Origin of the sequence: Dietzia papillomatosis NBRC 105045 (assembly GCF_001570845.1) — a bacterium.
Taxonomy (GTDB): Bacteria; Actinomycetota; Actinomycetes; order Mycobacteriales; family Mycobacteriaceae; genus Dietzia; species Dietzia cinnamea.
Genome location: NZ_BCSL01000003.1, coordinates 1 through 57,671 on the forward strand (window position 1 = coordinate 1; position 57,671 = coordinate 57,671).

49 protein-coding genes, 2 tRNA genes and 2 pseudogenes (1 of these 53 running past the window's edge) are annotated in these 57,671 nt (G+C 71.6%); 41 read left to right on the plus strand and 12 right to left on the minus strand.

What is annotated here, in order from left to right; all coding sequences use genetic code 11:
• The 8 genes from DPA01S_RS01630 to DPA01S_RS01665 all read left to right on the plus strand — a co-directional run.
• On the plus strand, nt 1-778 hold a 778-nt coding region (locus tag DPA01S_RS01630; RefSeq protein ID WP_061913677.1), incomplete at its 5' end, for an AAA family ATPase.
• A 36-nt stretch (nt 779-814) separates the two neighbouring features.
• A complete protein-coding gene (locus DPA01S_RS01635; RefSeq protein WP_061913679.1) occupies nt 815-2,245 on the plus strand; it encodes a vWA domain-containing protein in 1,431 nt (476 codons plus the stop codon).
• Nucleotides 2,246-2,310: 65 nt separating this feature from the next.
• Nucleotides 2,311-3,027: a nicotinate-nucleotide adenylyltransferase gene (gene nadD / locus DPA01S_RS01640; RefSeq protein WP_061913681.1), complete on the plus strand. Its 717-nt coding sequence runs from the start codon at nt 2,311-2,313 to the stop codon at nt 3,025-3,027.
• A complete protein-coding gene (rsfS, locus tag DPA01S_RS01645; RefSeq protein WP_061228493.1) occupies nt 3,024-3,467 on the plus strand; it encodes a ribosome silencing factor in 444 nt (147 codons plus the stop codon). The genes nadD and rsfS overlap by 4 nt, the downstream gene beginning before the upstream one ends.
• An 8-nt stretch (nt 3,468-3,475) precedes the next feature.
• The gene (locus DPA01S_RS01650; RefSeq protein WP_061228494.1) at nt 3,476-4,174 is read left to right on the plus strand and encodes a histidine phosphatase family protein; all 699 of its coding nucleotides are present in this window, start codon (nt 3,476-3,478) and stop codon (nt 4,172-4,174) included.
• The gene (locus DPA01S_RS01655; RefSeq protein WP_061228495.1) at nt 4,171-5,001 is read left to right on the plus strand and encodes a DegV family protein; all 831 of its coding nucleotides are present in this window, start codon (nt 4,171-4,173) and stop codon (nt 4,999-5,001) included. Before DPA01S_RS01650 ends, DPA01S_RS01655 begins: the two co-directional genes overlap by 4 nt.
• 51 nt (nt 5,002-5,052) lie before the next feature.
• Nucleotides 5,053-6,054: a ComEA family DNA-binding protein gene (locus DPA01S_RS01660; RefSeq protein ID WP_061913683.1), complete on the plus strand. Its 1,002-nt coding sequence runs from the start codon at nt 5,053-5,055 to the stop codon at nt 6,052-6,054.
• Complete coding sequence (locus DPA01S_RS01665; RefSeq protein ID WP_083961801.1) at nt 6,051-7,490, plus strand: ComEC/Rec2 family competence protein; 1,440 nt, start codon at nt 6,051-6,053, stop codon at nt 7,488-7,490. Before DPA01S_RS01660 ends, DPA01S_RS01665 begins: the two co-directional genes overlap by 4 nt.
• Here the strand turns inward: DPA01S_RS01665 and DPA01S_RS01670 are convergent.
• Nucleotides 7,477-9,132 carry a RecQ family ATP-dependent DNA helicase gene (locus DPA01S_RS01670; RefSeq protein ID WP_061913685.1) on the minus strand — a complete coding sequence of 552 codons (1,656 nt, stop codon included), beginning with the start codon at nt 9,130-9,132 and terminating at the stop codon, nt 7,477-7,479. The genes DPA01S_RS01665 and DPA01S_RS01670 overlap by 14 nt on opposite strands.
• 146 nt (nt 9,133-9,278) lie before the next feature.
• On the opposite strand from DPA01S_RS01670, the gene DPA01S_RS01675 reads away from it, so the two are divergent.
• Genes DPA01S_RS01675 through DPA01S_RS01685 form a run of 3 tightly spaced genes read left to right on the plus strand, consistent with a single transcriptional unit; the run spans nt 9,279 to nt 12,939 of the window.
• Entirely contained in the window at nt 9,279-9,812 is a 534-nt protein-coding gene (locus tag DPA01S_RS01675) for a 2Fe-2S iron-sulfur cluster-binding protein (RefSeq protein WP_061913687.1), read from the plus strand.
• A complete protein-coding gene (locus DPA01S_RS01680) occupies nt 9,809-10,840 on the plus strand; it encodes an FAD binding domain-containing protein (protein ID WP_061913689.1) in 1,032 nt (343 codons plus the stop codon). Before DPA01S_RS01675 ends, DPA01S_RS01680 begins: the two co-directional genes overlap by 4 nt.
• Nucleotides 10,837-12,939 carry a xanthine dehydrogenase family protein molybdopterin-binding subunit gene (locus DPA01S_RS01685; RefSeq protein ID WP_061913691.1) on the plus strand — a complete coding sequence of 701 codons (2,103 nt, stop codon included), beginning with the start codon at nt 10,837-10,839 and terminating at the stop codon, nt 12,937-12,939. The genes DPA01S_RS01680 and DPA01S_RS01685 overlap by 4 nt, the downstream gene beginning before the upstream one ends.
• Before the next feature lie 60 nt (nt 12,940-12,999).
• Here DPA01S_RS01685 and DPA01S_RS01690 read toward each other — a convergent pair whose 3' ends face one another.
• From DPA01S_RS01690 to DPA01S_RS01700, 3 genes are all read right to left on the minus strand, one after another.
• Nucleotides 13,000-13,533 carry a nucleotidyltransferase family protein gene (locus DPA01S_RS01690; protein ID WP_007629887.1) on the minus strand — a complete coding sequence of 178 codons (534 nt, stop codon included), beginning with the start codon at nt 13,531-13,533 and terminating at the stop codon, nt 13,000-13,002.
• On the minus strand, nt 13,530-14,690 hold the full coding sequence (locus DPA01S_RS01695; protein ID WP_063935648.1) for an XdhC family protein: 1,161 nt from the start codon (nt 14,688-14,690) through the stop codon (nt 13,530-13,532). The genes DPA01S_RS01690 and DPA01S_RS01695 overlap by 4 nt, the downstream gene beginning before the upstream one ends.
• 276 nt (nt 14,691-14,966) lie before the next feature.
• A complete protein-coding gene (locus DPA01S_RS01700; RefSeq protein ID WP_061913693.1) occupies nt 14,967-15,890 on the minus strand; it encodes an SDR family oxidoreductase in 924 nt (307 codons plus the stop codon).
• 177 nt (nt 15,891-16,067) lie between these two features.
• Here DPA01S_RS01700 and holA point away from each other — a divergent pair, with 177 nt between their 5' ends.
• Nucleotides 16,068-17,042: a DNA polymerase III subunit delta gene (gene holA, locus DPA01S_RS01705; RefSeq protein WP_061913695.1), complete on the plus strand. Its 975-nt coding sequence runs from the start codon at nt 16,068-16,070 to the stop codon at nt 17,040-17,042.
• A 203-nt stretch (nt 17,043-17,245) separates the two neighbouring features.
• On the opposite strand, the gene rpsT is transcribed toward holA, so the two are convergent.
• Nucleotides 17,246-17,506, minus strand: coding sequence for a 30S ribosomal protein S20 (gene rpsT, locus DPA01S_RS01710; RefSeq protein ID WP_061913698.1), 261 nt, complete (start codon nt 17,504-17,506; stop codon nt 17,246-17,248).
• A gap of 495 nt (nt 17,507-18,001) precedes the next feature.
• Nucleotides 18,002-18,550, minus strand: coding sequence for a type II toxin-antitoxin system PemK/MazF family toxin (locus DPA01S_RS01715; RefSeq protein ID WP_167349550.1), 549 nt, complete (start codon nt 18,548-18,550; stop codon nt 18,002-18,004).
• A 32-nt stretch (nt 18,551-18,582) separates the two neighbouring features.
• Here DPA01S_RS01715 and DPA01S_RS01720 point away from each other — a divergent pair, with 32 nt between their 5' ends.
• Both DPA01S_RS01720 and lepA read left to right on the plus strand, forming a co-directional pair.
• On the plus strand, nt 18,583-19,305 hold the full coding sequence (locus tag DPA01S_RS01720) for an EthD domain-containing protein (protein ID WP_061228503.1): 723 nt from the start codon (nt 18,583-18,585) through the stop codon (nt 19,303-19,305).
• Nucleotides 19,306-19,364: 59 nt separating this feature from the next.
• Nucleotides 19,365-21,224 carry a translation elongation factor 4 gene (gene lepA, locus DPA01S_RS01725; protein ID WP_061913700.1) on the plus strand — a complete coding sequence of 620 codons (1,860 nt, stop codon included), beginning with the start codon at nt 19,365-19,367 and terminating at the stop codon, nt 21,222-21,224.
• A gap of 19 nt (nt 21,225-21,243) precedes the next feature.
• On the opposite strand, the gene DPA01S_RS01730 is transcribed toward lepA, so the two are convergent.
• Nucleotides 21,244-21,756: a CGNR zinc finger domain-containing protein gene (locus DPA01S_RS01730; RefSeq protein ID WP_061913702.1), complete on the minus strand. Its 513-nt coding sequence runs from the start codon at nt 21,754-21,756 to the stop codon at nt 21,244-21,246.
• A 26-nt stretch (nt 21,757-21,782) separates the two neighbouring features.
• Here DPA01S_RS01730 and DPA01S_RS01735 point away from each other — a divergent pair, with 26 nt between their 5' ends.
• From DPA01S_RS01735 to DPA01S_RS01800, 14 genes and pseudogenes are all read left to right on the plus strand, one after another.
• Nucleotides 21,783-22,604 (plus strand): TSUP family transporter, encoded by an 822-nt coding sequence (locus DPA01S_RS01735; RefSeq protein ID WP_061913704.1) that lies wholly within the window; start codon nt 21,783-21,785, stop codon nt 22,602-22,604.
• Between the two features lie 61 nt (nt 22,605-22,665).
• Entirely contained in the window at nt 22,666-24,774 is a 2,109-nt protein-coding gene (locus DPA01S_RS01740; protein WP_061913706.1) for a M3 family metallopeptidase, read from the plus strand.
• Between the two features lie 9 nt (nt 24,775-24,783).
• On the plus strand, nt 24,784-24,993 hold the full coding sequence (locus DPA01S_RS01745; protein WP_061913708.1) for a hypothetical protein: 210 nt from the start codon (nt 24,784-24,786) through the stop codon (nt 24,991-24,993).
• A 158-nt stretch (nt 24,994-25,151) separates the two neighbouring features.
• Nucleotides 25,152-26,531: pseudogene (locus tag DPA01S_RS17165) on the plus strand (WS/DGAT/MGAT family O-acyltransferase); the annotation flags it as partial.
• A gap of 968 nt (nt 26,532-27,499) precedes the next feature.
• Nucleotides 27,500-28,711, plus strand: coding sequence for a radical SAM family heme chaperone HemW (hemW, locus tag DPA01S_RS01755; RefSeq protein ID WP_232302960.1), 1,212 nt, complete (start codon nt 27,500-27,502; stop codon nt 28,709-28,711).
• Nucleotides 28,712-28,784: 73 nt separating this feature from the next.
• Entirely contained in the window at nt 28,785-29,825 is a 1,041-nt protein-coding gene (gene hrcA / locus DPA01S_RS01760; protein ID WP_061913713.1) for a heat-inducible transcriptional repressor HrcA, read from the plus strand.
• A gap of 53 nt (nt 29,826-29,878) precedes the next feature.
• Nucleotides 29,879-31,039 carry a molecular chaperone DnaJ gene (gene dnaJ / locus DPA01S_RS01765; RefSeq protein ID WP_061913715.1) on the plus strand — a complete coding sequence of 387 codons (1,161 nt, stop codon included), beginning with the start codon at nt 29,879-29,881 and terminating at the stop codon, nt 31,037-31,039.
• A 45-nt stretch (nt 31,040-31,084) separates the two neighbouring features.
• Entirely contained in the window at nt 31,085-31,882 is a 798-nt protein-coding gene (locus DPA01S_RS01770; protein ID WP_061913717.1) for a 16S rRNA (uracil(1498)-N(3))-methyltransferase, read from the plus strand.
• Nucleotides 31,879-32,970: a PhoH family protein gene (locus DPA01S_RS01775; protein WP_061913719.1), complete on the plus strand. Its 1,092-nt coding sequence runs from the start codon at nt 31,879-31,881 to the stop codon at nt 32,968-32,970. Before DPA01S_RS01770 ends, DPA01S_RS01775 begins: the two co-directional genes overlap by 4 nt.
• The gene (gene ybeY, locus DPA01S_RS01780; protein WP_061913721.1) at nt 32,967-33,449 is read left to right on the plus strand and encodes an rRNA maturation RNase YbeY; all 483 of its coding nucleotides are present in this window, start codon (nt 32,967-32,969) and stop codon (nt 33,447-33,449) included. The genes DPA01S_RS01775 and ybeY overlap by 4 nt, the downstream gene beginning before the upstream one ends.
• A 3-nt stretch (nt 33,450-33,452) precedes the next feature.
• Nucleotides 33,453-34,778 carry a hemolysin family protein gene (locus tag DPA01S_RS01785; RefSeq protein WP_061913723.1) on the plus strand — a complete coding sequence of 442 codons (1,326 nt, stop codon included), beginning with the start codon at nt 33,453-33,455 and terminating at the stop codon, nt 34,776-34,778.
• A complete protein-coding gene (gene era, locus DPA01S_RS01790; protein ID WP_061913725.1) occupies nt 34,775-35,683 on the plus strand; it encodes a GTPase Era in 909 nt (302 codons plus the stop codon). The genes DPA01S_RS01785 and era overlap by 4 nt, the downstream gene beginning before the upstream one ends.
• A gap of 141 nt (nt 35,684-35,824) precedes the next feature.
• A pseudogene (recO, locus tag DPA01S_RS01795) lies at nt 35,825-36,631 on the plus strand (DNA repair protein RecO); the annotation flags it as partial.
• A 121-nt stretch (nt 36,632-36,752) separates the two neighbouring features.
• Complete coding sequence (locus DPA01S_RS01800) at nt 36,753-37,565, plus strand: isoprenyl transferase (protein WP_061913729.1); 813 nt, start codon at nt 36,753-36,755, stop codon at nt 37,563-37,565.
• A 333-nt stretch (nt 37,566-37,898) separates the two neighbouring features.
• On the opposite strand, the gene DPA01S_RS01805 is transcribed toward DPA01S_RS01800, so the two are convergent.
• On the minus strand, nt 37,899-38,327 hold the full coding sequence (locus tag DPA01S_RS01805) for a Fur family transcriptional regulator (protein WP_061913731.1): 429 nt from the start codon (nt 38,325-38,327) through the stop codon (nt 37,899-37,901).
• Between the two features lie 4 nt (nt 38,328-38,331).
• A complete protein-coding gene (locus tag DPA01S_RS01810; RefSeq protein ID WP_043565829.1) occupies nt 38,332-38,700 on the minus strand; it encodes an ArsR/SmtB family transcription factor in 369 nt (122 codons plus the stop codon).
• 190 nt (nt 38,701-38,890) lie between these two features.
• On the opposite strand from DPA01S_RS01810, the gene DPA01S_RS01815 reads away from it, so the two are divergent.
• From DPA01S_RS01815 to DPA01S_RS01825, 3 genes are read left to right on the plus strand one after another with little or no spacing between them, the layout of a single operon-like run.
• Entirely contained in the window at nt 38,891-40,285 is a 1,395-nt protein-coding gene (locus tag DPA01S_RS01815) for a glycine--tRNA ligase (protein ID WP_061913756.1), read from the plus strand.
• A gap of 55 nt (nt 40,286-40,340) precedes the next feature.
• Nucleotides 40,341-40,958 (plus strand): YdcF family protein, encoded by a 618-nt coding sequence (locus tag DPA01S_RS01820; RefSeq protein ID WP_061913733.1) that lies wholly within the window; start codon nt 40,341-40,343, stop codon nt 40,956-40,958.
• 49 nt (nt 40,959-41,007) lie between these two features.
• A complete protein-coding gene (locus tag DPA01S_RS01825; protein WP_061913735.1) occupies nt 41,008-42,270 on the plus strand; it encodes a deoxyguanosinetriphosphate triphosphohydrolase in 1,263 nt (420 codons plus the stop codon).
• A 62-nt stretch (nt 42,271-42,332) separates the two neighbouring features.
• Here the strand turns inward: DPA01S_RS01825 and DPA01S_RS01830 are convergent, their stop codons facing one another.
• Complete coding sequence (locus tag DPA01S_RS01830; RefSeq protein ID WP_061913737.1) at nt 42,333-43,673, minus strand: serine hydrolase domain-containing protein; 1,341 nt, start codon at nt 43,671-43,673, stop codon at nt 42,333-42,335.
• Between the two features lie 36 nt (nt 43,674-43,709).
• Nucleotides 43,710-45,818, minus strand: a complete 2,109-nt coding sequence (locus DPA01S_RS17430; protein ID WP_061913738.1) for a TPM domain-containing protein — start codon at nt 45,816-45,818, stop codon at nt 43,710-43,712.
• Nucleotides 45,819-45,885: 67 nt separating this feature from the next.
• Here DPA01S_RS17430 and dnaG point away from each other — a divergent pair, with 67 nt between their 5' ends.
• From dnaG to DPA01S_RS16205, 6 genes are all read left to right on the plus strand, one after another.
• Nucleotides 45,886-47,913 (plus strand): DNA primase, encoded by a 2,028-nt coding sequence (dnaG, locus tag DPA01S_RS01840; RefSeq protein WP_061229640.1) that lies wholly within the window; start codon nt 45,886-45,888, stop codon nt 47,911-47,913.
• 82 nt (nt 47,914-47,995) lie between these two features.
• Nucleotides 47,996-48,068 (plus strand) — tRNA-Asn (locus DPA01S_RS01845).
• Between the two features lie 312 nt (nt 48,069-48,380).
• A complete protein-coding gene (locus DPA01S_RS01850) occupies nt 48,381-49,787 on the plus strand; it encodes a carboxylesterase/lipase family protein (protein WP_063935649.1) in 1,407 nt (468 codons plus the stop codon).
• 50 nt (nt 49,788-49,837) lie between these two features.
• Nucleotides 49,838-49,911, plus strand: a tRNA-Ile gene (locus tag DPA01S_RS01855).
• 214 nt (nt 49,912-50,125) lie between these two features.
• Nucleotides 50,126-51,781: an HsdM family class I SAM-dependent methyltransferase gene (locus DPA01S_RS16200; protein WP_083961804.1), complete on the plus strand. Its 1,656-nt coding sequence runs from the start codon at nt 50,126-50,128 to the stop codon at nt 51,779-51,781.
• Entirely contained in the window at nt 51,759-52,499 is a 741-nt protein-coding gene (locus tag DPA01S_RS16205; RefSeq protein ID WP_198150704.1) for a hypothetical protein, read from the plus strand. Before DPA01S_RS16200 ends, DPA01S_RS16205 begins: the two co-directional genes overlap by 23 nt.
• A gap of 106 nt (nt 52,500-52,605) precedes the next feature.
• Here DPA01S_RS16205 and DPA01S_RS01860 read toward each other — a convergent pair whose 3' ends face one another.
• Entirely contained in the window at nt 52,606-53,715 is a 1,110-nt protein-coding gene (locus tag DPA01S_RS01860) for an alpha/beta hydrolase (protein ID WP_232302957.1), read from the minus strand.
• Between the two features lie 59 nt (nt 53,716-53,774).
• Here DPA01S_RS01860 and DPA01S_RS01865 point away from each other — a divergent pair, with 59 nt between their 5' ends.
• The 4 genes from DPA01S_RS01865 to DPA01S_RS01880 form a co-directional block, all read left to right on the plus strand.
• Nucleotides 53,775-54,689 (plus strand): ABC transporter ATP-binding protein, encoded by a 915-nt coding sequence (locus DPA01S_RS01865; protein WP_165001107.1) that lies wholly within the window; start codon nt 53,775-53,777, stop codon nt 54,687-54,689.
• Nucleotides 54,689-56,284, plus strand: a complete 1,596-nt coding sequence (locus DPA01S_RS01870; protein ID WP_061229307.1) for an ABC transporter permease — start codon at nt 54,689-54,691, stop codon at nt 56,282-56,284. Before DPA01S_RS01865 ends, DPA01S_RS01870 begins: the two co-directional genes overlap by 1 nt.
• A 130-nt stretch (nt 56,285-56,414) precedes the next feature.
• Complete coding sequence (locus DPA01S_RS01875) at nt 56,415-57,260, plus strand: serine hydrolase domain-containing protein (RefSeq protein WP_061229306.1); 846 nt, start codon at nt 56,415-56,417, stop codon at nt 57,258-57,260.
• 252 nt (nt 57,261-57,512) lie between these two features.
• Nucleotides 57,513-57,671, plus strand: the beginning of a protein-coding gene (locus tag DPA01S_RS01880) for a DUF3145 domain-containing protein (protein ID WP_061229305.1). 351 nt of this gene lie beyond the right edge of the window; the window shows 159 of its 510 coding nt (coding positions 1-159); the start codon lies at nt 57,513-57,515; its stop codon lies beyond the right edge, outside the window.

Here is a 57,671-nt window from a genome sequence, read left to right on the forward strand (position 1 = left end):
GGTCGTCTACCTCGCCGACCGGCTCGGCAAGCCGCTGCTCATCGAGGGCCCGGCGGGCGTCGGCAAGACGGAGCTGGCCAAGGCTGTCGCCGCCGCCACCGAGGCCGAACTCATCCGTCTGCAGTGCTACGAGGGCGTCGACGAGGCCCGTGCGCTCTACGAATGGAACCACGCCAAGCAGATCCTGCGGATCCAGGCCGGGCAGGGCGAGGGCTGGGATTCCACGCGCGACGACGTGTTCTCCGAGGAGTTCCTCCTGTCGCGACCGCTGCTCACCGCGATCCGGCGCAGTGAGCCCACGGTGCTGCTCGTCGACGAGGTGGACAAGGCGGACATCGAGATCGAGGGCCTGCTGCTGGAGGTGCTCAGTGACTTCGCGGTGACCATCCCCGAGCTGGGGACGATCGAGGCGACCCGCAGGCCCTTCGCCGTGCTGACCTCCAACGCCGCCCGCGAGCTGTCCGAGGCGCTCAAGCGTCGCTGCCTGTACCTGCACCTGGACTTCCCGACGCCGGAGCTCGAGCGGAAGATCCTCGCGTCCCGGGTTCCCGAGCTGGACGACCGGCTGGCCGAGCAGCTCGTGCGCGTCGTGGGGGTGTTGCGCGCCATGGCGCTGAAGAAGGTGCCGAGCGTGTCGGAGACGATCGACTGGGGCCGCACGCTCGTGGCGCTGGGCCTGGACACGATCGACGACGAGACCGTCCTGCAGACCCTCGGCGTGGTCCTCAAGCACCAGTCCGACCAGCTGCGTGCGGCCGCCGAGCTGCGGCTGAACTAGCGTGCGGACGCTCGAGATGATCGGGGGGCGGGGGCGATGACCCAGAAGAGTCCGGGCGGTCTGTCCGGCCACCTCGTCGACTTCGTCGACGCACTGCGCCGCAAGGGCATCCCTGTCGGGCCCAGCGAGGCGGTCGACGCGGCCTCGGCGATGGTGCACGTCGACCTGCTCGACCGCGCCGCCCTGCGCGAGGCGCTGGCCTCGACGATCCTGCACAAGCCCACGCACCGCGGGGTGTTCGACCAGCTCTTCGATCTGTGGTTCCCGACCGCGGTCGGGGGTCACGCCGCGGGCGACGCGGTGACGCTCGAGGTGGAGATCCCGACCGACGATGACGGCAAGGTGGATCCCGACGCCCTCAACGAGCTCATCGCCTCGCTGCTTCTCGAGGACACCGACGAGTCGCGCGCCAAGGCCCGGGCGCTCGCCGAACTCCTCGTGGAACAGCTGGGCTCGTACGACTCGGTGAACGGCCCGCGCTACTCCGCCTACCAGGCATTGAGCCCGCTGGACACGAACTCGATCATGCAGAGGATCCTCGACGGGCTGCTCGGCGCGGATCCCTTCGACCCCGACGGTTCCAAGCGGCACGCGGAGAAGAGCGCGGCCGCCAACGCCGCGGCGGACCTGGTGCGTGGCTTCCTGCGCGAGGTCGCCGACGAGACGCGTCGCCGCACCGCTGAGACCGTGGGGCGGGATCGGGTGGCCCAGTACGCGGTCGGCCCGGCGGCCGAGCAGGTCGACTTCCTGCGCGCCAACGACCAGGATCTGCAGGCGCTCCGTCGGAGGGTCGGGCCACTGGCGCGCCAGCTCGGGAGTCGCCTGGCCGCGCGGCGGCGCCGCCACCGGCACGGTGCTATCGACATGCGCAAGACCATGCGTCGGTCGATGTCCACGGGAGGGGTCCCGGTCGAGCTGGTTCTGCGCAAGCCACGCCCGGCCCGCCCCGAGCTGGTGGTGCTGTGCGACGTGTCCGGGTCGGTCGCTGGTTTCAGCCACTTCACCCTCCAGCTGGTGCACTCGCTCCGCGAGCAGTTCTCCCGGGTGCGTGTCTTCGCCTTCGTCGACACCACCGACGAGGTGACCTCGTTCTTCGAATCGGGTTCCGACCTCGGCACGGCGATGAGCAGGATGGTGCGCGAGGCCGAGATCATCACCTATGACGGGCACTCCGACTACGGGCACGCTCTCGAGGGATTCGCCGACCGGTACGCCCATACGCTGACGAGGACGGGTTCGCTGCTCATCCTGGGCGATGGCCGCAACAACTACCGCGATCCCGCGGTCGAGGCGCTGGAGTTCGTCAGCGAGCGGGTCGGACACACCCACTGGCTGAACCCGGAACCACGGCGGCAGTGGGGGACCGGCGACTCGGCCGCCAAGTTGTACTCCCAGTACGTGCCGATGCACGAGTGCCGCAACGTCGAGCAGCTCACGGCGGTCGTCTCCAGCCTGCTGCCCGTGTGAGCGTCCGGGGCGGCGGGGAGCGGCAGACGAGTACGCGGCACCCCGGCCCGATAGACTCGGTGACCATGACCACGACGGGAACCGCCGACGGCTCGCGGCGCCGCATCGGAGTGATGGGCGGAACCTTCGACCCGATCCATCACGGTCACCTCGTGGCGGCCAGCGAGGCGGCTCATCGGTTCGATCTCGACGACGTCGTGTTCGTCCCCACGGGTGAGCCGTGGCAGAAGCGCACTCGGGAGGTGTCCCCGGCCGAGGACCGCTATCTCATGACCGTCATCGCGACGGCCTCTAATCCGCGCTTCTCTGTCAGCCGCGTGGACATCGACCGCCGGGGGCCGACCTACACGGTCGACACCCTCAAGGATCTGCTCCGTCAGCACCCGGAGACCGAGCTGTTCTTCATCACCGGCGCTGACGCGTTGGAGAAGATTCTGACCTGGCGCGGCTGGGAGGAGATGTTCGAACTCGCCACGTTCGTCGGCGTCTCCCGTCCCGGTTTCGAGTTGTCCGACACCCATCTCACCGAGATCGAGAACGGGCGGGTCTACCTGCTCGAGATCCCCGCCCTGGCGATCTCGTCCACCGAGTGCCGCCGCCGTGCGGCCGACGGCGCCCCCGTCTGGTACCTCGTACCCGACGGCGTCGTGCAGTACATCGCCAAGCGCAACCTCTACCGGCCGGAGGGCTCCACCCGCCTGGACGGCACCCCAGTAGCGACGGCCCCGGTGCACCGGGTCCCCGTCCCCATCGATTCGCACCCCGAGGAGAACCCCCTGTGACCGCAAGCCCCGAGGCCGTGGAGATGGCCGCCGTCGCCGCCCGCGCCGCAGATGACAAGCTGGCGACCGACATCGTCGTCATCGACGTCTCCGACCAACTCGTCATCACCGACTGCTTCGTCCTGGCGTCCGCGGACAACGAGCGTCAGGTGAACTCCGTCGTCGAGGAGATCGAGGACAAGCTCCGCGAGGCCGGACACAAGCCACTGCGCCGTGAGGGCACCCGCGAGGGTCGGTGGGCCCTGCTCGACTACAACGAGCTCGTCGTGCACGTCCAGCATGTCGACGAGCGCGACTACTACTCGCTCGACCGGTTGTGGAAGGACTGCCCCGTCGTGGAGATCGAGGGCGTCGAGACGTCGCGGCGCTCGGATACCGCCGCCGGCGGGGCCGATGACTCGCTCGCCCCGGAGGAGCCACAGCGGGATCAGGAGCTCTGAACTCCTCGGTGACCCGACGTCTCATCCTGCTGCGTCACGGCCAGACGCATTACAACGCCTCGCTGCGGATGCAGGGGCAGTTGGACACCGAACTCAGTGAGCTCGGGGTCCGGCAGGCGCACGCCGTCGGCCGGGCGTTGGCGCCCCGACGGCCGTGGACGATCTTGTCCTCGGATCTTCAGCGTGCGCACGAGACGGCGAAGGCGCTGGCGTCCGAGGTGGGACTGGACGTCGTCACCGACCCGCGGCTGCGCGAGACGAACCTGGGGACCTGGCAGGGGATGAGCCACTCCGAGGTCGACGAGCAGTGGCCGGGCGCGCGACTGCGCTGGCGCAGCAGTCCGCGCTGGTCACCGCCGAACGGGGAGAGCCGCATCGAGGTGGCGCGTCGTACCCGCGAGGTCGTCGACGAGCTCGTCGAGTCGTCGCCGGAGTGGGGGGAGCACCCGGCCGTGATCGTCGCGCACGGAGGCGCCATCGCGGCGCTGACCGGGGCACTGCTCGAACTGCCCGTGGAGCACTACCCGATGTTCAACGGGCTCGGCAACACCTGCTGGGTGCAGTTGTCCGCCCACCCGCGCACCGCGAATCCGGACGAGTCGCACGCCGAACCGGAGGTCGCGCCCACCACTGACGCGGCTCGGGCCCTGCTGTGGCGCCTGGACCAGTGGAACGCGGGGATCACACCGCCGGTGGACGCCCCGTGACGGTCCGACTGGTCACCGACTCCTGCGCGGACCTGCCAGCCGCGTGGGTCCGCGACTTCGGCATCACGGTCGTGCCGCTGCACGTCGTGCAGGAGGACGACAAGGCCGTCTCCACCGCAGCGGTGACCCCAGACGAACTCGCGGCCAACTATGCCGACCTCCTCGCCGACCCGGACTGCACGGGCGTCGTCTCGGTGCACCTGTCCAAGGAACTGTCGCGGACCTGGCAGTCGGCCAGCGACGCCGCCACCCGCTTCGGCGGCCGTGTCCTCGTCTCCGACTCCCGGGGGGCGGGGATGGCCTTCGGCGCCGCGGTCGCCCAGTGCGCGTGGGCCGCGAACAACGGGCTCGGGCTGTCGGCGACCTACGACCTCGCCGCGCGTCTGTGCCGGGGCGCCTCGACCTACGCCGCCCTCGAGTCGCTCGAATACCTACGGCGGGGCGGCCGGATCAGCGCCCTGGCCGCGATCTTCGGCAGCGCGCTGGCGATGCGTCCGGTGATCGTCCTGCGGTCGGGATCGGTTGACCTCGCCGCGAAGGCGCGCACCACCACGAAGGCCCATGAACGCCTCCGCGCGCTGCTTCGCGACGACCTCGCCCGCGGTGACGTCCTGGTCGTCATCCACCACCATGAGGCGGCGGAACGGGCCGGGGAGATGGCCTCGGAGATCCGCAAGCAGACCCCGTTCCCGGAACGCGTCATCATCGTCGAATTCGACGAGGTCCTCGCGTGGCATCTGGGCCCGGGAACAGTGGGGGTGTCGGTGACAGACCTCGTGGACACCGAATTCCCCATCCCGTCCCCCTCTCCACAGGACGCGGACTGAGGACCGCGTTCCGGAGCGGATGGGGGCGGGTGCCGGTCTAGCGTCGCGCCCATGCGAACCGAGATCCGGGCCCGTCCCGCCGATCCCGAGCGGGACCCGGCGCGGGCGGCCGCGTTACAGCGACTGGCCGGTGCGCTCGCGCCAGAGCCGGTCGGTCGGAATTGTGAGCCGGCGGTCGCGGAGTCGGCCCGGGTTCCGTGGGCGGAACCCGATCCGGACGGAGCCCGGCCGGAGCGCTTCCCCGCCGAGGACCCGGACATCGCCGCATGGGCCGACCCGCCGTGGTGGGCCCGCATCAGATGGGCACCCGATCGTCTCGCGGGAGTCGCGCTGGTGGTCGTGGTCCTCGCCCTCGGGGCGTTCTCCGTGCACCGGCTGCTCGCCGCCGTCCCCGCGGGTCCGCCCGTTCCCGAGCTGCCGCTGGCGGCGTCGGACGCGAAGTCGGTGGGCGGCGGCCCGGCCCCCACGCCGTCCGCGCCGACCACGTCCGCGACGGCGGCCGCGACGGCGGCCGCGGGGGCGGCCGCGGGGACCGACCCGGACGCGACGGAGGGCCCACTCGTCGTCTCCGTGGTCGGCCTGGTCGGGCGCAGTGGGCTGGTCACCCTCACGCCCGGCGCCAGGGTCGCCGACGCACTCGACAGTGCCGGCGGTGTCCTCGAGGGCGGGGACCGGGACGGGCTCAACCTGGCGCGCAGGGTCGCGGACGGCGAGCAGATCCTCGTCGGACTGGCCCCCGGGCCCGACGGGCCGAGGGGGCCGCGGAGCGACATCGTCGGACCCGGCCCCGCCCAACCCCCCGCCGTCCCGGGCGCCCCGGCGGCCGGAGCTCCCGCGCCGACACCCGCCGGAGCGGGTGCCGGGCCGGTCGATCTCAACACCGCTGACGCCGCCGCCCTGGAGTCCCTGCCCGGGGTCGGGCCGGTCACCGCCGCGGCGATCCTCGCGTGGCGGTCGGCCAACGGCGTGTTCACCAGCGTCGATCAGTTGGTCGAGGTCGACGGGATAGGCCCGGCGACGCTGGCGAAGTTGCGCCCCCTGGTGACGGTGTGACCGATCCGCAGCCTCGGACGCCGGCTCACGCGGCATCTCGGACGCCGGCGGCCCGCGACCTGCGGCTGGTGGTGCCCACCCTCGCGGTGTTCGTCGCCACCGCTGCGACGGTCGCCCTCCGCCCCGCCGTCGCGGCCGCCCTCGCGGTGGTGCTGCTGGCTGCCGGCGCGGTGGCCGCGGCGTGGTCGACGGGCGCGGGCGGCCGAGCGAGGACCGACCGCGTCGCACTCGGGGTGGTGGCGTTGGCATGCGCGGTCGGTGCGGTCGCGGCGGGGGCCCAGGCGGCGCGGACGTACGCGCTGGCCGCGCACCCGCTGGTCGAGCTGGTGGGTGCCCGCACCGGTGTGGAGGCGGTGGTGACCGGGTTCGACAGGCCGGTCCGCAGCGGCGGGGTCATGGTGCCCGTGCGGGTCGAGGCCATCGGGACGGGCACCGCGGCGCGCCGCGGCGAGCTCGACGTGGTGCTCCTCGCGCGGGAGGGCTGGCGGGGCCTGCCGCCGGGGACCCGGGTCACCACTTCGGTGACGGTGCTGGAGCCCCGATCGGTCGGCGAGCCGCCGGGCCTCCGGGCTCTCGCGCCACCCCGGATCACCGGTCCTCCGGGCTGGAGCGGGCGGGTCCCGGCGGCGGTACGGCACCGTTTCCGCGAGGTGTCCGACCGGGCCCTGCCCGCCGGGTCCGCGGGCCTGCTGCCCTCGTTCGTACTCGGCGACGAGGGCGGCGTGTCGGCCGAGACACGGGACGAGTTCCGCGCGTCCGGGCTCGCGCATCTCGCCGCCGTCTCGGGCGCCAACACGACCTACGTCGTCGGAGCGGTGTTGCTCGCGGCCGCCGCGGCGGGGGTCGGACGTCGTGGTCGCCTCCTGGCCGCGGCCCTCGCATTGGCCGGGTTCGTCGCGGTGGTCGGCCCGGAGCCGGCCGTGCTGCGCGCGGCGGGGACGGGCGCGATCGGCCTGGCAGCGCTGGGCGCGCGCCGCACCGGGAGGCCGCTGGCGGCTCTGGCGGCGATCGTCCTCCTCGTGGCGCTCCTCGACCCCGCGACGGCGACGGGGGCGGGTTTCGTCCTGTCGGTGTCCGCGACGGCCGCGCTGGTGGTGGCCGCGAGACCGGTGGCCCAGCGGCTCCGTCGACCGTGGATCCCCGGCCCCGTCGCCGACGTCCTGGCCGTCTGCTTGGTCGCGCACGTGGCCACGCTCCCGATCCTCGTGGCCTCGGGGCTCGGGTCAGGCCCGTGGGCGCTGCCCGCGAACATCGCGGTCGCCCCCGCGGTGCCGGTCGTGACCGTGCTGGGCACCGCGGCCGCTGCGCTCGGCCCACTGTGGCCGGGCGCGGCCGTGGTGCTGGCCGCGGTGTGCGCGCCCGCACTGTGGTGGCTCGACACCGTCGCCGGAGTCGCGGCCGGTCTGCCCGGCTCGCCGACGGTCACGCCCGGGTGAGCAGTTCCTGTTCGCGGATGATGTCCAGGGACAGTGTCCGGTACCCCTGCTCCTCGAAGAACACGGTGAGACGGTCGTCGTAGACGCTCATGACGATCCCCGACCCCCACTCCCGGTGGACCACTGCGGACTGTAGGGGGAAGTCGACCGCATCGTGAGTGATGTCCACGGCCGTGCCGGCGTCGCAGGTATCGCAGTTCCCACAGGGATCGGCGAGCTCGTCACCGAAGTAGCCGAGCAGGAACTGGCGTCGACACCCGTCGGTCTCCGCGTAACCGCGCATCATCTCGATCCGGGAGTGATCGATCCGCTCGAGCGTCGCGGACATCTCCTCCGCGCGGCGCACCGCCTCCTTGGGACGCACGTCCTCGACGAGCTCGACCCCCTTCTTGCCAGAGGAGAGCAGGCCTGCCGCCTCGAGCAGGTTGACCGCGCCCGTGACGCGCTTCGCGCCCGCGTCGACGGCTTTCTTCAGCCGGCTCAGCCGCACCTGCCCGTCCGCCCGGCGCAGATGACGGACCACGGCACGGATCACGTCCTCGTCCGCGCTGTGGGACGAGAAGAAGCTGCGCAGTCCGAGGTCCTCGCTGCGGTAGTGCAGTTCGATGGTGGCCGGCTCGCCGTCGCGTCCGGCGCGCCCGGCCTCCTGGTAGTAGGTGTCGAGCGAGTCGGGGATGTCGGCGTGGATGACGAACCGCACGTCCTCCTTGTCGATGCCCATCCCGAACGCGCTCGTCGCCACCACCACGTCGAGGTCGCCGTCGAGGAACGCGCCGAGCGTCTCCTCGCGCTCCGCCGCCTTCTGCCCGGCGTGGTAGGCGCGAACCCTCAACGGGCGGTCCTCGGCGGCCGAGCGCTCGGCGATGCGAGCCGCGTACTCCTCGGTGGACTTGCGGGTCGCCGTGTAGACGAGCCCGGGCCCGGCCAGCTCGACGGCCCGCTCCACGACCGCGTCCTTCTTGTCGTCGTCCTCCACGTGGCGCCGCACGGCGAGGTGCAACTCCGACCGGTCGAAGCCGCCGGCGAGCACGAGCGCGTCGGACATGGCCAAGCGGTCGAGGATCTCCTCCCGCACCGGTGTCGAGGCGGTCGCGGTGAGCGCGATGACGGTCGGTGACCCCATCCGGTGACGTGCGGTGTCGAGGCGGAGGTAGTCGGGACGGAAGTCGTGCCCCCAGGCGGACACGCAGTGCGCCTCGTCCACGACGAGGAAGCTCGGGCCCGCCTGGCGGAGGCGGTCGAGGACTTCGGCCTTGGCCAACTGCTCGGGGGTGAGGAAGACGAAGTCGACGCGCCCGGCGACGACGTCGTCCCACGCCTCGGCCTGTGCCCGCGCGCCCATCGAGGAGTTGATCGCCAGCGATCGGGTGGGGGCGTCGCCGGCGAGCTCGTTGAGCCCCTCGCACTGGTCGGTCTGCAACGCGATGAGTGGGGAGACGACGATGCACAGCCCCTCCGACATGATCCCGGCGAGCTGGTAGATCGCCGACTTACCGTAACCGGTGGGCAGGACGGCCAGCACGTCGCGACCGCTCACCGCCGCCCGGATCGCCTCGGCCTGCGGCGGCCTCAGTTCGTCCCATCCGAAGACGCGGTTCGCCACCTCGAGGGGATCGGTGGCCTCGGCTTGCGTCGTCGTCACGTGTGCGTCCTCTCCGTCGCGGTCGGGCGGCCCGCGGTGGGACGGTCCCGGACCCCCGAGGGTAAGCGCATGCCGGAAATCGGCCACCGCGCGCGTCTTCCGTGGACCGGTCGCGCACATTCCGCGGGTACCCCTACAGTCAACTCATGGAGATGCGCATAACGCTCCGGGTCGACGGCGCGCAGCAGGACATCACCGTGGATACGCGGACCACACTGCTGGACGCGCTGCGTGAGCGGCTCGGCAACTATTCGCCCAAGAAGGGGTGCGACCACGGCCAATGTGGCTCGTGCACCGTGCTGGTCGACGACCGGCGGGTCACCTCGTGCCTGTCCCTGGCGGTTGCACAGGACGGACGGGACGTCGTGACGGCGGCCGGGTTGTCCGGGGACGGGCTCCATCCGGTCCAGCAGGCGTTCATCGACACCGACGCGTTCCAGTGCGGGTACTGCACACCCGGGCAGGTGTGCAGCGTCGTGGGGATGCTCGACGAGGCCGCGCAGGGCGCGCCGAGCCATGTCATGGAGGACCTCGGCGCCGAGGTCGAGCTGACCGACGAGGAGGTCCGGGAACGGATGAGCGGCAACCTGTGTCGGTGCGCGGCGTACCCGAACATCGTCGCCGCGATCCGGCAGGTCCGGGACTCCGCGTCGGCCGACCGGGACGGGGTCCGGCGATGAGACCGTTCCGCTACGAGCGCCCGGAGGACACCGACGCGGCCGTCGCTCTGCTGAGCGAGCATGACGGTGCGAGACCGCTGGCCGGTGGCACCAACCTGGTCGACCTGATGAAGCTCGGGGTGGCGACCCCCGACGTCATCGTGGACGTGTCCCGGCTGCCGCTGGACACCGTCGACCCGCTGGACGGGGGCGGGGTGCGGATCGGCACCAACGTGCGCAACGCCGACCTGGCCGGGCACCCGGTCATCCGCAGGGACTACCCGGTGCTGAGCCGGGCGCTGCTCTCGGCGGCCTCGCCGCAGCTGCGTAACCTGGCCACGACCGGCGGCAATCTCCTCCAACGCACCCGCTGTGTCTACTTCCAGGATGTCACCACACCGTGCAACAAGCGTGAGCCCGGCAGTGGGTGCTCCGCGATCGGTGGGTACACCCGATACCATGCCGTGTTCGGTCACTCGGACGATTGCATCGCCACCCACCCCTCCGACATGGCCGTCGCGCTGGCCGTGCTCGACGCGACGGTGGTGGCCCTCGGGCCCGGCGGGGAGCGCCGGATACCGGCGGCCGACTTCCACCGCCTGCCGGGGGACCGGCCGCATCTCGACACGGTCCTCGAGCGAGACGAACTGGTGGTCGCGGTGGAGCTACCGCCGCCGTTGACCGGCGCCGTCTCGACCTACCGGAAGGTCCGCGACCGGGCGTCGTTCGCGTTCGCGCTCGTCTCCGTCGCCGCGCACCTGGAGATCGACGACGACGAGGTGATCACCGGCGTCCGGATCGCGTGCGGCGGGGTGGCGCACAAGCCGTGGCGGGCGGCCAGGGCCGAGGAGCTGCTCGTCGGGCGCGCCGTCTCGACCTCCGCGTTCGCCGAGGCGGCGGACGCCGAACTCGCGGACGCGACGCCCGTAGAGGGCGCCGAACTCAAGGTCCCGCTGCTACGGCGGACCATCATCGCCGTCCTGCGCGACCTTGCCGCGGAGGCCGCGGGCAGGCGCGCGGGCGTCACCGGAGAGGAGGGTCCGCGATGAGCGCCATCGGCACCTCGACCCCGCGGCTCGACGGGCCCGCGAAGGTCACCGGGACCGCGCAGTACGCCTTCGAGCACACCGGGCCCGGCGAGCCCGTGTTCCTCCACCCGGTCACCTCCACCATCGCGCGCGGCTCCGTCACCTCGATGGACACCTCCGAGGCCGAGTCGCAGCCCGGGGTGCTCGCCGTCCTCACGCCGTGGAACGCGCCGCGGCTGGCCGACACCTCCGAGCGCGAGTACGTGATCTGCCAGGACACCGACGTGCTCTACCGCGGCCAGCCGATCGGTCTCGTCCTGGCCGAGACGGCGGAGGCGGCCCGGTGGGCGCAGTCGCTGGTGCGGGTGGAGTACGACCAGCAGCCCCACGACGTCGGCTTCCGCACCGACCACCCGGACGTCTACGAGCCCGAGGTGGTCAACGGCGGCTACGAGCCCGCGTCCTCGACCGGCGAGATGGGGCCGTCGCTCGCCCGCGCGCAGACGCATGGCCACGTGGTGGATCAGAGCTACTCCACGCCGGAGGAGCACAACAACCCGATGGAGCCGCACGCCGTCTCGGCGCACTGGGACCCCGACGGCCCGTTGCTGACCATGTACGACTCCACACAGTCCCCGCACGGCGTGGCCTCCACGCTCGCGCCCGTCCTCGGGCTGGAGACCGAGCAGATCCGGGTGATCGCCCCACACGTCGGCGGCGGGTTCGGTTCCAAGGGCGCGCCGCACGCCCACGACGTGCTGGTGGCGTTGGGGGCCATGCACCTGCCGGGTCGGCTCATCAAGTACGCGGTGACCCGGCAGCAGATGTTCGTCTTCGTGGGCTACCGCCCGCGGACGGTCTCGCGGATCCGGCTGGCCTCCGACGCGGACGGGCGCCTCACCGCGATCGGTCACGAGGCGTGGTCGCAGAGTTCGCGGGTCAAGGAGTTCGTCGAGCAGGCCGCCGTGCCGTCGCGTTCGATGTACGCCGCGCCCAACCGGCGGACCTTCCATCACGCCGTCCCTCTGGACGTGCCGGCCCCGTACTGGATGCGGGCGCCGGGCGAGGCTCCGGGGGCGTTCGCCGCCGAGGTCGCGATGGACGAGCTGGCCGAGGCATGCGGGCTGGACCCGATCGAGTTGCGGGTGAGCAACGACCCGGAGACGGACCCCGAGTCCGGGAGGCCGTGGTCCTCGCGGCGTCTGGTGGACTGCCTGCGCGAGGGCGCTGATCGCTTCGGGTGGTCCGAGCGGCCCGCGACTCCGGCGTCCCGCCGGGACGGTCGCTGGATGGTCGGCTACGGCGTCGCCAGCGCCGCGTACCCGCACATGGTGCAGTCCGGGTCGCAGGCCACGATCCGTGCCGAGGGCGGTGGCCGCTACCGCGTGCAGGTCGGCGCCGTGGACATCGGCACCGGCACGTGGACCGCGCTCACCCTGGTCGCCGCGGACGCCCTCGGGGTTCCCGCCGAGGCCATCTCCCTGGAGATCGGCGACACCGCCCTGCCGTACGCCACGGTCGCCGGTGGCTCGTCCGGCATCTCGTCGTGGGGCTCGGCCATCTTCGCCGCGGCCGGGCGGTTCCGGACGAGGTACGGCGACGACCCGCCGGCGGGCGCGGAGACCACCGCTGCCGCCGGCGACAACCCCGAGCTCGAGCGCTATCGCGCGATCTCGTTCGGCGCCCACTTCGCGGAGGTCCGCGTGGACGCCGACACCGGCGAGATCCGGGTGCCACGGATGCTCGGCGTGTTCTCGATCGGCCGGGTCGTCAACCCCCGCACCGTGCGGTCGCAGTTCATCGGCGGCATGACCTTCGGGTTGTCCATGGCGCTGCACGAGCAGAGCGTCCGCGACACCCGGTTCGGCCACGTCGTCACCCAGAACCTCGCGGACTACCACGTACCCACCCATGCCGACGCCACCGACATCGACGCGGTCTGGCTGGACGAGGTCGACGAGTTCGCGACCCCGATGGGCACGCGCGGGGCGGGGGAGATCGGCAACGTCGGCAGCGCGGCCGCCGTGGTCAACGCGATCCATAACGCCACCGGTGCACGCATCCGCGACCTCCCCGTCCACGCCGACGCGCTCCTGGAGCACCTGCCTGTCGATCAGTAGGCGCCGCGGCGGCCGCCGGCCCGGGGGATGACCGGGCGCGGCGGCCGCGGTGGTCGCCGGTCAGGGACGCAGGTCCTCCGGCCGGTCGACGTCGCGCGGGGACCCCGTGTCGTCGCAGGGGACCTCCGCGACCAGGTGGGAGTGCGCCCGCAGGTAGTGGCGGGCCCCGGCGTCGCCGGACGCGGAGTCGATGACGCCCGCGTGGTGGTCGGCGCCCAGGAGGACCGGATGGGCGCGGATCCCGCCGTAGGTCGCGACCGCCAGCGAGGATCCGGCGGCGGCGACGCGCCGGACCGCCTCCGCACCGAGCCAGGGCATGTCCACGGGCACCACCACGACGTCGTCCTCGCCGATCGCCGTGAGACCGGCGCGGAGCGACGATCCCATCCCTGTCTCCCACAGCGGATTCGGCACCACCTCGGCGCCCGGTACGGCGAGCTCGACCGCGCCGCTGACCACGACGACGCGATCGCAACCGCCTTCGCGGAGCAGGGCCACGGCGCGATCGACGAGCCGCGTGCCGTCGAACTCGACCGGGGCCTTGGGGCGGCCGAACCGTCGGCCGGCCCCGGCCGCGAGGACGAGCCCGGTCACCGGTGGATCGCCACGTCGAGCCCGGACAGCGGGGCGCCGGAGCCGCCGCGCCGGTGCGCGACGAGTTCGGCGGCGATCGACAGGGCCGTCTCCTCGGCGGTGCGCGCACCGAGGTCCAGGCCGATGGGGGAGCGCAGTCGCGCCAGCTCGCTCTCGGTGAGGCCCTCGGCCCGCAGCAACTCCAGGCGCTCGGCGTGGACGCGTCGGCTGCCCATCGCCCCGACGAATCCCGCGCGGCCGCGCAGAGCGGCGCTCAGGAGCGGGATGTCGAACTTGTCGTCGTGCGTGAGCACGCAGATGGCCGTGGTCTCGTCGACGGGCACCGAGGCCAGGTGGTCGTGCGGCCACCGGGTGACGACCTCGTGGGCGTCGGGGAACCGTTCCGGCCGGCTCAACGCGGGTCGGGCGTCGCAGACCACCACCCGGTAGCCGAGCATCGCGCCGACGCGGCTCAGTGCCTCGCCGAACGCGCTGGCGCCGAAGACCAGCAGGGTGGGGGAGGCGAAGGAGTGCAGCAGGACGCGGGTCACCGGGTCGCCTTCCCGGTCGGGGCCGTCGTGGTGGCCGTCCTCGTCGGGGCTGGCGCGGCCGTCGAGGTCGATCGTGATCGCGCCGGCCCGGCCGAGGTGTCCGGCCGCGAGGCGGGCGATGCGCCGGTCGAGGTCGTCGTCGCCGAGGGAGCCCTCGGCGCCGTCGGCTCCGACGAGCAGGTGCGTGCCGGCGCGGTCGCCCGTCAGCGCGGTCGCCAGGACGACGGGTTCTCGGCCACGCAGCATCTCGTCGAGACGGCCCAGCAGCGTATGGCCCGCGGCGTCGACGGGCTGGACGAAGACCTCTGACGTCCCGCCGCACGTCGGCCCCTCGGAGAGCGGGGAGCCGTCGGACCCGTCGAACCGCGCCAGGGCGGGGCGACCGTCGTCGAGGACCTGCCGGCACAGCTCGAACACGGTCCCGTCCACACAGCCGCCCGAGACCCCGCCGACGACGTCACCGGTGGCGGAGACCGCCATCGCGGCACCCGCCGGCAGGGGCGCCGACCCCCCGGTGTGAACGACCCGGGCGAGGGCACACGGCCTTCCGTCGCGGCGCCACCGCCGCACGGCGTCGAGCACGAAATCCACACCCCCCAGTATCGCGGGTACCGCGCGCCGCCGCATCCGCTGCTCGGGTCGCGACCGGGCCACCGCGCGGGCACCGAGGCGCCCGTCGACCGGGACGCGGACCGGATGCAGGGCCCGCGCGCGGTGGACCAGGAACCGCGGTAACGGATCCCGACGTCGCCGTCGCCGCCCGCCGTGCCCTCCACGAGCCGATCGCGGAGGGGACCGAGGTGCACGGCGACACCCGCGAGCGGATGGTGATGGAGGACGGCGAGCGCCGCCCGTGAGGCCGCGCCCCCGTGAGGCCGCGCCGCGGAGCGCCTCGCGGCCGCGCTACGGCGTGGGCATGCCGCCGGTCACCGTGAGGGTCTCGCCGACCACGTAGCTCGACTCCGGCGACGCGAGGAACACGTAGGCGGGCGCGAGCTCGGTGGGCTGTCCGGCCCGTCCGAGCGGAGTGGACTTCCCGAACTCCGGCAGGTCCCCCTTCTCCTGCCCGTCCGACACCTGTAGAGGCGTCCAGATCGGGCCGGGCGCGACGGCGTTGACGCGGATGCCCTTGGGTGCGAGCTGCTGCGCGAGGCCCTTGGTGAAGTTGTTGATCGCCGCCTTGGTCGAGGAGTAGTCCAGCAGGTTCGGCGCGGGCATGTACGCCACCACGGAGGTGGTGTTGATGATCGTCGACCCGGGCTCGAGGTGCCGCAGCGCGCCCTTGGTCACGCGGACCATCCCGATGATGTTCACCCCGTAGGTGTCGGTGAGCTGATCGTCGGGCAGGTCCTCGAGGTCCGGGGCCACGACCTGCTTACCGGCGTTGTTCACGAGGATGTCTAGCCCGCCGAGCTCCTGCGCCGCGGCATCGGCGAGGCCCTCGCAGAACTGGCGGTCGGTGAGGTCGCCGGGCAGGAGCGCTACCGTGCGGCCCTCGCGCTCGACGATCTCCGCGACGGCGCGGGCGTCGGCCTCCTCGGCGGGCAGGTGGTGGATGGCCACGTCGGCGCCCTCGCGGGCGAAGGCGATGGCCACCGCGGCGCCGATCCCGGAGTCACCGCCGGTGATGAGCGCCCTGCGGCCGGTGAGCCGACCGGTACCCCGGTAGGAGTGCTCGCCGACGTCGGCGCGCGGCTCGAGGTCGGCGCCCAGGCCCGGCTCGGGCTGGTGCTGGACCGGCGGCTCGATGGCGGGGTACCGCGTGACGGGGTTCTGGAACGTCAGCTGGTCGGTCCGGGTGGTGTGGGTGTCCTGGTTCTGGCTCATGTCCTACCTTCCGGGTCGGGTGTGATTCCGCGCGCCCGGGGCGACGCCTCGGCGTCGCCCGTCGGGGTGGCCTCGGTGCCCCAACGTAGCCACGGGCCGGGGAGCGGGCGACCGGTCGGAGGCGCGTGGCACGATGACGGGGCACGACGACGACGAGGACGACGACGAGGAGCGCAGATGGCATCGGGGTCCGCACCCGCTGTGTTGCACCTGGTGTTGGGGGAGGACGAGTTCCTCACCGAGCGCGCCACCACGGGCGTCGTCTCGGCGGTCCGCGCGGCCACGCCGGCCGGGCAGGACCCGCCGGTGGTCTCCCGGCTGGGTGGTCCCGAGGTGACGGCCCCGCAGCTGTTCGAGCTGCTCTCGCCGTCTCTGTTCGGCGAGGCGCGGATCGTGGTCGTCACCGGCGCCGCGGAACTGGGCAAGGACGCCCAGGCTGCGGTGCTGGATGCCGCGCGGGACCTGCCGCCGGAGACGGTCCTGGTGGTCCAGCACACCGGCGGCGGGCGCGCCAAGGCACTGGTGGCGGATCTCCGCAGGGCCGGCGCGGAGGAGCACGCGGCCGGCAAGCTCACCCGCCACATGGACGTGGTGGGGTTCGTGCGGTCCGAGTTCCGGGGCCTGGACGTGCGTGTGGCACCCGAGGCGTGCGAAGCACTGGTCGAGGCTGTGGGGACCGACCTCCGTCAGCTGGCGTCGGCGTGCGGACAGCTCGTGGCCGACACCGGCGGCAAAGTGGACGTGGAAGCCGTCCGGCGCTACCACTCCGGGGTGGTGGGCGTCAGCGGGTTCACGGTGGCCGAGCGCGCCGTGACCGGGGACGTGGCCGGCGCGATCGAGGCGCTCGAGTGGGCGCTGCACACCGGGGTGCCGGAGGTGGTGCTCGCCGACGCGCTGGCGGATGCGGTGAACTCGATCGCCCTGGTGGGTACGCAGCGTGGCGTGCCGCCGGCGGAGCTGGCGAAGCAGGGCCTGCCGCCGTGGAAGGTCAAGAAGGTCACCGCCCAGACGCGCTACTGGTCCATCGAGACGCTGGGTAGTGCGCTGCAGGTGGTCGCGCGTCTCAACGGCGAGGTCAAGGGACGGGCGGAGAACCCGTACTACGCCCTCGAGCGCGCGGTGCGCGAGGTCGGGTCGCTGGCCTCCCTGTAGACGGGCCGATCGGGCCCGGCACCGTCCCGTCCGACCGGGCCGTTCGCCCCGGCCGGACACCCGGCGCCCCCGCTCGCCGAAGCCGGGGGCACGACGAGGGCCCACCCCGCGCACGTGGTGCGGAGTGGGCCCTCGGAGCCTCGACGCGTCGGTGACGCTGACGCGGGGCTGGGCGGCTCCCGGCGGGGGAGCGCCGGGGTGACTCAGAGGCTGTTGACGGCCTTGGTCAGCGCCGACTTCTTATTGGCGGCCTGGTTCTGGTGGATGACACCCTTGCTGGCGGCCTTGTCGAGCTGGCGGGAGGTGGCGACGAGCAGGGCGCCGGCCTTCTCCTTGTCACCGGACTCGGTGGCCTCACGCAGGCTGCGGATGGCGGTACGCAGAGCCGACTTGGTCGACTTGTTACGGAGGCGGTTGCGCTCGTTGGTGCGGTTCCGCTTGATCTGGGACTTGATGTTGGCCACTCGTCACACCTTTATGTCGTGTGTCGACGGCTCCACGAGGGGATCCCGCCGATCTGATGTCTGGTCGTCTCGTCCGTGCGGGCACGTGGAACGTGCTCCGGTGGACACCGACGGCCCACTTTACCAGTGGGGTTCTCACCGGCCAAAACGTCGGCCGACCCCGTCGACGCACGACAACGTTACTGCGACGCCGCCCAGTCGGCCACCCGGCAGGCGCCCGGCAGGCGCCCGGCGGTTGCCCACGGAGACCGCGAGGCCCGCGCCCGCGGCGGGTCATCACGGACGGACTCATCCATGACGGAGGGACTCATCGCCGCACGCCACCCATCCGATCCCGCTACGCCTAAGGGATCCCGTAGGCGTAGCGGGATCCGATAGGTGGCGTGGCTGGGGAGGGCGGCTGGGAGGGGCGACTGCGGAGGCGGCGCGGGACAACCGGCGTCCGCGCCAGCTGCGGAGGCGGCGCGGGACTACCGGCGTCCGCGCCAGCCGTAGTCAGCGCCAGCCGTAGTCCGCGCGGAGCCGGTCGGCGACGGCGTCGAACTTCTGCCGCGGGCAGATCGCGCCCTCGCGCCGGATGCCCTGCTCGGGGACGTCCAGCACCCGGTCCAGGCGAACCCAGCTCGGCCGGCCCTCGGAGTCCCAGGGGCCCGATCCGAGACCGAGCCACTCCTCGTCGTCGTCCCTTCTGTCCCTCGAGGAGAGCTGGAGTCCCAGCAGACGGTCGCCGTCGCGCCCCACCACCAGGACCGGCCGGTCCTTGCCGCGTCCGTCGTTCTCCTCGAACTCCACCCACGTCCACACGATCTCGCCGGGATCGGCGTGACCGTCCAGGTCCGGCGTGTAGGAGATCGTGCGCGCGCGGCTCGAGGTGGGCGCGGTGCGGGTGGTGGCCGGCCGGCCCGGGGTGCCGGCCTGACGCGAGAGGGCGGGGGAGACACCCCGGTCGTCCAGACGCCTGCGCACCTCGCGCGCGACCGTCGGTCCGTATCTGCGGCCCATCCGGACCGCCGTGCGACCCACGCGGGCCCAGTCGATTGCCATGCCAGCCAGGGTAACCGCCATAGGATCGGTCCATGGACATGCTGTTGGCCGTGGTGTGGGCGCAGGACGGGCCGGTCGAGCCGGCGGGGGCGCAGGAGTTGCGCGGGCGGGTCGCGGACGCGGTGACGGGACCGCTCGCCACGCTGGGGGTCGACGAGGTCGTGGTGAACGTGCGCGACGAACAGGTCGCCGGCGCGATGATCGACGTGCGCGTCACCGACCGGCCGGTGCTCGCGGTGGTCCGCGCCCGGGTGCCCGTCGCCTCGGCCGCCGCGTGCGCCGAACTCCTCACGGCGCTGGGGACCCTCGGGCCGGTGTCGGCGTGGTCGGTCACCGCGTCCGAACCCCTGCCGGCCCCGGCGCCCGGACCGGACGGGCGCTGCGAGGGGATGGCCAACATCGCGTTCCTGCGCCGGCCCGAGCGGATCGGGCGTGGGGAGTGGCTGCGTGTGTGGCTCGAGGAGCACACGCGCGTGGCGATCGGCACCCAGTCCACCAGCTCCTACACCCAGCACGTGGTGGTCCGCGCGCTCACGCCGGACGCCCCGCGGATCGACGGGATCGTGGAGGAGATCTTCCCCGCCGCGGCGGCGACGGACCTGGGGGTGTTCTTCGATGCGCGCGGGGACCACGAACGCATGACGGCCAACATACGGGCGATGACCGCGTCGACCGCGCGGTTCCTCGACGACGGCACTGTGGACGCCGTCCCCACGGGCCGATACGTGGTGGGTGTTCGGACTGCGGGCGTGTGACAATGGGGTGATCGCCCGGACGGACCGCAATCCAGCAGCACCCGGGCCCGCCTCCAGGAGTGATCGAGATTCCCAACTTCGCAGAGACGACGTTCACCGATCCGGCCAGGATCAGGAACTTCTGCATCATCGCGCACATCGACCACGGCAAGTCGACGCTGGCCGACCGCATGCTGCAGCTCACCGGCGTGGTCGAGGAGCGGCTCATGCGCGCCCAGTACCTCGACCGCATGGACATCGAGCGCGAGCGCGGCATCACCATCAAGGCGCAGAACGTCCGCCTGCCCTGGGTGCCGCGCTCCGGCGCGCACGAGGGCGAGGAGATCGTCCTGCACATGATCGACACCCCCGGCCACGTGGACTTCACCTACGAGGTCTCCCGCGCGCTCGAGGCCTGTGAGGGCGCGATCCTGTTGGTGGACGCGGCGCAGGGCATCGAGGCACAGACCCTGGCCAACCTCTACCTGGCCATGGAGAACGACCTCGAGATCATCCCCGTGCTCAACAAGATCGACCTGCCGGCCGCGGACCCCGACCGCTTCGCCGAGGAGATCTCCCACATCATCGGCTGCGAGCCGGGCGACGTCCTGCGCGTCTCCGGCAAGACCGGCATGGGTGTCGAGGAGCTGCTGGACAAGCTGTGCGAGACCATCCCCGCCCCGGTCGGTGACCCGGAGGCCCCGCCGCGGGCGATGATCTTCGACTCGGTGTACGACACCTACCGCGGTGTGGTCACGTACGTCCGCGTGGTCGACGGCTCCCTCAAGCCGCGCGAGAAGGTCAAGATGATGTCCACGGGCACCACCTACGAGGCGCTCGAGGTGGGGATCATCTCGCCCGAGCCCAAGGCCACGGACGGGCTCGGACCCGGCGAGGTGGGCTACCTCATCACCGGCGTGAAGGACGTCCGCCAGTCCAAGGTTGGTGACACGGTCACCGCCGCCCGGAACGGCGCGGACGAGCCGCTGCCCGGTTACGCCGAGCCCAACCCCATGGTCTTCTCGGGCCTGTACCCGATCGACGGGTCGGACTACCCGGTGCTGCGCGACGCCCTGGACAAGCTGCGCCTCAACGACGCGTCCCTGGACTACGAGCCCGAGACGTCGGTGGCGCTGGGCTTCGGCTTCCGCTGCGGCTTCCTGGGCCTGCTGCACATGGAGATCACGCGCGACCGCCTGGAGCGCGAGTTCAACCTCGACCTCATCTCCACCGCCCCGAACGTCGTGTACCGCGTCGTGGCCGAGGACGGCTCCGAGCATCAGGTCACCAACCCCTCGTACTGGCCCGAGGGCAAGAATCGCGAGGTCTACGAGCCGATCGTCAAGTGCACGATCATCGTGCCCGGCGAGTTCGTCGGCACGACCATGGAGCTGTGCCAGTCCAAGCGCGGCGAGATGAAGGGCATGGACTACCTGTCGGAGACGCGGGTGGAGTTGCGCTACGTGCTGCCGATGGGCGAGATCATCTTCGACTTCTTCGACTCCCTCAAGTCCCGCACCAAGGGTTACGCGTCGATGGACTACGAGGAGGCCGGCGAGCAGATCGCGGACCTGGTCAAGGTCGACATCCTCCTGCAGGGCGAGGCCGTGGACGCGTTCAGCGCGATCGTGCACCGCGACCACGCGCAGGCGTACGGCAACAAGATGACGGTCAAGCTCAAGGAGCTCATCCCGCGTCAGCAGTACGAGGTGCCGGTGCAGGCGGCGATCGGGTCCAAGATCATCGCGCGCGAGAACATCCGCGCCATCCGCAAGGACGTGCTGTCCAAGTGCTATGGCGGCGACATCAGCCGTAAGCGCAAGCTGCTGGAGAAGCAGAAGGAGGGCAAGAAGCGGATGAAGTCCATCGGCCGGGTGGACGTGCCGCAGGAGGCCTTCGTCGCGGCGCTGTCGGCGGATTCGAGCGCGGACAAGAAGTAGCGCCGGCCGTCGGACAGCGTCAGGCCCGGGCGCGGTGGCGGCGGACCGCGCACCGGTTCGTGCAGCGCGTCGAGCAGTACGCCTTGCGCCCGTTGCGGGTGGTGTCGGCGAACACGGCGTCGCAGTCGTCGGCCGCGCACCGCGCGAGACGGTCGATGCCGCGTGAGGTGAGGTGCAGGGCGGTGCCCACCGAGAACATTGCGGTGAGCAGCCGGGCGAAGCACACGTCGTCGGCGCGGTAGTGGACGTGCCAGTGTCCGTCGTGGTCGGTCAGGCGGGGCGGCCCCGAGTGGTCGGCGAGCAGGGCGTTGAGCGCGGTGGCGCGCTCACGGGGGTCGGTGGTGTCGACGACGACGAGCCAGTCGTCGAGGAACGTCAGCAGGTCCCCGAGGTCCGCGTCGGAGGCGCTCCGATCGATGGTCACACCCGCTTCGCGGCAGCGGTCCACCAGCTCGCGGGTGGTGCGGGGGCGGCGGTTGGCCAGGTCGGCGGCCAGGGTGACCGGATCGGCTCCGTAAGGGTTGATATACACAAACCGATTACAGCACAGTTACCGGCATGTCCTTCTCCCTGGCGAGCGCAGCCTCGTCGTCCGCCGTCGGTGTCTCGGTGTGGGTCCTCGCGGCCCTGGTGCTGGCGGCGTTCATCGCGGGCTGGGTGGACTCCGTGGTCGGCGGGGGCGGACTCGTCCAGTTGCCGGCGCTGGTCATCGGGCTCCCCGCCGACACCTCCACCCCGGAGATCCTCGGCACCAACAAGCTCTCGTCGGTGGCCGGGACGCTCATGGCCACGGCGACCTATCTGCGCCGGATCCGGGTCCCGGTGGCCATGGTCGCGCCGCTGGTCGTGGCCGCCTTCGCGGGCTCCGCGGTGGGCTCGTCCGTCGCCCGCTTCATCCCCAAGGAGCTGCTCACCCCGCTCGTCCTGGTGGCGGTGGTCGCGGTGGGAACCTACACGTGGCTCAAGCCGAGCCTGGGGCGTGTCCACGAGGAGCGGCACTCGGGCTGGTCCCGCGCGTGGCGCTCGGCGCTCATCGGCGTGGTGGTGGGCTTCTACGACGGGATCCTCGGCCCGGGGACGGGTTCCTTCTTCGTCATCGCGATCGTCGCGTTCCTGGGCTTCGGGTTCCTCCAGGGCACCGTGGCCGCCAAGATCGCCAACCTCACCACCAACCTCGCCTCGATCCTCGTGTTCGGTGTACACGGTGAGGTCCTGTGGATCCTCGGCGGCTGCATGGCCCTGGCCAACCTCACCGGGGGCTTCCTCGGGGCCCGCATGGCCATGAACCGCGGCAACGAGTTCATCCGCACCGTGTTCCTCGCGGTCATCGCGATCCTGGCCGTGAGGCTGGCGTGGGACACCGCCGCGCAGTGGCTCTGACGGGTCGGCGGCCGTGAGCGGACGGGGGCAGGGGTCGGGGAGCGGACGTAGACTGCCCGTCATGACCACTCCGAGCCCCGAGGCCTCGCGTCACCCGCTGCTCGACGAGTCCCCGCTGCCGTACGGACTGCCCGACTTCGCGGCGGTGCGGGACGAGGACCTCGAGCCGGCCATCCGCACCGCGATCGACGATCACGCGGCGGAGATCGCCGCGATCGTGGGCAACCCGGAGCCGCCGACGGCCGACAACACCGTGGTCGCGCTCGAGCGCTCGGGCCTTGCTCTGGACCGGGTCCTGTCGGTCTTCTACGGACTGCTCGGCCCGGACGCCACGCCCGCCCGCCTGGCCGTGGAACGGGTCGTCTCGCCGCTGCTGGCCGCGCACCGCTCGGCCGTGATGACGGACCCCGGCCTGTTCGCGCGCGTCGACGCGGTCCACTCCGCGCTGGAGGCCGGCGAGCTGGGCCTCGACGACGAGACCGCGCGGCTCGTCCGCCGGCACCACCGGGACCTGCTCCGTGCGGGTGCGGCGCTCGACGACGCGGGCCGGGCCCGCCTCACCGCGATCGACACCCGTCTCGCGGAGCTCACCACGGAGTTCGGCGAGAACCTGCTGGCCTCCACCACGGAACTGGCCGTCCCCGTCACCGACGAGGCCGAACTCGCCGGGCTGCCGGAGTCGATGCGTGCCACGCTCGCCGCGACCGCCGCCGACGCGGGCCGGGACGGCTGGCTGATCCCGCTGGGGCTGCCGACGGTCCAGCCGATCACCGCCTGGCTCGACGACGCGGGGCTGCGCCGCCGCGTGTCGGAGGCCTCGCTGGGCCGGGGCGCGACCGCGGGGCACGACAACACCCCGATCGTGCTGGAGATCGTGCGCCTGCGCGCCGAGCGCGCCCGCCTGCTCGGGCTGGGGTCCCACGCCGAGCACGTCCTCGCCGTGGAGACGGCCGGGACCCCGGAGGCGGCCCGCGGTCTGCTGCTCGACGTGGTCGACGCCGCGGTGACCAACGCCCGCAACGAGGCCAAGGACCTGCTCGGTGGCGAGGAGCGCGAACTGCACCCGGCGGACTGGGCGTGGGAGTCCGAGCGGCTGCGGGCCGAGCGGTTCCGGGTGGACGACGCGACCGTCCGGCCGTACTTCGAGCTCGAGCGCGTGCTGCGCGACGGGGTGATGCACGCGGCGTCGGAGTTGTACGGGCTGCGCTTCGCCGAGCGCACCGATCTCGCCGGGTACCTGCCCGATGTCCGCGTGATCGAGGTGTTCGACGACGAGCGGGCGGAGCCGGATGCCGGCGTCGGCCTGCTGTTGTTGGACTACTACGCCCGTCCCACCAAGCGCGGCGGGGCATGGATGAGTTCGTTCCGGGACCAGTCCCGGCTCCTGGACTCCCGCCCGGTGGTCGTCAACGTCATGAACCTCGCCCGTCCCGCGGCGGGGCAGCCCACGCTGCTCACGATGGACGAGGTCACGACGATGTTCCACGAGTTCGGTCACGCCCTGCACGGACTGTTGTCGGACGTGGAGTACCCGGTGTTCTCGGGCACCTCGGTCCCGCGCGACTTCGTCGAGTTCCCGTCCCAGGTCAACGAGATGTGGGCGCGCCGGCCGGAGATGCTCGCCCGCTACGCGCGGCACGTCGAGACGGGGGAGCCGATCGGTGAAGAACTGGTGGAGCGGATGCGGGAGGCCGAGCGCTTCGGCGAAGGCCAGGCCACCGTGGAGTACCTCGCCGCCGCCCTGATCGACCTTGAGTGGCACTCGCTCACCCCGGAGGAGGCGGAGGCCGTCACCGACGTCGACGAGTTCGAGGCCCGTGTGCTGGCCGGTGCCGGCCTCGACGTACCGGGCATCGAGCCGCGCTACCGGTCGCGGTACTTCCAGCACATCTTCGCCGGCGGGTACTCGGCTGCCTACTACTCGTACTTCTGGGCCGAGGTGCTAGACGCCGACGCCGCCGAGTGGTTCGTGGAGCGCGGGGGGCTGAGGCGGGACTCGGGGGACCGGATGCGACGCGAGGTCCTCTCGCGGGGCGGCGCGATCGATTTCCTCGACGCCTACCGGCGGATGCGCGGGTCTGAGCCGAACACGGCGGCCCTGCTGCGCCGACGCGGACTCGACTCCTCGGTGGTGGGAGGCCGCCGCGCCGCCGCCACCGGGCGGTCGTAGGATCCCTTCGTGACGGCGTTCCTGCAGTTCTGGGACAGGGTCGAGCTCTGGCTCGCCACCCTGCCGTTCCCCCTGCAGGTCGCGATCATGCTCGCGATGGGGGTCCCGCTCTTCCTCCTCGCCGCCGTGGCGGTGGAGTGGATCGCGGATCTGCTCGTCCAGAGGTTCCGCGCGCTCGTCGCGCCGCGGACCGCCGAGACCGGGAAGGAGGTCCGCTGATGCCCCGGTCGCGTGTGACGCTCGCCCTCGTCCTGCTGATCGCGTTCGTCGTGATCGCATGGGTCCTCGTCGAGGTCCTGTAGACCCCGTTCACATTCGCTGCACGGAACCGTTCGCAACGCGACCCGTGGGGCGAAACCCGGACGTACACTCCCTCCATGCAGCGCTTGAGTGGGCTCGACGCCAGCTTCCTCTACTTCGAGACCAGGTCCCAGCTCCTGCACGTGTGCGGGCTGATCGTGCTGGATGTGTCCGAGATGCCGGACGGGTACTCGTTCGGGGCCCTGCGGGACGAGCTCTCCCGGCGGATCACCGCGATGCCCCCGTTCCGTCGCAAACTGCACGACTCGCTGCTCAACGTGGACCATCCGGTCTGGGTGGAGGACGAGGAGTTCGACATCGACCACCACCTGCACCGCGTCGGCATTCCCGCCCCCGGCGGGGATCACGAACTCGCGGAGCTGTGCGCACACCTCGCCGGCCAGCCGATCGACCGGTCGATGCCGCTGTGGCAGATGTACGTCATCGAGGGCCTGCAGGACGGCAGGGTCGCCGTGTTCGCGAAGATGCACCACTCCACGGTGGACGGCGTCACGGGAGCCAACATGCTCTCGCAGCTGTGCACGTTGACGCCCGAGGACCCGGACCTCGACGAGGAGCTGGTCGGTCAGAGCGCCGGTGGGTCCGGGGCACTGGAGCTCGCCGTCGGCGGGGCGCTGTCCCGCCTGGCCACGCCGTGGCGGCTCGCCTCGCTGCTGCCGGGCACGCTCGGGGTGTTGCCGTCGTGGATCAACCGTGCCCGCAAGGGGCTGGCCATGCCCGCGCCGTTCACGGCCCCGCGCACTCCGTTCAACCGCACCATCACCGGCCACAGGTCCATCTCCTTCGCCAGCGTGGACCTCGCGGACGTCAAGCGCGTGAAGAACGCCTTCGGGACGACGGTCAACGACGTCGTGCTGGCGGTGTGCTCCACCGCCCTGCGCAAGTACCTCGACGGGCTGGACGCCCTGCCGCGCAAGCCGCTCATCGCGATGGTGCCGATGTCCGTGCACGCCGCGGAGTCCAGACCGGGCACCAACCGGGTGTCGGGGATGTTCATGTCCCTGGCCACGGATATCGACGACCCTGTCGGGAGGCTCGAGGCGATCCGCGACGCGAACACCGTGGCCAAGGACCACACCGACGCCCTGGACGCCAACCTGCTCACGGACTGGGCGCAGTTCGCCGCGCCGTCGGTGTTCGGGTCCGCGGTGCGTATGTACTCGCGGCTGCGACTCTCCGAGCGTCACCCGGTCGTGCACAACCTGGTGGTCTCGAACGTGCCCGGCCCCAACTTCCCGCTGTACTTCCTGGGCGCGAAGATCGAGAAGATGATGCCGATGGGCCCGGTGTTCCACGGCGCCGGCCTGAACTGCACTGTGATGTCGCTGGACGGACGCCTCCACTTCGGGTTCATCGGGTGTAAGGACCTCGTGCCGGATCCCTGGCTGCTGGCGAACGCGGTCGAGGACGCGCTGGCGGAGCTCGTCGTCGCGGCGGCCGAGCGCGGCGGCAGTGGCGCTCCGGAGAGCGCGACCGGGGCCGAGATCGCCGTACGGGAGGACACCTCCACGGCCGTGGCCACGCTCGACGAGCAGTCGCCCGAGGTGGCCGAGCGCCCTGCGCCGTCGAGGAAGACACCCGCGAAGAAGGCGGCCGCCGTGAAGACGCCGGCGAAGAAGGCCCCCGCGAAGAAGGCCCCCGCGAAGAAGGCTTCTGCGAAGAAGGCACCGGCGAAGAAGGCCCCCGGGAAGAAGGCAGGCGCGGAGAAGACCCCCGCCCCGAAGGCCCCGGCGAAAAAGGCCGCCAAGAAGAAGGCCGCCACGAAGCAGAATGCGGCCGCGAAGCGACAGAACAAGCCCACCGGCTCCAAGCCGACCGGGTCCGCACCGCGGCCGGCTGACCGCGCGGACGCGCCCGCCGCGCCGACGTACAGCGCTCCGGCGGTGACGACGCCCGACGGCGACGCCGGACCCGCTCGGCCGACCGCCGTGCCGAACGCCCCCGCGGGCCCGGGCACCCCGGACGACGCCGCGCAGGCGCCGACCTACAGCGCACCCACGGCCGCCGGCCCCGCCGGTGACGCGCAGAGCGTCGACCCGACCCCGGCGGTGCCGACGCCGACCGTCGTGCCGGCGCCGGCCACGGGCGGTGACGCGGGCGGGGGGACCGGCGCGGACCGAGGCGGCGCCGACGAACCCGAGGCGCCGACGTACAGCGCTCCGGCGGCGACCACGCCCGACGGCGACGCCGGCCCCGATCGGCCGACCGCCGTGCCGGACGCCCCCGCGGGGCCGGGCACCCCCGACGACGCCTCCCGGACACCGACGTATGGCGCGCCTGCGGTTACAGTCCTTGACGACGACGAGCTCTCGGTGACGACGACCCCGCCGATCGAGACGCCGCCCACCCCGGGCACGACAGGAGGTGAGACCGGATCGGACACCGAGACCGGTCAGATGTGACGATCGCGCCACACGACCCGGCCGTGCTGGCGGCGACGCCACCGGCCCGCGACCCCGAGGCGCCCTTCGGCATCTACCTGCATGTGCCGTTCTGCTCCACCCGGTGCGGCTACTGCGACTTCAACACCTACACCGCCGGCGAACTCGGATCGGCGACCTCACCCGTCGACTGGGAACGCGCTGCCGCGATCGAGATCGAGAGGGCCGCGCAGGCGCTGTCCTCCGCCGGCGCGGCCCCGAAGGTCGACACCGTCTTCATCGGCGGCGGCACCCCGTCGCTGGTCGGCGCGGACGTCCTCGTCGGCCTCCTCGCCCGTATCGACGACGCTTTCGGCCTGGCCCCCGGCGCGGAGGTCACCACGGAGAGCAACCCCGAGTCCACGTCCCCCGAGTTCTTCGCGCGCCTGCGCGGGGGCGGGTTCACCCGCATCTCGCTGGGCATGCAGTCCACCGCCGCGCACGTCCTGCGCGTCCTCGACCGGGCCCACACCCCCGGCCGGCCCCAGGAGGCGGTCGCCGAGGCGCTGCAGGCGGGGTTCGAGCACGTCAACCTCGACGTCATCTACGGCACGCCGGGGGAGACCGACGACGACCTCGCGCGGACCCTCGACGCGGTGGTCGGCGCCGGGGTCGACCATGTCTCCGCCTACTCGCTGATCGTCGAGGACGGCACCGCCCTGGCCCGCCGGATCCGCCGGGGCGAGATGCCGGGCACCGTCGACGATGTGCTCGCCGACCGGTACGAGCAGGTGGCCGACCGCCTCGCCCGGGCGGGGTTCCACTGGTACGAGGTCTCCAACTTCGCCACCGAATCCTCGGCGTACTGCCGCCACAACATGGGCTACTGGCGCGGCGGCGACTGGTGGGGCGTCGGGCCGGGTGCGCACTCCCACGTCGCCGGGGCCCGGTGGTGGAACGTCAAGCACCCCGCGCGCTACGCCGCGGAGTGCGACGCCGGTCGACTCCCCGTCGACGGCGGGGAACTGCTCGACGACTCCGACCGCCACATCGAGCGGATCATGACCGGGCTCCGACTGGCGGAGGGGCTCGGCGACGAGGCCTTCACCGCGGACGAGCGCGCCCGCGCCGACGAGCGCGTGGCGGCCGGGCTGTTGCGTCGCCGGGCGGCCGACGATCCCGCCGGCCCCGGGTACGCGCTGACCGAGGCGGGCCGTCTGCTCGCCGACGGCGTCGTCCGCGACGTGCTCGTGTGACGCCGCCGACTGGGCCATCAGTGCAGGAACTGGCATAGAATCGGCAGAACAACGGGCACAGGGAGGAGCGGGTATGTCGAGTACGGCCGATCGTAGGACCGAGGTCCTGCGCGCGATCGTCTCCGACTACATCGCCTCCCACGAACCGGTCGGGTCCAAGGCCCTCGTCGACCGCCATTCGCTGGGCGTGTCCAGCGCGACCATCCGCAACGACATGGCGGTGCTCGAGGCCGAGGGGTTCATCGTCCAACCCCACACCAGCTCGGGGCGCGTGCCCACGGAGAAGGGCTACCGTCACTTCGTCGACTCGATCGAGGAGATCACCCCGCTCTCGCGGGCCGAGAAGCGGGCGATCCGGGCGTTCCTCGAGGGCGCGGTCGACCTCGACGACGTGCTCCGGCGCGCCGCACGCCTGCTCTCCCAGCTCACGCGACAGGTCGCCGTCGTGCAGTACCCGGTCCTCGGCCGCTCGACGGTGCGCCACCTCGAGGTGGTGAGCCTGACCTCCACGCGCCTGCTGCTGGTCCTCATCACCGACACCGGCCGTGTCGACCAGCGGACGGTCGAGCTGGCCGCCCCGCTCACCGACGAGCACCTCGCCGAGCTGCGCGGCCTGCTGTCCGAGGCCGTCGCCGACAAGCGCCTGTCCGACGCCTCGGACGCCCTGGCCGCGACCGGCGAGCGTGCCCGGCCCGAATACCGCGACGCCGTGGAGCGCTGCGTGACCGTACTGGTGGAGACGCTCGTCGAGCACCCCGACGACCGCATCGTTCTGGGCGGCACCGCCAACCTCACCCGCAGCGCCGTCGACTTCGACGGCTCCCTGCGCTCGGTCCTCGAGGCCCTCGAGGAGCAGGTGGTGATCCTGCGACTGCTCACCGCCGCGCACTCCGTGGGCCGGGGCGGCCCCGGCGGGGTGACCGTGCAGATCGGCGAGGAGACCCAGGCCGCCGAGATCCGCGGTGCCTCGGTGGTGTCCTCGCAGTACGGCGCGGAGGGGCAGACGTTCGGCGGGATGGGGGTGCTCGGGCCCACTCGGATGGACTACCCGGGAACAATCGCCTCGGTCGCCGCTGTTGCCCACTACGTGGGCGAACTCCTCACCGGGCGCTGACGCCCGTACGCTTCCCGCTGCGAACAGATCTTCCTCACGACGAAAGGCCACACGTGTCACGCGACTACTACGGGACCCTCGGGGTCGATAGGGGCGCCTCGGAGTCCGAGATCAAGCGCGCCTACCGCAAGCTCGCCCGCGAGCTCCACCCCGACGTCAACCCGTCGGACGAGGCGCGTGAGAAGTTCAGCGAGATCACCGCGATCTACGAGGTCCTCACCGACCCGGAGAAGCGCCGCATCGTCGACATGGGCGGCGACCCCCTCGACTCGTCCGGCGGTGGCGGTGGATACGGCGGCGGTTTCGGCGGGGGCTTCGGCAGCGGCGGACTCGGCGACGTCTTCGAGGCGTTCTTCGGCGGCGGGGCCGGAGGCGGTGGACGCGGCCCCCGCAGCCGCGTCCAGCCCGGTTCCGACGCACTCATCCGCGTCACCCTCGGCCTGGACGAGTGCGCCACCGGCGTCACCAAGGAGATCCAGGTCGACACCGCCGTGCTGTGCGAGACGTGCCATGGCAAGGGCTCGGCCAGCGACAAGCCGCCGGCCACCTGCGGGATGTGCCAGGGCCAGGGTGAGATCCAGTCCGTCCAGCGATCGCTCCTGGGCAACATCATGACCAGCCGTCCCTGCCCGACCTGCGCGGGTACGGGCGAGATCATCACCGACCCGTGTGGTGAGTGCACCGGCCAGGGCCGCGTCCGCAAGCGCCGCACCGTGTCGGCCAAGATCCCCGCCGGCGTCGGCGGCGGCATGCGCATCCGTCTGGCGGGGCAGGGCGAGGTCGGCCCCGGCGGCGGGCCGGCCGGTGACCTCTACATCGAGGTCAACGAGCGCACCCACCCGGTGTTCGTCCGCGACGGCGAGGACCTGCACTGCACGGTCCGCGTGCCGGTGGTCGACGCGATCCTCGGCGGCGAGGTCGAGCTCGAGACGGTGGTGGGCGAACCCCTGCAGATCGAGATCCCGGCCGGCACGCAGCCCGGCCACACCGTCACCCTCACCGGGCGCGGCATGCCCCGCGTCCGCGGTGGTGGCGCGGGTGACCTGACGGTCCACATGGAGGTCGTCATCCCGGAGAGGCTGGACCGCAAGCGCCGCGACCTCGTGGAGCAGCTGCGCCGCCTCGACGGTGACTCGGCCGAGGTCGTCAACGAGGACACCGCCCGCCGCGGTGGCCTGTTCTCCCGCCTGCGCGACGCCGTCGCCGGGCACTGAGCCGCCGAGACACGACACCCGAGAACCCCGGATACCGAGCCGCCCGTGACCCCCTCCCTGTTCCGCGCCGACACCGTCCCCGCAGTCGGCGAGACGGTCGTGCTCGACGGCCCCGAGGGCCGGCACGCCGGATCGGCGCTGCGGGTCCGGCCGGGGGAGGCGATCCGGGTCGGTGACGGCCGGGGCGCGGTGGGGGACTGTGTGGTGACGACGACGAGCTCCGGCCGCGTCGAGGCCGAGGTCGTCACCCGGGTCGACGTGCCACGCCCGACCCCCGAGGTCACCGTCGTCCAGGCCCTGCCCAAGTCCGAGCGGTCAGAACTGGCCGTCGAACTCGCCACCGAGGCCGGCGCCGACCGGATCGTGCCGTGGCAGGCGGACCGCTGCGTGAGCCGGTGGACCGGCCCCAAGGTGGACAAAGGTCGCACCAAGTGGACCAACGCCGCCCGGGCCGCCGCCAAACAGTCCCGCCGGGCCTGGGAGCCGGAGATCGGCGACCTCGTCGACTCCACCGCGCTCGCCGCCCTCGTCGCCGCCGAGGTCGAGGGCGGGGCCAGCGCACTCGTCCTGCACGAGGAAGGCGCCGCCGGGTTCGCGGACGCGGTGACCGCGGGACCGACGGGGGAGCGGGTCCTCGTCGTCGTCGGCCCCGAGGGCGGGGTCTCCGACGCCGAACTCGACGCCCTCACCGCCGCCGGCGCCCGCCCGGTCGTCCTGGGCCCCGAGGTCCTCCGGACCTCCACCGCCGCGACGGTGGCGTTGGCCGCACTCGGCGTTCTCACCCCGAGATGGGCGGCCGCGCGGTCTACACTCGACCCAACCGCACCACGACACGGGAAGTGATCCACGTAAGCACCCCAGGAAACGACGCAGTCCCCGACCCCGGCGCCCCCACCGACGGCGACCGGCGCGACCCCGGCGACACCCCCGCCCGCACGGCGGTCCAACTCGACCCCGACCTGGCGATGGCGGTGCTCGGCGCCGCCGACGCCAATCTCCGCGCCCTCGAGGACCTGCTCGCCGCCGACCTGCACGTGCGCGGCGGCACCATGACCATCTCCGGGGAGCCGCCCGACGTCGACCGCGCCTCCCGCGTCGTGTCCGACCTGCTGCGGCAGGCGCGCAGGGGAGTGGAGATCACCCCGGCGTCCGTGCGGCGCTCGGTGGAGATCCTCGCCGACTCCGGACCGCTCACGCCCGAGGAGGTCCTCGGCACCGACGTTCTGTCCCGCCGCGGCGGCATGATCCGGCCCAAGACGCTGGGGCAGAAGCGCTACGTCGACGCGATCGACGACCACACCATCGTGTTCGGCCTCGGACCCGCCGGTACCGGCAAGACCTACCTCGCCATGGCCAAGGCCGTCGCCGCGCTACGCGCCAAGGAGGTCAGCCGCATCATCCTCACCCGGCCCGCGGTCGAGGCGGGAGAGCGGTTGGGCTACCTGCCCGGCACCCTGCACGAGAAGATCGACCCGTACCTGCGGCCGCTGTACGACTCGCTGCACGACATGATGGACCCCGAGGCGATCCCCAAGCTCATGGCGGCCGGGGTGATCGAGGTGGCGCCGCTGGCGTACATGCGCGGCCGCACGCTCAACGACTCGTTCATCATCCTCGACGAGGCGCAGAACACCACGCCCGAACAGATGAAGATGTTCCTCACCCGCCTGGGCTTCGGCTCCAAGATCGTCGTCACCGGCGACATCACCCAGATCGACCTGCCCGGCGGGCAGCGCTCCGGCCTCAAGGTCGTGCGCGACATCCTCTCCGGCGTCGACGACATCCACTTCTCCGAGCTCACGTCCCGCGACGTGATCCGGCACGCCCTCGTCGGTCGGATCGTCGACGCCTACGCCAAGCACGAAGCCCGCCTCGAACGGGGCGACCGACCCACCACCGCACACAGGAACAGGGAGCAGCGCCGACGATGAGTATCGAGGTCGCCAACGAGTCGGGCGTGGAGGTCGACGAGGCCGAGCTCATCGACGTGGCCGCGTTCGTGATCGACCGGATGGACGTGCACCCGGCCGCCGAACTGTCGATCACGCTCGTCGACAAGGACACCATGGCCGACCTCCACGTCACGTGGATGAACCTGCCCGGCCCCACCGACGTGATGAGCTTCCCCATGGACGAGCTCACCCCCGGCGGCCGCCCCGACCTGCCCGAGCCCGGCCCCGCCATGCTCGGCGACATCGTCCTGTGCCCGGCGTTCGCCGCCGACCAGGCCGCCAGCTCCGGTCACCCGCTCGCGCACGAGCTCGCCCTGCTCACGGTCCACGGGTGCCTGCACCTGCTGGGCTACGACCACGCCGAGCCCGCCGAGGAGCGCGAGATGTTCGGCCTGCAGAACGAGCTCCTGGGCGAGTGGTACGACCACCGCGACGAGTCTCCGAGAGTGGACGCCTGAGACGTGGACGCCACCATCTACACGGCCATCGCGGCCGTGGTGCTCATCCCCGTCGCCGGCCTGTTCGCCGCCCTCGACGCCGCCCTGAGCACGGTCTCCGTGGCGCGCGTCGAGGAGATGGCCAAGGAGAACCGCTACGGCGCTGCCCGTCTGGCCAGGATGCTCGACGCCCGCCCGCGGTACATCAACGTCGCCGTCCTGCTGCACATGCTCAGCCTCATCGGCGCCGCCGTGCTGTTCACCGTGGTGTTCGACGAGCTCATCGACTCCCGCGCCTGGGCCCTGGTCACCGCGGTCGTCGTCACCACCGTCGCCGCGTACATCGTCGCCGGGGTCGGGCCCCGCACCCTCGGCCGCCAGCACGCCTACACGCTGGCCCTGGGCGCGTCCACGCCGCTGTCGGTGACCGGCGTCGTCCTGGGCCCCGTGGCGACTCTGCTGGTCGGCCTCGGCAACGCCGTCACCCCCGGCGGCGGCTTCCGCAACGGGCCCTTCGCCTCCGAGATCGAGCTGCTCGAGATCGTCGACATGGCCCGCGAGCGCGGCGTCGTGGCCGACGGCGAGTCCCGCATGATCCAGTCGGTCTTCGAACTGGGCGACACGACCGCCCGCGAGGTCATGACCCCCCGCACCGAGATGGTGTGGATCGAGTCCGACAAGACCGTCGGCCAGGCCGCGCGGCTCACCGTCAAGTCCGGCTACTCCCGCATCCCCGTGGTCGACGGAGACAACTCCGACAACGTGGTGGGCGTGGTCTACCTCCGCGACATCGTGGCCCGCCTCGACGACCCGGACGGGCGCGCCGCCCCCGTCGCCGAGGTGATGCGCCCGGCGGTGTTCGTGCCCGACGCCAAGCGGATCGACGACCTGCTGGCCGAAATGCAGCGCGACCACAACCACCTCGCGATCCTGGTCGACGAGTACGGCGGCACCGCCGGGCTCGTGTCGATCGAGGACATCCTCGAGGAGATCGTCGGCGAGATCGTCGACGAGTACGACACCACCGAGGTCCCGCCCGTCGAGGACCTGGGCGACGGCCGCTACCGGCTGTCCGCCCGGCTCGGCCTGGACGAGGTCGCGGACCTGTTCGACATCGAGTTCCCCGACGAGGTGTCCGAGGAGGTCGAGACCGTCGGCGGACTGCTCGCCCTCGAACTCGGCCGCGTCCCCCTGCCCGGGGCGCACATCGTCTCCAGCGGCCTCGACCTGCGGGCCGAGGGCGGCCACGACCGGCGCGGGCGGGTGAAGGTGGTCACCGTGGTGGCCACGCCCATCGAGACCGATGACGACGACACCGACGACCATCCCCAGCGCGAGGACAACCGATGAGCACTCCCGAGAACTACCGCAGCGGGTTCGTCAGTTTCGTGGGCCGACCCAACACCGGCAAGTCCACCCTGACCAACGCGTTGGTGGGGGAGAAGATCGCGATCACCTCCGCCAAGCCCCAGACCACGCGGCACGCCATCCGCGGCATCGTCCACCGGCCCGACGCGCAGATCATCCTCGTCGACACCCCAGGCCTGCACCGTCCGCGCACCCTGCTCGGGGAGCGGCTCAACGCGCTGGTCGAGGACACCTATTCCGATGTCGACCTCATCGGCCTGTGCATCCCCGCGGGCGAGCGGATCGGCCCCGGCGACCGCTGGATCCTCGAACAGGTCCGTAAGCTGTGCCCGACCACACCGCTCCTGGGGCTGGTGACCAAGATCGACACGGTCTCCAAGCAGAGGGTCATGGAGCAGCTCGTCGCCGTCTCCGAGCTCCTCGGGCCGGACTCCGAGGTCGTGCCGGTCTCGGCCGCTTCGGGTGAGCAGGTCGACGTGGTGGCGGACGTCATCGCCTCACTGCTGCCCGAGGGGCCGCAGTTCTACCCGGACGACGTGGTGACCGAGGAGTCCGACGAGACCCGCATGGCCGAGCTCATCCGCGAGGCGGCCCTCGAGGGCGTGCGCGATGAGCTGCCGCACTCGATCGCGGTGACCATCGAGGAGGTCCTGCCGCACGAGGGCCGTGACGACATGGTGGACGTCCACGCCACGGTCTACGTCGAGCGGCAGAGTCAGAAGTCGATCGTGCTCGGCAAGGGCGGATCCCGCATGCGCGAGGTCGGCACCCGTGCCCGCGCCGGAATCGAGGCGCTGCTGGGCACCAAGGTGTACCTCGACCTGCACGTCAAAGTCCTCAAGGAGTGGCAGCGCGACCCCAAGATGCTGGGGCGCCTCGGCTTCTAGGCCGCCAGTGGGACAATGGGCACCTGCACGGTGCGATACGCGTCGCCCGCATGGTCGCGCGGATGATCGGCACGGCGCGGGCGGCCGGCACGGGGCGGGCGGCCGGCGCGGCGCGGGCGAACGACACGGAAGGAGGCCCGGGTGCATCCCTTCACCGACACGGGCCTCGTCGTGCGCACCTACGACCTGGGCGAGGCCGACCGCATCGTCACCCTGCTGACCGAACGTCACGGCCTCGTCCGCGCCGTGGCCCGCGCCGTGCGGCGCACCCGTTCCCGCATGGGCGCCAGCCTCGAGCCGTTCGCGGTGGTGGAGGTGCAGATCGCCCCGGGCCGGGGCAGCAGCGGGCTGGGCACGGTCCGCCAGGCCACCAGCCGCGAATCCCTCGCCCGTCCGCTGGTCGCGGACTACCCCGCGTACACGTCCGGCTGTGTGGTGCTGGAGACCGCCGAACGCCTGGCCGGCGAGGAGGGTGCTCCCACTCCGCGGTTGCTCGGCCTCGCCGTCGGCGCCCTGCGCTCCCTCGCCGAACACCGCCGCGCGCCGGGGTTGGTCGCCGACGCGTTCCTCCTGCGCGCCATGGCCGCCTCCGGCTGGGAACCCGTCCTCGACTGCTGCGTGCGCTGCGGGGCCGTCGGTCCGCACCGGGCGTTCCACGTCGCGTCCGGCGGCACCGTGTGCGTGCACTGTCGGCCGCAGGGCTGTGCGATGCTCTCGCCGGGCGTCGCCGAGCACCTGTCCGCGCTGCTCGCCGGGCGTTGGGACGCGGTCGGGTTGTCTTCGCCCGCGGTGGTGCGGCAGGCCTCCGGCATCGCGGCCGCGCACCTGCAGTGGCATCTCGAGCGCGACCTGCGCAGCCTGCCGCTGGTCGACCGTGGGCTGATCGGCGCGGATGCCGACGGAGTCGTCGCCGCTCGTCCTGATTCCGCTCGGCCCGGCTCCGCTCGTCCTGATTCCGCTCGGCCCGGCTCCGCTCGTCCTGATTCCGCTCGGCCCGTCGATGCGGCTTGGCCCGTCGATGCGGCCCGGCCCGCCGATTCCGCCCCCGTCATCCCCGTTGAGGAGCCCCGTGCCCGGACTACCCAGATTCCGTAAGCGTTCCGCGCCGCAGGCGGCCACGGTCCGGCCGCCGACCCCGCATCCGTCGGGGGCGCGGCCGCCGGCCATCCCCGCCGAGTTCGTGCCCGGCCACGTCGCGCTGGTCATGGACGGCAACGGGCGCTGGGCGCAGGAGCGCGGTCTGCCCCGCACCGAGGGGCACAAGCGCGGCGAGGCCGTACTGATGGACGTGGTCCAGGGGTGCATCGAGATGGGCATCCCGTACCTGTCCGCGTACGCGTTCTCCACCGAGAACTGGAAGCGCAGCCCGGAGGAGGTGCGGTTCCTCATGGGCTTCAACCGCGACGTCCTGCGGCGACGTCGCGACGAGATGCACGCCCTCGGGGTGCGCGTGCGGTGGGCCGGCCGGCGACCGCGGCTGTGGGGGTCGGTCATCAAAGAGCTCGAGGAGGCGGAAGAGCTCACCCGCGACAACACGGTCATGACCCTGGCCATGTGCGTGAACTACGGCGGCCGGGCCGAGATCGTCGACGCCGCGCGCGACATCGCCCGCCGTGTGGCCGCCGGCGAGCTGGGGCCCGACGACATCACCGAGGAGAACTTCGCCGACTTCCTCGACGAGCCCGACATGCCGGACGTCGACCTGTTCCTGCGCCCGTCGGGGGAGCTGCGCACGTCGAATTTCCTGCTGTGGCAGAGCGCGTACGCCGAGTTCGTCTTCCAGGACACCTTGTTCCCGGACTTCGATCGCCGAGACCTGTGGGCGGCCTGCCTGGAGTACGCGGAACGCGACCGGCGCTTCGGCGGCGTCGCCCCGGCCTGACGGCGGAGGCTCGTACTCCCGCCGCCAGGCCGCGCATGCCACGCAGCCGCCCCCGGGGCTGGCGTCTCGCTTCCTGGGATGGCGTTTCGCTCCTGAACTTGGCGTCTCGCTCGGGCGGGTTCCGCGCAGCCGCTCCTGGGGCTGGCGTCTCGCTCTCGAGCCTGGCGTCTCGCGCGTGGGCATGCCGCGCAGCCGCTCCCGCGGATGGCGTCTCGCGCCTACGGATGTACGCCCGGGAGACAGCCGCGCGCGGGCATGGCGTCTCGCCTGCGCATCGGTACGCGCCAGACGACATGGCGGCGGGCGGCTGTGGCCGGGCGGGCCTGCGGCGGCTCAGTCGGCGGTGGGCTCGGCCCCGGCCTCGGCGCACCGTGCGCAGACGCCGAACAGCTCGACCGTGTGACTGACTTCGGTGAACCCGTGGGCCCGGCCCGCGCGGTGCGCCCACACCTCGACCCCCGGTTCCTCGACCTCCACGGTGAACCCACAGATCCGGCACACCAGGTGATGGTGGTGCGAGTCGGAGCACTTGCGGAAGATCAGCTCTCCGGAGTCGGTGCGCAACACGTCGACGGCGCCGGCGTCGGCCATCGACTGCAGGGTCCGGTACACGGTGGTGAGCCCGATCGTGTCGCCTCGATCGCGCAGCTCGGCGTGCAGGTCCTGCGCTGAACGGAAACCTTTGGACTCGTCGAGGAGACCCGAGATCGCGCTGCGCTGTCGGGTGGAGCGCACGCCGATGGGCCTGCGGGAAGAGGTCATGGCCCTACTGCTCCCCGGCGTGCCCGACGGCCGCCTCGACGATGTTGAGCATGTGCCCGTCGAGCAGCTCGTAGCGCATCTCGCGTCCCTGCCGGTGGGACGAGACCACGCCCGAGGACTTGAGCACACGCAGGTGCTGGCTCACCAGTGGCTGGGCGACCCCCAGAGCGTCGACGAGTTCGTGGACGCACCGCGGCCCCTCCCGCAGCTGCAGGACGATCGCGATGCGCAGCGGCGCGGACAGGGCCCGCAGGAGCTCCCCCGCCGCGGACACCACACGGTCGGGCGGGAGGGGGACCGGGACGGCCCTGTGGTCGGAGTCGTGGACGTCCGCGACCGGTTGGGGACCGGTCGATCGGGGTCCGGGTGCCATCGTCTCCACCTTCCGGGCTCGAGGTCGTACTCGGTCGCCGCCGGCGCCGTGTCGGGTAGGGGACCCCAGTATCCCAGACCCGTGGGGTCGACCGGATACCCTGGTGAGAAGTGCCCGGGCGCAGGCCCGCGCCGAGGTGGTCCACCCCGACACCTCCGCCAACCGACTCATCAGAGGGAGAACCCCCGACGTGGCATCCTCAGCGTCCGTCATCGACACCGTCGTCAATCTCTGCAAGCGCCGGGGACTGGTGTACCAGTGTGGCGAGATCTACGGCGGGACGCGCTCGGCGTGGGACTACGGCCCCCTGGGCGTGGAGCTCAAGGACAACATCAAGAAGCAGTGGTGGCGCACGTTCGTCACGGGCCGCGAGGACGTCGTGGGCTTGGACTCCTCGATCATCCTGCCCCGCCAGGTGTGGCAGGCCTCGGGCCACGTCGAGACCTTCACGGATCCGCTCGTGGAGTGCCGCAACTGCCACACCCGCCTGCGTCAGGACCACCTGCAGGAGGCGTACGCCGCCAAAAAGAAGCTCGACTCGGTGGCCGACGCCCCGATGACCGAGATCGCGTGCCCCAACTGCGGCACCAAGGGGCAGTGGACCGATCCGCAGCTGTTCTCCGGCCTGATGAAGACGTACCTCGGCCCCGTGGACAACGAGACCGGCCTGCACTACCTGCGTCCGGAGACCGCGCAGGGCATCTTCATCAACTACAAGAACGTCATGACCACGGCCCGGCGTAAGCCGCCGTTCGGCATCGGTCAGATCGGCAAGGCGTTCCGCAACGAGATCACCCCCGGCAACTTCATCTTCCGCACCCGCGAGTTCGAGCAGATGGAGATCGAGTTCTTCGTCAAGCCCGATGAGGCCGACGAGTGGTTCAAGCGCTGGGTCGAGGACTGCTGGGACTGGTTCGTCGACCTCGGCATCGACCCGGAGAACATGCGCCGCTTCGACGTCCCCGACGACGAGCGCGCGCACTACTCGGCGGGCACCATCGACTTCGAGTACAAGTTCGGGTTCTCCGGCAACGAGTGGGGCGAACTCATGGGCGTCGCCAACCGCACCGACTACGACCTGACCCAGCACCAGACCCACTCCGGTGAGGATCTGCAGTACTTCGACCAGGCCTCGGGCGAGAAGTACGTGCCCTACGTCATCGAGCCGAGCTTCGGTCTGACCCGGTCGCTCATGGCGTTCCTCATCGACGCCTACACCGAGGACGAGGCCCCCAACGCCAAGGGCGGCGTGGACACCCGCACGGTGCTCAAGCTGGACCGCCGGCTCGCGCCGATCAAAGCCGCGGTGCTGCCGCTGTCCCGCAACGCCGACCTGTCTCCCAAGGCCCGAGACCTGGCGGCCCAGCTGCGGAAGAACTGGAACGTGGACTTCGACGATGCGCAGGCGATCGGCCGACGCTACCGTCGCCACGACGAGATCGGCACCCCGTTCTGCATCACCGTGGACTTCGACACGCTCGAGGACCAGGCCGTCACGATCCGCGAGCGCGACACCATGGCGCAGGAACGCGTGGCCATCGACCAGGTGGAGGGGTACCTCGCCCAGCGCCTGATCGGGTGCTGACGGGCGCCCCTGGCACACTGGTCGGGTGAGAAGTTCCGGGTCCCCGCTCCGCGCGGTGTCCAGGGCCGTCAGCTGGGTCCTGACCATCGCACTGCTGTTGTGCCTGGTCATCCCCGGGTTCATCGCGTTCCGCGTCTGGCACGTCGCGCGGATCGATGACCGCACGCCGGCGGACGCGATCGTCGTGCTGGGGGCCGCCCAGTACAACGGCGTACCGACCCCGGTGTTCCAGGCGCGACTCGAACACGCGGCCCTGCTGTACGACGAGGGGGTCGCGCCGCAGATCATCACGGTCGGCGGTGGTCAGCCCGGTGACCTGTACACCGAGGCCGGGTCCGGCCGGGCCTATCTGACCCGGCTGGGCGTGCCCCCCGAGACCGTCCTGGCGGTGGAGACCGGAACGAACACCGAGGGCAGCCTGGACGCCGTGGCGCAGACGGTGCGTGACCAGGGCGGACAGTCGGTGGTGTTGGTCAGCGACCCCACGCACTCGTACCGCTCGCGGATGATGGCCCGCGATGCCGGACTGGACGCGTGGACCTCACCGACCCGGCACGGGCCGGCGGTGTGGACCCGCGAGAACCAGATCATGAGCATCATCCGGGAGACCGGCGCGGTGCTCTGGTACCAGTACCACCGGATCGTCGGTAGCGATGTGGACTTCCCGGGATGAGCCGGCGACCCGGGGACGACGGGGGCGGCGACGCCCGGAGGGGACGGGCATGACGGGTTACGCGTACGAGGCGGCGGACGCCGAGCGGCGCGTGGACGAGGGGGCGGGACGCGCCCGGGGCAAGGCCAGTGAGCGCAGTCCGTTCGACCGCGACCGCGCCCGCGTCCTGCACTCGGCTGCACTGCGACGACTCGCCGACAAGACCCAGGTGGTGGGCCCCGGTGACGGGGACACCCCGCGCACCCGGCTCACCCATTCGCTCGAGGTGGCGCAGATCTCGCGCAGCATCGCCGCAGGTCTGGGCTGCGACCCGGACCTGGCGGACCTCGCGGGTCTGAGTCACGACATCGGCCATCCCCCCTACGGCCACAACGGCGAGCGTGCTCTGGACGAGGTCGCCCGCTCCTTCGGCGGTTACGAGGGCAACGCGCAGACCGTGCGGATCCTGTCCCGGCTCGAGCCCAAGGTCGTCGACGGGGACGGTCGCGGGGTGGGGCTGAACCTCACCCGCGCCGCCCTCGACGCGGCCACCAAGTACCCGTGGCTGCCGCGGGAGGGGACGCGGAAGTTCGGTGCCTACCCCGACGACGCCGACACCCTCGCGTGGATCCGGCAGGGCGCGCCCGGGGACACCCGGTGCCTGGAGGCTCAGATCATGGACTTCTCCGACGACGTGGCCTACTCGGTGCACGACGTGGAGGACGCGATCGTCGCCGGCCGACTGGACCTGCGATCGCTGACGGACCGGTCGGAGGTCGCCGCGCTCGCCGAGCTGGGCGCGGCCGAGTTCCGCGGCCCGGACACCGACCAGTTGGAGCAGGCCGCCGGGCGCCTGGGTTCGCTCGAGGTGGTCCGTGCGGTGCAGCCGTTCGACGAGAGCTTCGCCGGGTTCGTCGCGCTCAAGGCCCTCACCAGCGAGCTGGTCGGCCGCTTCGTCATGCCCGCCATCCATGCGACCCGCGAGGTGCACGGCGCGAAGCCGCACGGTCGCTACAGTGCCGATCTCGAGGTGCCGGTCGAGGTCGAGGCCGAGGTCGTCATGCTCAAGACGATGGCCGTCCGCTACGTGATGAGCGATCCGGGGCACCGCCTGAGGCAGGACCGGCAGCGCGACCGGATCCACCGGGTCGCGGAGTTCCTGGCGCAGTCCGCGCCGGCGGGACTCGATCCGGTGCTGCGGCCGCTGTGGGACGCGGCCCCCGACGACGCTGCGCGCATGCGGGTCATCGTCGATCAGATCGCCCTGTACACCGAGAGCCGCCTCGAGCGTGTCGACCGCGCGAGCGCCGGCATCCAGGCCGCCTGGGGCTGACCCCGGGATCCGCGGCTGCCACTCGGCGGGCGCGGCGACCGACCGAGGCGGGCACCCGTCGGTCAGCCGACCGCGCGTGCGACCTCGCCGACCAGCCGGTCCACGCCCACCTCGTCGAGGCTCGAGCCGGGGGTGAAGCCCGTGCGCACCACCACGAGGTCGGCCGAGGGGACCACCACGACGTACTGCCCGTCGTGACCGGACGCCCAGTAGGCATCGGCCGGCATCCGGTCGAACCGGAGCGGGCCACCGTCACCGGCCTGGTTGAGCCACCACTGGGCGCCGTAGGGCTCGGGTTCGCCGCCCGCCGCGACGCCCGTGGTCGCGTAGTCCATCCACCCCTCTGGAAGGAGCCGCTGCCCGTCCACCTCGCCGTCGTCCATCACGAACTGACCGAACCGCGCCCAGTCCCGGGGACTCGCCCACAGGTACGAGCTGCACACCGACCCGCCGGACGCGTCGGCTTCGAGGACGGCGCTGCGCATGCCGAGCGGGCGGAACAGCAACTCCTCGGCCATCTCGGGTCCCATCCCGGTCCGCTCGTGCAGGAGGTCGCAGAGGATGTTGGTGGTGCCGGAGGAGTACTGGCGGTACTCACCCGGGTTGTGGGCGGGCGGCTGGGACGCGGCGTAGTCGGCCATGTCCGGCTCGAGGTAGAGCATCCGGGTGACCGGGGTGCCGAGGTCGTACTCCTCGTCCCACTCGAGGCCGGAGGTCATGCGCAGCAGGTGGTCGAGTGAGATCCGCGCCCGCTCGTCGGTCCACTCGGGGCGGAGCGCGGTGGTGGCCGGGTCGAGGTCGGCGTCGGGGAACTCGAGCTGCGCACGCCCGACGAGCGTGGAGGCCACGCTCTTGGCCATGGACCAGCCGAGCTGGCGGGTGTCGGGGCCGAAACCGTCGGCGTACCACTCGTCGAGGATCTCGCCGCGATGGACGACGACGAGGCCCCGCGTCCCCTCGTGCGCCGCGGTCTCCTCGAGGGGCGCGGAGACCTCGTCCGCGACGTCGGTCGCCTCGGCGAGCCGGACGCCCGGGCCGCCGTCCTCGCGCAGCGGCGGGGGCGGCTCACCGCTCTCGGCTCCCGCGGCGCGGCCACCGAGGGCGCAGCCGTGCTCGGAGACGTGCGCGGTCTGCCGGAAGCCGATCCCGAGCACGGAGGCGGTGGCGGTCCCGGCCTCGTCGTCGATCGCCGTGCGCAGGTAGGGCACGAGCGGGTTGGGCGGCAGGTCGGACTCGTGATCCTCCCGCCCGACGAGGAAGTGCAGGGCGCACGCGTTGTGCGCGGCGTATCCGGTGCCGGTGAGCAGCAGGGGGCGGAAGTACACGCCGGCCGCGACCACGGCGCCGACCAGGGGGACGAGGACCGCGAACACCGCGATGAGGACTTTCCGCCGACGTGTCATGAACAGAGAGGGTAGCCAGCGGGTCCGACAGCGCGGTCAGAACCGCCCGCCCGCGCCTCCGCCGCCCCAGCCGCCGCCTCCGCCGCCGGAGAATCCGCCGCCCCCGAAGCCCCCGCCGAATCCACCGCCGCCCCCGAGGCCGCCGCCCCAGCTGGAGCCCGAGCCGAAGCTGGACCCGGCGCCGCGCGTCATGCCCTGGATGAGGGCGCCCGCGATCATGCCGCCGACGAGGGCGCCGGTGCCGGAACCGCCGCGCCCGCCGCGCCCGTAGGGGCCGTACGGGACTCCGTAGCGGCCGGTGTACTGCGGCCGTGAGGCGTCGTCCTGGGCGAGCCGCAGCGCCTCCCGGGCGAGGTTGAGCGCCCGGTCGGCGGCGGGGAACGCGGCCGGACCGACCGTGGCCTCGGCCGTGGCGAGGGAGTTCTTCGCCGAGGCGAGCCGGGTGCGGGCGGCCTGACCGATCACGTACGAGCGGCTGCCGATGAAGTCGTCGGCCTCGCGGACCGCACCGGCCGCGCGGGTGAGGGCGGCCCGACGGGCGGCGCGGGCGCGTCCGGCGGTCTCCGCCTCGTGACCGGCGGCGGCGAGTGCCTCGTCGAGCTCGCGGTCCACCTCGATGAGGCGGGAGAACGTCCCCAACGGGTCGGCCTGCCCGTCCCGGCGGGCGGCCTCGACGGCGTCACGACCGGCGGAGGCGACAGCGGTGAGGTCGCGGCTCGTCGCGTCGCTGACGTCGGTGGAGGCGAGCAGTCGGGCGGCCATCTCCAGCTCCTCCTCGACCTCGGCGACGAGCGGCTCGAGGTCCCGTCGGGCGGTCGCGATGTCGTCGGCGGCGTGGTCCACGCCGTCGACCAGCTTCTCGGCGCGGGCGAGTTCGCCCTCGGCGGAGGTGATGGCGTCCACGGCCTCACCCTGCTCGCCGACCGGCCGGGCCAGCGCGACGCGGGCGCGGCCGGTCTCCGCTTCGGCGGCGTCGAGCAGCTGCTCGGCCAGCGAGAGGTTGTCGGCGATGGAGGTGAGCACCGCGGACGGGAACCGCTCGCGGAGGTCGGACATGGTCTTCTCGGCCTCGGGAAGCCGGGCGCGCAGGGCCACCGCGCGGCGCGTGAGCGCGTCCACGGAGGCGCCGCCGTTGATGAGCAGGTCACGCATCTCCCCGAACGCTGTCGCCTGGTCCTCCAGCCCGCGCTCGGCGCGTTCGGCGCGGGCTGCCACCTCGAGCAGCATCGCCTTGCGCTGATCGGGTGTCTCGGGGATGTCGTCGTCGAGCCGCTGGACGAGCCCGTGCGCGGCGGCGACCTCCGAGCGTGCCGCGTCGAGCGCGGCCCGGAAGGGCCTGGTGCGCAGGTCGCCGAACTCGCCGGTCGCGGTCTCGAGCGCTGTGGCGGAGGCGTCCACGGCCTGGTCGGCGTCCACGAGCCCGGTCCGGGCGCGGGCGTCGAGCACGTCGATCGGCAGGGCGGACATCCGTGCGGTGTCGTCACCGGGGATGTCGCGGGCGTCCTCCGCCTGCCTCGCGGTGCGGGCGGCGCGCCGGCGGCGGGTGACCAGGACCAGGACGACGACGAGGACGACGATCCCCGCGATCCCCGCGATGATCGCGAGTGGCGAGACCTCGGAGCCGGAGCCCTGCCGCTCGAGTCCGTCGGCGGCGCCGATGACAGCCCCGGCCCAGTCGTCGTCGGCCAGTCGCGGCTCGATGTCGCGGTCGGCGATCTGTTGGGCGGTCCGCTGGTCGTCGGCGGGGGAGCGCTCCGGGTCGTCGAACTCGAACCAGTACCTGCCGTCCTGCACGGCCACCACGAGCAGCGCGTCGGAGGCGCCCAGATCGGAGAGCTCCCGGGTCTGCCGCGACCACTCCTCGACCGGGATGCCGTCGAGGGTGTCGACGAAGGTCACCCACAGCTGGATCTGGTCGGTGGAGCGCAGCTCGGCCAGTCGGCTCTCCACGTCGCGGGAGTCGCCGCCGAGCACGCCCGCGGAGTCGGTGAGCTGCTGCCGCAGGTTCGACGGCGGCTCCGCGGCGGCGATCGGGGGGCCCCACGCCGTCAGGCAGACCAGGAGCGCGGCGAGCAGCGAGACCGCCGCGAGGTGAAGGCGGCGGAGGGCGACGGGGGTGGCCGGACGGGGTGAAGCGGCAATCATGAGCCCAGCGTATCGGGCCCGGAGAGGGGCCACGCCGGTCCGCCGCGCGGGCGGCTACTCTGGGCGCATGGCAGGGCGGATTCCGGAGCAGGACATCGCCGCGATCCGCGAACGCACCCGTATCGAGGAGATCGTCGGCGAGTACGTGGCGCTGAAGCCGGCGGGCGCGGACTCGCTCAAGGGGTTGTCCCCGTTCAAGGACGAGAAGACCCCCTCGTTCCACGTGCGTCCGCAACACGGCTACTTCCACTGTTTCTCCACGGGTGAGGGCGGTGACGTCTTCGCGTTCCTCATGAAGATGGAGCACATCGGTTTCGTCGAGGCGGTCGAGCAGCTGGCCGACCGGATCGGCTACCGCATCTCCTACGAGGGCGGCGGGCAGGTGGTCCAGCGCGACCGCGGCACGCGCTCCCGGCTGGCGCAGGCCAACGCGGCGGCGCAGAAGTTCTACGCGGAGCGGCTCGCGCAGGACCCGGAGGCCGAGACGGCGCGGACGTTCCTCACCGACCGCGGCTTCGACATGGCGCAGGCGCAGCACTTCGGCTGCGGCTACGCCCCCGCCGGCTGGGACACCATGAGCAAGCACCTCATGCGGCAGGGCTTCGAGCCCAAGGAGCTGGAGGCGGCGGGGCTGTCCAAGACCAGTTCGCGGGGGACGCTCATCGATCGCTTCCACCGCCGGCTGCTGTGGCCGATCCGCAACCTGGCCGGTGAGGTGATCGGCTTCGGTGCGCGCAAGCTCTTCGAGGACGACACCCTGGGCAAGTACATGAACACGCCCGAGACCATGCTCTACAAGAAGTCGCAGGTGCTGTTCGGGCTGGACCTGGCCAAGCGGGAGATCGCCTCGCAGCGGCGCGCGGTGGTGGTCGAGGGCTACACGGACGTCATGGCGATGCACGCGGCGGGCGTGACCACGGCGGTCGCGGCGTGTGGCACGGCGTTCGGCGAGGATCACCTGTCCACGTTGCGGCGGCTGATGCTCGACGACAACTACTTCCGCGGCGAGATCATCTACACCTTCGACGGTGACGAGGCGGGCAAGAAGGCCGCCCTGCGGGCGTTCTCGGGCGATCAGCAGTTCTCGGGCCGGACCTTCGTCGCGGTGGCCCCGCCGGGGCTCGACCCGTGTGATCTGCGTCAGACCAAGGGCGACGTCGCGGTGCGGGACCTGGTGTCGGCGCGGGTGCCGATGTTCGAGTTCGCGATCCGGTCGATGCTGGAGGACTACGACCTGGACCACGCCGAGGGGCGCGTGGAGGCGCTGCGGCGCACGGTGCCGGTGGTGGCGGACATCCGCGACTCGTCACTGCGGGATGAGTATGCCCGTCAGCTCGCCGGGTGGGTGGGCTGGGACGACCCGGCGACCGTGGTGCGCCGGGTCCGCGAGGAGTCGCGCAAGAAGGGCCGGGCGCGCTCGGCCGGGGCGGGTCCGGGTCCGCGCCGGCGCGGGCCGGGTGGACCGGGCGGGGGAGCCCGCCCGGGATGGGACGCGGCCGAGCGTGGTGGCGTGGGTCGTGGTCGAGGGGGGTACGACGACGACGAGGTCGGCGGCGGCGACGCCCCGCGGACTCCGGAGGTGCCGAAAGGCGTGCCGATTCCCGCCCCCGGTGATCCGGTGCTGTGGCCCCAACGCGAGGCGGTGAAGGCGGCCCTGCAGTACCCGGGCCTGGCGGGCCCGTTGTTCGACTCGCTGCCGGACGAGTGCTACACCCACCCGGCGTACGCGGCGATCGCGGAGGCGCTGTCTCGGGCCGGGGGCTGTGCGGCCGGCAAGAGCGGCGTCAACTGGGTGGCCGAGGTGTCGCAGGGGCTGGAGGATGAGGGCCTGCGTCGTCTGGTCGGGGTGCTCGCGGTGGAGACGTTGCGCGTGTCGGAGGAGGCGTTGCCGCGGTACATCTCCGGGGTGCTCGCGCGCCTTCAGGAGGTGTGGGTGTCGGGGCAGATCGCCGACCTCAAGTCCAAGGTGCAGCGGATGAGTCCGGCGGAGGACCCGGAGGGGTATTCGGCACTCTTCGGTGATCTGGTGGCGCTGGAAGAGTACCGGCGCGGCCTGCTGGAGCAGGCGGTCGGTGCCACGCCGGACATCGCGTGACCTGCCGATTTGGTTCCTCGGCGTGGTTCGCACTAAGGTGGTTTCTCGGTATCCGGCACAGCAGCCGGAAGGCCGGTAGCAATCCCCCATAGCTCAATTGGCAGAGCATTCGACTGTTAATCGAAGGGTTATTGGTTCGAGTCCAATTGGGGGAGCTCCTTCGGAGAGGGCCCGTGGCGTTGTCGCCGCGGGCCCTCTTCTGTTTCCCGTCTCAGCCGCGGCGCAGCACGCGGGCGTAGGTGAGGTTGCGGGCGCGCTCAGGGGCGCCCTCGTCCACGAGTTCCACCCGGTGGTTCCCCAGCAGGTGCTGTGTCGGTGAACAAGGCCCCGAGCGCGTCCCAGTCGCAGGTGTCCAGCGCCCTGGCGACGTCCGCCAGCCGCTAGATGATCTGATCCCTGTCGGTCGTCATCTGTCCTTCGTAGCAGGGATTCGCGGTGGATCCGGGCGGTCTCGCTACCCTGACGCCATGAGTCGTCCCGCAGCCCAGAGCGCCGTCGAGGTCACGCTGTCCACCGGCCGCGTCCGCGGGACCGACCTGGGGGACGTGGTCCGCTTCTACGGCATCCCGTACGCCGAGGACCCGGTCGGCGATCTGCGCTTCGCGGCCCCCGTCAGGCGGAGCCCCTGGACCGGGGTCCGCGACGCGACGCGTCCGGCGGCCACCGCGCAGCGTCTGCGCTTCGATCCGGATCCGGCGATCCCCGAGCCGATCGTCGCGGGCACGGACATCCTGCACGTGGACGTGTGGGCGCCTCCCGAGGGCGCCGGGCACCCGGTCCTGGTGTGGATCCACGGCGGAGGGTGGGAGTCGGGGTCGTCGCATCAACCGTGGTTCGACGGGACCGCGTTCGCCCGGGCGGGGATCGTCGTGGTGTCCGTGGGCTACCGGCTGGGCGTCGAGGGCTTCACGTCCTTCCCCGACGCCCCGGACAACCGCGGGGTGCGCGACTGGATCATGGCGCTGGAGTGGGTCCGCGACGAGATCGCGGCTTTCGGCGGTGACCCCGGGCAGGTCACCGTGTCGGGCCAGTCGGCGGGCGGCGGTGCCGTGCTGTGCCTGCTGGCCTCGCCGGCAGCGACAGGACTGTTCCACCGCGGGATCGCTTCGTCGCCGGCGGTACTGCGGTCGCCGGCCGCGCAGGCCCCCAGGGGAGCGACGGCTGCCGAGCTGGCGGCGGGCGGCCGGGGCGCGGTCGACGAGTTCCACCGTCGGCTCCGCAGGGACAACCCGTTCCTCATGCCGTTCCGGCCGACCATCGGCGACGAGACGGTCCCCATGCCGCCGCTCGAGGGGGTCGGGGAGGGGCCGGGGCTCGGGGTGCCGCTGCTCATCGGTTCCACGGCCACCGAGTTCGAGGGGCTCGTCCGCGCGCTCCCGGGCCCCGCGCTGGTGCCGGGCGCGGCGATGATCCTGCGTTCGCAGGAGCTCCCCACCACCGGGCTGCGCGCGTTGGCCCGCCAGTCATCGGGACGGTCGCTGCGTCGAGCGGTGGGGGCGGTCGTCGACGCGGCGACCATCCACTCGACTGTCGTGCGGGCCGCCGAGACCCGCATCGCGGCGGGCGGACCGACGTGGGTGTACGACTTCCGGTGGGCGGCGGGCCGCGGGGCGGTGCACTGCGCGGACCTGCCGTTCTTCTGGTCTGTTCCCGAGGCCGCGAACGTACGCGCGTTCCTCGACGCGCCCGTTCCGCCGGACCTGGTCGCGGCGATGCACGGCTCGTGGGTGGACTTCGTCCGCTCCGGCGACCCCGGTTCGCCGGCCTACGAGGCGCCCACGCGGCGGGTGCAGGTGTGGGACGAGCCGCCCGCAGTCGTGGAGGACGGTCTGGCGGACGTCCGTGAGGTCTGGTGGCCGGACGGCGCGACCTGACGCCTTGCTACGATTGCGCCGCGCGTGTGGGCGAGACGCCCGTCACGCGAGGGGCTATAGCTCAGTTGGTTAGAGCCGCGGACTCATAATCCGCTGGTCGCGGGTTCGAGCCCCGCTGGCCCCACCGATAGAAGCGGCCCGTTGGTGGTCGATTGCGACGTAGGGCTTACTCGCACCGAGTCTGGGGTGTTGCTGCGGGCAGCATGGTCGAGCAGTACTGACATGCGCAGGCAGGCGGACGCCGGATGGGGCGCTCTCCGGCCCGGATAGGGGCGACTTGCTCTGGTGCGTCGGCCACACCACGGGTTGGTGTCGTACCGCTGTAGGAGGATTAGGGCATGACAGCTTCGTACGAGAAACATGACTCACCCGCTCTGCGAAAAGCGAGGGGCGCGTTCTTTACACCCCCTCCAATCGCGCGCTTTATTTCCTCGTGGGCAATTCGCCACCCCTCGGATCGTATCCTGGAGCCCTCGATGGGTGATGCTGAGTTCTTAGTTCACGCTGTTGAGCGACTTCAATCGCTTGGGCGGTCCAGTCCAGAGGTCTTTGGATCTGAGCTTCACGCCTGGAGCGCAGAACGCGGCAAGCAGCGAGTCGCGGAGCGCGGCGGCACGGCACTAGTGGATATAGGGGACTTTTTTGCTCGAGAAGACCCCTGTCCTTTTGACGCAGTGATCGGAAACCCGCCGTACATTAGATTCCAAGATTTTTCGGGCGAGCAACGAACCGCCGCACAAGCTGCCGCGCTCCGCGGAGGAGTAGCACTTACTGGTTTAGCCTCGGCATGGGCGGCGTTTACGGTACATGCCACGCTTAAACTTGCGGTGGGAGGGCGCCTAGGCTTCGTTCTGCCCGCGGAAATACTCACTGCGAATTACGCAGCGCCAGTTCGAAGATTTATCTTCGACAACTTTGGGGATGTCGAGTTAGTACTGTTTGAAGAAAAAGTGTTCGGCGAGGCCGATACCGAAACGGTGCTTCTCTTGGCTTCGAGTTTTGGTCAAGGTGCAACTAAGAACGCGAAGATCCGACAAGTCAGGAACGCCGCATCGCTAACGTCGATGCCGCCAGCTACTGTATGGACGCCGGAGGATCCGGCAGATAGATGGTCGGGCGCCACGGTTAATGCTGCTGCGTCAAAAGTACTTATGGATTCCGTGCCGGCTGGTCATTTCAAGGCACTGAAGACGTGGGGTGAGACCACTCTTGGGATTGTTACCGGGAAAAACTCGTACTTCGCCATTTCTCCGGAGCAAGAGATTGATCTGGCGCTCGATCCGGCCGAAACCGTGCCACTATCGCCACCTGGCTCCGCCCACCTGAGGGGCATTGAACTCTCCGATCTGGCCCTCGCTGAACTAGGCAGGCTTGGCAAGCGCACTCGCCTGTTCCGCCCAACTGGCGATATGTCGCTCGGCGCGCGAAATTACATCGCAGCCGGTGAGTCAGCGGGAGTGCACAACGCCTATAAGTGCCGTGTGCGAAAGACTTGGTGGCTTGTCCCCCTTCTCGAGCCTGCGGACCTCCTTTTAACGTATATGAACGCCGACACCGTCCGCCTAGTTTCAAACACTGCCCGCGTGCATCACTTGAATAGCGTACACGGGGTCTACTTGCGCGAGGAGGTTAGATCAATCGGAATGGAACTGTTGCCGATTGCTTCCCTGAATTCGGTGACCATGCTAAGCGCTGAGATAGCCGGGCGTGCCTACGGTGGCGGCGTTCTGAAGATGGAGCCAGGGGAAGCGGATCGGTGGTTGGTGCCTTCGTTAAAAGCGGTGGAAAACTCGGCGGAACGACTACGCTCAATCAAGCCGCAGATCGGCGGTCGCTTAAGAGGCGGGAAGCTCGACGAGGCGGTCAAGTTGGTAGATGACGCTCTTCTTGTAGATGTACTCGGATTCACTCGGTCAGAGGTTCATGTGGTGCGCGAAGCGAGGAACGAGCTGGCTGGAAGGAGGGGTAACCGTGGACGCAGCGTCAAGGCTTGAGGCGCGCCTAATCGAAGCGATTCGGTCATGCGGCCAGAAGCCGAGCGACGATCAGCCGCAGGCGGGCAAGAAAAACTACAATGAGAAGCTATCCGCAGCAGTAGCACTTGCCCTTGCGCAAGAGCTTCGGGACCGTGGAATGGTCGAGGCGCGTCCGTCGGGTCCGGGAGAAGTTGGAGCTAGCGGCGCAGAGCGACGCTTGGCCGGAGGCATTGGCGCGAAAAAGGTCGACGTCAGTTGGGCGACAGAGGAGTCCGGACTTCTTCTTGCGCTCAGCGTCAAGACTATTCTCTTCCGGGATGCTCGCAGTAGGAACTTTCAGAAGAATCTGACCAATAGGCGGGCCGACCTTCTGAACGAGGCAGTAACTTTGCATCGGCGATTTCCGTATGCGGTACTTTCTGCTTTTCTTATTTTCGACAAGGATGCAGCGGAAGACGGGACTGCGCGCCGCAAATCGACCTTCACCAATGCGGGACCGAGGCTTCGTCTATTCACTGGCAGGCAAGATCCCTCAGGGCGCGACGAGCAGTATGAGAAATTCTACTTGGCGCTTGTTGATTCGAACGTCTTCAAACCTACGATAGAGGTTTACGAGGCGAATGATCTTGTCAACCCAGTCTCACTTGATCAGATGATGATTGACTTGGTTGCTTTGGTAGGTGAGCGGAACTTCGATCTCTATGAAGGGGTCGACGGAATTGTGCGCAAGGCTTGACCTTTAATGGGACGGCATCCGGCCGGAGCCGGCTGGGTGTGCGCCATTTTCGAGGGTGGCGGTCCCGATTCACGAACCTAAGACTAGTGCGCGCCGGTTTCGGCCCTTAGTAGGTCAACGCCATCCTCATCGCGCCCACCGCCTCGGACAGCGCCGCCCTGGCGAGAGGGGTGGCGCCCACAGCGTTGACGAACGGGTGGACCAGCGTGGCGTGGCGCCGCAGCGATACCGGTACCCCGGCGTCGGCCATCCGGCGGGCGTACGCCTCGCCCTCGTCGCGCAGCGGATCGAACCCGCCCGTGGCGACGTGTGCGGGCGGCAGCGCCGAGAAGTCCGTGGCCAGCAGGGGAGACGCGCGGGGATCGAGCCGGTCGTCGTCCGAGCGGATGTAGGTGCGCTCGTACCAGTCCATGTTGCCGCGGGTGAGGAAGTAGCCCTCGCCGAACAGCTCGTAGGAGCGGGTCCGGGCGGACATGTTCGTCGCCGGGACGAACAGCAGCTGGAAGTCCGGTGTCTTCTCGCCCGCGTCGCGGGCCTGCTGGCACACCACCGCGGCGAGGTTGCCACCGGCGCTGTCGCCGCCCACCGCGATGCGCTGCGGGTCCACGCCGAGTTCGGCGGCGTGGTCGCGGACGTACCGGAACGCGGCCAGGGCGTCCTCGGCGGCGGTGGGGAAGAGGAACTCCGGCGCCATCCGGTAGTCCACGCTGATGACCTTGAGGCGGCCGGTGTCGGCGATGTAGCGGCACGTCGCGTCGTGCGAGTCGATGCTGCCGAGCACCCACCCGCCGCCGTGGAAGTACACCAGGACCGGCAGCGCCTCGTCGCCGTCGACGGGCGAGTACAGGCGTGCGGGAAGGTCGACGCGGTCGGGATCGTCACCGCCGAGCGGGAGGACGATGTCGGTGACGACGGCGAGGTCGATCTTCTTCCCCGAGACGGTGTAGGCCGACCTCTCGACGACGGAGCGCGCCCGCTCGAGGGTGAGGTCCTGGTATTCCCCCTCGGACATGAGCGAGATGACCCGGAGCCCGGCCTGGAAGTGCGGATCGAGGACCTGTCCGTCGACGCGCCGGGGAGCACCTGCCACTGGGCGCAGCAGGGGGCCGGGCAGATATCCGGCGGCCGTCATGACGGCTTTGGTCAGTCGGTCGCCGAGCGACGGCGTGAAGGCACGGTGGCCGGACATTCCAGAGGGTGACAGTGCGGGGCGCATGGCCACATTGTGACGTGGAACGCGGGATGATCGATGGTGATTGGTCGAAGGAGCTGGTCATGCGTTCAGAAGACGACGACGTCATCCGGGTCGAGGCGCTGGTCAAGACGTTCGGGGGAGTGCGGGCCCTCGACGGGCTGGACCTGGAGGTCCGCCGTGGTGAGATCCACGGGTTCCTCGGTCCCAACGGCGCCGGCAAGTCCACCACCATCCGCGTCCTGCTGGGGCTCGTGCGCGCGGACTCCGGCACCGCGACCGTGTTCGGCGCCGACCCGTGGCGCGACGCCGTCCGGCTGCGCTCGCGGGTCGCCTACGTCCCCGGCGAGGTCACGCTGTGGCCGCGGCTCACGGGCGGCCAGTGCATCGACCTGGTGGGCCGGTCGCTGGGCGGGCTCCAGCCGGCCCGGCGCGACGAGCTCGTCGAGCGGTTCCGCCTCGACCCCACCAGGCGCACCCGCGACTACTCGAAGGGCAACCGGCAGAAGGTCTCGCTCATCGCCGCGCTGGCCTCCGGTGCCGACCTGCTCGTGCTGGACGAACCCACCTCCGGCCTGGACCCGCTCATGGAGCGGGTCTTCCAGGACTGCGTGCGCGAGGCCGTCGACGCGGGTGCGACCGTGCTGCTGTCCAGTCACATCATGGGGGAGGTCGAGGCGCTCGCCGACCGCGTGAGCATCATCCGCGACGGGCGGACCGTCAGCTCGGGCACGCTGGCCGATCTGCGGCGCCACACCACGACCGAGGTCCACGCCGTCACCGACGCCGACCCACGGGAGCTCGACCGCGTGAGCGGCGTCGACGACCTACGGATCGGCGACGCCGGCGACGGCCGGTTCGACATCCGCTGCCACGTCCCGGCGCCCGCGCTCGGGGAGGTCACCGGCATCCTCCACGCCGCCGGCGTCCACACCCTCACCGCGACCCCGCCCAGCCTCGACGACCTCTTCCTCAGCGCCTACTCCGGAGCCCGGTGATGAGCGCACCCCTCGTCGGCGCGCGCCTGGCCGGTACCGGCCTGCTCAGCCGGATCGCGCTCCGGACCGGCTGGCCGGCGATGGTCGCCTGGGTCGTCGGGGCCGTCGCACTGTTCCTCGCCACCGGACTGTCCATCGCCACGCTCTACGACACCCCGGAGGAGCTCGCCGCGTACAGCGCCTCCGTCGGCGAGACGATGGTCATGCTCACCGGTCGGGTGGCCGGCCTCGACACCCCGGGCGGAGTGGTGATGAACGAGTACTCGTTCCTCGTCGGCTTCGGGGTCCCGCTCATGGCGATCGCCCTGACCGCGCGCTCCACCCGGCGGGAGGAGGAGTCCGGACGATCGGAACTCCTCGTCGCGGGTGGGGTCGGCCGGCTCGCCCCGGTGGCGGCGGCCCTCGTCGTCGTCGCCGGGGTCTTCCTCGCACTGGGCGCCGGCCTCTGGGCCGCGACGCTGGCGCTCGACGTGGACCGCGGCGGCGCGGCGCTGTACGTGGCCTCGATCGTCGCCACCGGCTGGGTCTACGCCGCGGCCACCGCCGTCCTCGCCCAGGTCCTCGCGCACCACCGCACCGTCTGGGCGGCGTCCCTCGCGGTGGCCGGACTGACCCTCGTCACGCGCGGCGTCGGCGACGCCGAGGAGAACTGGCTGAGCTGGGCGTCCCCGCTCGGCTGGCACGGGCTGACCCGGCCGTTCGGCGAGTCGTCCCCGCTCCCTCTCGCGGTGTCGCTCGCGGCCGCCGCCGCGCTGGCCACCCTCGCGCTGTGGCTCGCGGCCCGCCGCGACCTCGGCTCGGGGGTGGTGCCCGCCCGCACCGGGCCCGCCACCGCGTCGCGGTGGCGCACCTCCCATGCCGGCGCCGCCCTCCACCACCACCTCGGCGCGCTCACCGGCTGGACGGTCGGCGTCGTCGCGCTCATGGCCGTCTACGGCGCCCTCATGGACGTCACGGTGGAGGCCATCGTCGCCAACCCGGACCTGGCCGTCTTCCTGGGCGACCCGGACGCCCTGGTCGACACGATCGTGCAGATGCTCGTCGCGTTCGCAGGGTTCCTCGGCGCCGGGTTCGCGCTGCAGAGCCTCGGCGGGCTGCGCGGCGAGGAGTCCTCGGGTCGACTCGAGCTCATGCTGGCCGCCGGGCGGTCGCGGTGGTCCTGGCTGGCCGGGCACGCGGCGGTCGTGGCGGCCGGCACCGCGGTGGTCGTACTCGCCGGCGCGGCCGCGTTCGCCGTGTCCGCGGCAGCGGTGCTCGACGATCCGCAACTGGTGGGTCGGATCCTCGGCGCGGGCGCGTGGCAGCTGCCCGCCGCGCTGCTGTTCGTCGGGGTCTCCGTCTGCCTGTTCGGCGCGGCCCCGCGACTGCAGGTCCTGGCCTGGGCTCCGTTCGCCCTCGCCGTCGTCGTCACCCTCATGGGCCCCACGCTCCGACTCACCGAGGCGCAGATGCGCCTGTCGCCGTTCGGCGCGGTGGGCACCGCCCCCGCCGGCCCCGTCGACACCGCGGGCGTCATCGTCCTGCTCGTGGGCGGCGCCGTGTTGGTCGCCGCCGGGCTCGCCGCGTTCCGGCGCCGCGACGTGCCCCGGCCCTGACCGCCCGACCCGGTGCGGGGACAGCCCGCCTCGGGGTCCGCCCGCCCCGGCGCGGCGTCCACGCCGACCTGACAGACTGACGGGCACTGCCGCCGGCGCCGCCGGCCGGACGCGAACCAGGGAGGAACCGATGTCGGACCAGGTCGATCGAGACGCACTCGCCGCCGCGCTGGCGGTGGTCGGGGAATGGCCGGTGGACACCGTCTCGGCCGCGGTCGTCGGACCCGACGGCGCGCTCGCGACGCACGGCGACGACAGTCGCGTCTACCGCCTCGCCTCGGTCACCAAGCCGCTCGTCGCCACGGCCGCCCTGTTGGCGGCCGAGGAGGAGGCGATCGGCCTCGACGATCCCGCCGGTCCCGAGGGCTCCACCGTGCGCCACCTGCTGGCGCACGCCTCCGGACTCGACTTCGCCGACCGCGACCGGGTCCGCACCGAGCCGGGCCGGCGACGTATCTACTCATCCGCCGGGTTCGAGGTGCTGGCCGACCACATCGCCGACGCCACCGGGATCGACTTCCCCGAGTACCTCCACGAGGCAGTGTGCCGGCCGCTCGGGATGGAGACCACCGGCCTCGAGGGCTCGGCCGGGCACGGCGCCTCCGCCAGCATCGCGGACCTCGTGCCCTTCGCACGCGAACTCGTCGCGCCGCGACTGCTGGCCACCGAGACCCTCGCCGAGGCCGTGACCGAGCAGTTCCCCGGGCTCGACGGGATCGTGCCCGGGTACGGGATGCAGAAACCGTGCCCGTGGGGGCTGGGGTACGAATTGCGCGGGGACAAGGACCCGCACTGGACCGGTTCGCGGAACTCGGCCGGGACGTTCGGCCACTTCGGGCAGTCGGGGACGCTGCTGTGGGTCGACCCCGCGCTGTCCGCGGCGCTGGTCGTGCTCACCGACCGCGATTTCGGCGACTGGGCCAAGCCGCTGTGGCCGGAGCTGTCCGACGGCGTCGTCGAGGCGCTCGGGCGGTAACCGCGCCGCCGCCGGTGCCCGGGTCCGGCCCGGGCGGATCGATGAGCCGTCCGGTGGGCTGGCCGACACGCCGAGGGGCCGCCCGGCATCGGAATCACGGTGCTGTAACTTTGCTGAGAGTCCAGAAGTGTCACTGGTGTAATCCAGCCACTTCAGGCACAGTAGTAATCAACAACAACACAAGCCACATCATTCACACGATTTCGCGAGGTCGTTGGGGAAGACGTCCCTCAGTGAGTCGGGAGTGAAGTGATGTCTGACCATAACCATCTCGCGGATACGACGACCGGCGTGGTGTTCATCCATGCCGCGCCGACCGCGTTGTGTCCTCACGTCGAGTGGGCTCTGGCGAGCACGCTCGACGCCAACTCGGCCATGCGCTGGGAAGACCAGCCGGCCCAGCCGGGCGCT

Bases quoted from the DNA above. Each gene is read 5' to 3' on its own strand.
- DPA01S_RS01635 (WP_061913679.1), top strand. From the start codon at position 815: ATGACCCAGAAGAGTCCGGGCGGTCTGTCCGGCCACCTCGTCGACTTC.
- nadD (WP_061913681.1), top strand. From the start codon at position 2,311: ATGACCACGACGGGAACCGCCGACGGCTCGCGGCGCCGCATCGGAGTG.
- DPA01S_RS01660 (WP_061913683.1), top strand. From the start codon at position 5,053: ATGCGAACCGAGATCCGGGCCCGTCCCGCCGATCCCGAGCGGGACCCG.
- DPA01S_RS01675 (WP_061913687.1), top strand. From the start codon at position 9,279: ATGGAGATGCGCATAACGCTCCGGGTCGACGGCGCGCAGCAGGACATC.
- DPA01S_RS01680 (WP_061913689.1), top strand. From the start codon at position 9,809: ATGAGACCGTTCCGCTACGAGCGCCCGGAGGACACCGACGCGGCCGTC.
- DPA01S_RS01685 (WP_061913691.1), top strand. From the start codon at position 10,837: ATGAGCGCCATCGGCACCTCGACCCCGCGGCTCGACGGGCCCGCGAAG.
- DPA01S_RS01695 (WP_063935648.1), bottom strand. From the start codon at position 14,690: ATGCGGCGGCGCGCGGTACCCGCGATACTGGGGGGTGTGGATTTCGTG.
- DPA01S_RS01700 (WP_061913693.1), bottom strand. From the start codon at position 15,890: ATGAGCCAGAACCAGGACACCCACACCACCCGGACCGACCAGCTGACG.
- holA (WP_061913695.1), top strand. From the start codon at position 16,068: ATGGCATCGGGGTCCGCACCCGCTGTGTTGCACCTGGTGTTGGGGGAG.
- DPA01S_RS01715 (WP_167349550.1), bottom strand. From the start codon at position 18,550: ATGGCAATCGACTGGGCCCGCGTGGGTCGCACGGCGGTCCGGATGGGC.
- DPA01S_RS01720 (WP_061228503.1), top strand. From the start codon at position 18,583: ATGGACATGCTGTTGGCCGTGGTGTGGGCGCAGGACGGGCCGGTCGAG.
- DPA01S_RS01735 (WP_061913704.1), top strand. From the start codon at position 21,783: ATGTCCTTCTCCCTGGCGAGCGCAGCCTCGTCGTCCGCCGTCGGTGTC.
- DPA01S_RS01740 (WP_061913706.1), top strand. From the start codon at position 22,666: ATGACCACTCCGAGCCCCGAGGCCTCGCGTCACCCGCTGCTCGACGAG.
- hrcA (WP_061913713.1), top strand. From the start codon at position 28,785: ATGTCGAGTACGGCCGATCGTAGGACCGAGGTCCTGCGCGCGATCGTC.
- ybeY (WP_061913721.1), top strand. From the start codon at position 32,967: ATGAGTATCGAGGTCGCCAACGAGTCGGGCGTGGAGGTCGACGAGGCC.
- era (WP_061913725.1), top strand. From the start codon at position 34,775: ATGAGCACTCCCGAGAACTACCGCAGCGGGTTCGTCAGTTTCGTGGGC.
- DPA01S_RS01805 (WP_061913731.1), bottom strand. From the start codon at position 38,327: ATGACCTCTTCCCGCAGGCCCATCGGCGTGCGCTCCACCCGACAGCGC.
- DPA01S_RS01810 (WP_043565829.1), bottom strand. From the start codon at position 38,700: ATGGCACCCGGACCCCGATCGACCGGTCCCCAACCGGTCGCGGACGTC.
- DPA01S_RS01825 (WP_061913735.1), top strand. From the start codon at position 41,008: ATGACGGGTTACGCGTACGAGGCGGCGGACGCCGAGCGGCGCGTGGAC.
- DPA01S_RS01830 (WP_061913737.1), bottom strand. From the start codon at position 43,673: ATGACACGTCGGCGGAAAGTCCTCATCGCGGTGTTCGCGGTCCTCGTC.
- DPA01S_RS17430 (WP_061913738.1), bottom strand. From the start codon at position 45,818: ATGATTGCCGCTTCACCCCGTCCGGCCACCCCCGTCGCCCTCCGCCGC.
- dnaG (WP_061229640.1), top strand. From the start codon at position 45,886: ATGGCAGGGCGGATTCCGGAGCAGGACATCGCCGCGATCCGCGAACGC.
- DPA01S_RS01850 (WP_063935649.1), top strand. From the start codon at position 48,381: ATGAGTCGTCCCGCAGCCCAGAGCGCCGTCGAGGTCACGCTGTCCACC.
- DPA01S_RS16200 (WP_083961804.1), top strand. From the start codon at position 50,126: ATGACAGCTTCGTACGAGAAACATGACTCACCCGCTCTGCGAAAAGCG.
- DPA01S_RS01860 (WP_232302957.1), bottom strand. From the start codon at position 53,715: ATGCGCCCCGCACTGTCACCCTCTGGAATGTCCGGCCACCGTGCCTTC.
- DPA01S_RS01865 (WP_165001107.1), top strand. From the start codon at position 53,775: ATGCGTTCAGAAGACGACGACGTCATCCGGGTCGAGGCGCTGGTCAAG.
- DPA01S_RS01870 (WP_061229307.1), top strand. From the start codon at position 54,689: ATGAGCGCACCCCTCGTCGGCGCGCGCCTGGCCGGTACCGGCCTGCTC.
- DPA01S_RS01875 (WP_061229306.1), top strand. From the start codon at position 56,415: ATGTCGGACCAGGTCGATCGAGACGCACTCGCCGCCGCGCTGGCGGTG.